The organism is Sediminibacterium sp. C3 (assembly GCF_000508085.1).
GTDB lineage: Bacteria > Bacteroidota > Bacteroidia > Chitinophagales > Chitinophagaceae > Sediminibacterium.
In genome coordinates, this window is the sequence record NZ_KI669560.1 from 1958255 (window position 1) to 2008656 (window position 50402).

Consider the following 50402-nt stretch of genomic DNA (forward strand, 5'->3'; position numbering starts at 1 on the left):
GATGATTTGTTAATCGAATCATCATCCGGACAGCCATCTTCAACAGAATAAAAAATGAGTAAATTATTAATTGATTATCAATATTTTGGAACAGTTAATTACTATAAAATTTTGTTTCAGTTTTCAAATATTGAATTTGAAGAATATGAAAGCTATCAAAAAGGGAGTTTTCGCAACAGAACACCCATTCCAGGTGCCAATGGGGTAATCAATTTATCGGTACCTCTCCAGAAAGGGCGAGACCAGAAAGCCCTGTTCAGGGATATCAAAATTGATTACCGTGAGAAATGGATGGTTCAGCAGATGCGAGCCCTGGACGCCTGTTATAACCGGGCACCTTTCTATGAATTTTACCGGGACGGCATCCGCGACTTACTGGGTCAGGAGGAAACCTATCTGATGGCACTGGATAAGAAATTGGTTGCATGGGTATTGAAAATGTTAAAGCATAAACCGGTCGTTTCTGCTACGGAACTTTATAGCCGTCCCGTAGACGGAGGAATAATAGATGCCCGGAATACCGTTTTACCCGGTAAGGAACCGGATCAGGAGTTGGATTTGTCCGTTCCCGAATACGATCAGGTTTTTAAAGACAGAATTGGATTCAAGCCCAATATGAGCATACTGGATTTACTTTTTTGTAATGGACCTTCCTCTGCTGGTCTATTGAAAAGCAGCAATAGCCGATTTTAATAGCTCTTGGTTTTAAAAATTGCCTTTATTGGAGTATTATTGTTACTCAATTGCTGAAAGGAGAAAGCCCCCCCGAACTGATGAAGAAATTTTGTTTTCTATTCTTATTGTTATCATTTGTTTTTAATGGCATTATTGCACAGGATTTTTCGAACAGAGGAAAGGATTTTTGGTTGGCTTATCCGGCCCATATTGACAATACCAATTCCAGGATGGCGCTATACATTTCATCTACTGAAAATACCAATGGAGTGGTTGAATTGGATGGAAGGACGATTCCATTTTCTGTTACAGCTAATCAGGCCACTACGGTTCAGATTTCTCCCGCTTTTTACCAGGTGTACAATGCGCAGGCAGATGGAACCAATGTGGGAAAAGGAATACACGTGACTTCAGAAAAGCCAATTGTGCTTTATTCCCATATTCTGAATGCTGCCCGATCGGGGTCAACTTTGGTTTTTCCCACCAATGTGTTGGGAAAGGAATATGTTTCTTTAAACTATACACAAGTACCCAATCAAGGAAGGAGCCAGATTACAGTAGTTGCAACTGAGGACAATACAACGGTTGAGTTGAATTTAAAAGCCAACAGTTCCGGAGCTCCCATTCGAGCTGCAGGACAGGCTTACACAGTGCCGCTGAATAAAGGGGATGTGTACCAGGTACAATCTATATCTGATTTAACCGGCTCAACCATAAGAAGTATTTCCACTACTGGTTCTACCTGTAAAGCCATTGCCGTATTTACCGGATCTTCCTGGACGGGATTTTGTTCTCCGTCTATAACCAGCGGTAACGGGGGAGACAATTTATTTCAACAGGTTTTTCCCTCTAATGCCTGGGGCAGAAATTATATTACGGCTCCCTTTGCCAGAAAGCAGGGTGATTTATACAGGATAATTGTAAAAGACCCAACTACTGTTGTTACAGTAAATGGTGCTCAGTTGAATCCTAATACAATAAAGCAAAACAGTTATTACGATTTAACCAGTTCTCAGGCTAATATTATAACATCAGACAAACCAATACTGGTAGTTCAATACATGACTTCCATGAGCTGTGATGGAGGCAATATTGGGGATCCTGAAATTATTACCATTAATCCGCTGGAGCAAACCATCAATAACGTGAGTGTTATTTCTGCAAGAAGAGATTTAACACCACCTGCAACCAATATTACCGTTCATTATTTGAATGTAATCATGAAGACTGCCAATACGGGAAGTCTTAAAATTGACGGAGCAGCACCATCGGCCAATTGGATTCCAATCCCTAATTCTGATTACTCTTATTTAAGGGAAGATGTGACCAACAGTACGCAAACCAATCCTAGTCATAATATTAAAGCGGACAGTGGATTCATAGCTATTGCTTATGGAATGGGTAATGTAGAGAGTTATGGATACAATGCGGGAACCAATATAGTGGACCTTAATCCACCCGTTACTATTCAGAATCAGTTTCCTCGTCTGGCTACAGTCAATTATTCTGCAACCTGTGTGGGAACCAGCTTTTCTATCAAACTTGCCCTGAGTTATCAACCCACAAAAATTGTTCTGGATTTTACCAATTCCAATCAACTAACCGGGCCGCCAACACTAACCTACAATCCAACTAATTACGATTCCTCCTATACATCCAACGGTAAAACCTATTACGTTTATAAAATACCACAATCCTATACATTTACTGCTGCTGGCACTTATCCGGTTAAATTCACCACTACTTCCTTGTCTCCGCAATCGGATGGTTGCAGCAATACCAACGAACAGGAAATCACAGATAATATTGTTGTAGGTGAAGCACCTGTGGCAAAGTTTACCATTGCTTCTGTTGATTCAGGTTGCGTTGCTGCTCCTGTACAATTAACCGATCAATCAACTGGTTCAGGAAGGTCGATTGTTGCCTGGAACTGGGACTTTGGCGACGGAACCACATCAACAGATAAGAGTCCGCTCAAGACATTTGCTACTGCCGGAAATTATTCAGTGAAGCTTTCTGCTATTTCCGATTTTGGTTGTGTTGCTTTTGAAACGCTTGCTGTTAATTTATCTAATAAACCGCAGGCTAAGTTTACGGTTCCAACTGTGACCTGTGAGAACAGCAATATTGTTTTTACAGACGCTTCCACTCTTACGGCTGGTGCTGCCAATAATACCATAGCCCAATGGAAATGGAACCTGGACAATGGGGCAGGAGTGGTTACGCAAAATACCAATACCGCCCAATCACATACCTATACTACCTGGGGTACAAAAAATGTATACTTAAATGTTGTCAGCAATACCGGATGTGTAAGTGATACCTTTAGATTGCCAGGCGGGTTCAGTGCGAATCCATTGCCCGTTGTGGGTTTTGTTTTGCCGGAAGTTTGTCTGAATGATGCAACGGCAACCTTTACGGATACCTCCAAAATTGCAGATGGTTCTGAAGCTGGCTTTAGTTATGTATGGAAATTTGATGATGGGGTTTCTACAGTTCCGGCAGATAAACGTCCTGTTCCTTTGAGTACAACTACCACTTTAAAAACGGTATCGCCCAGTTATAAATGGTTCGGAAATTATACGGTTAGCCTGCAAGTCACATCCAGTAAGGGTTGTGTGTCAACAGACAGCAAGGCTTTTACGGTAAACGGTAGTACGCCAGTTCCTAAGTTTGAAGTGGCCAATCTGCTAAATAGTATTCCTCTGTGTACCAATGATACCATCAGAATCATCAATCAGAGTACTGTTGATTTTGGCGACGTAACAAAGCTGGAAGTCTATTGGGATTTCGCAGGTGCGCCAGCATCCGTTGTTACAGATCAGACGCCTGCGATGAACAAACTATACGCAATCCGCTATGGCATCCCTACCACATCTGCAACTCCTGCTACCAAGAATTATTCGGTAATGATTAAAGCTTATTCAGGGCAATCAGAATCCTGTTCCAGAACCCTCACTAAAATTGTTCCCGTAACCTATGCCCCTGCAGTCAGCTTCGCAGACATAAGAGATATCTGTTACGATGCAACACCAAGGCTCATTACACAGGGATCTTATATATCTGCCATCAGTGCAACAGAAACCTATTCGGGAAAAGGAATCAGCGCTGCAGGACTATTGAATCCTATAACAACTGGGGTAGGCAATGACACTTTAAAATACCTGGTACAAAACAATGCTGGTTGTAAAGATTCCGCATATCAGCCTATTACTGTTTGGCCTTCGCCTGTTGCCAAATGGGGCATTGCTGATCCCGCCTGCGAAGAAAACAATTTGCTATTCACTGATAGCTCTGTTGCCAATTTCAGCAATATTGCTACCTGGAACTGGAATTTCGGGGATGGACAAAACAGTGCAAGAAATAGTAATGCTCCGTTCCCACATGTTTTTGCAACAGCTCAATCCTATACTGCATCACTGCAGGTAGTAACCGATAGTGGTTGTGTAAGTACGGTTAACCAACAAATCATTCGCGTGAATCACTTGCCCAAACCTGCTTTCAGCCTGCCTGAAATTTGTTTGCCGGACGGGAGGGGTAAATTCCTGAATCAAAGTACCATTGCAGATGGTTCTGAAGCATTATTTAGTTATGCCTGGAATTTTGGTGATCCCAATGACCCCAGTTCATCCACGCTTAAAGAACCTACCCACCGATACACAACAACAGGCAATAAAGATGTAAAATTGACCATTACCTCAAAAGATGGTTGCGTGGATTCTTTAACGCAAACCCTTACTACCATTTACCCCTGGCCCAAAGCCAATCTGATTGCTTCCCGAACTGAAGTCTGTCTTGGCGATAATATTCAATTTACCGATCAGGGAAATGGTATCACCAGTGCACCAGTAAGATGGGAATGGAATCTCGGTGGTTCTGATCGATCCACGTTACAAAACCCATCAAAACTATTTACCGATTCTGGTAGTTTTAACGTGAGTTATTATTTCTATAATTCGCAGGGATGTGTTAGCGATACCGTGAGTCAGGTTATTACGGTGCATCCTTATCCGGTGCTGGAACTAGGTCCGAATCTGGTAGTGCTGGAAGGAGGAACCAAGGCATTGAAACCAGAGTGGGTGTATGGAACCAACCTGAATTATCAATGGACCCCGGCTACGTACTTAAATAGTACAACGGATTCAATACCCAAAACAACTCCTTTAGGCGATATTACCTATCGATTGAATCTTACAGGCATTGGTGGTTGTACGGTAACAGATACGGTATTTGTAAAATTGCTACTTGCACCTGTGATTCCCAATGCATTTTCACCCAATGGAGACGGGATAAATGATCGATGGAGAATTCAGTACCTGGAAAGTTATCCAGGGGCAACGGTAGATGTATACGACAGATATGGAGGGCTTGTATTCAGCAGTATTGAGTATGCGGTGGATTGGGATGGAACCCGGAACGGTAAGCCATTGCCAGTTGGAACCTATTATTATGTGATTAACCCAAAGAACGGTAGAAAAATCATTACCGGATCTGTAACAATTATAAGATAACATGAGGCATAAGGGATTTCTTTTTTTGGTGGGATTAGGACTAATGCTTTTGGCAAATGCTCAGCAACGCCCTTATTATACCCAGTATATCATGAACAATTTCATGATCAATCCTGCGGTAGCCGGTATTGAAAATTATTGGGATGTTAAAGCAAGTCATAGAATGCAGTGGGTAGGGTTGCAGGATGCACCCGTAACCACTTATCTTTCCATGCATGGGCCATTAAAAAAAGATCCTTATCAGAGTGCTTCTGCAACAGGCTTCAGAGCTAAAGGGATGAATCCAAGGGGAGAAGCCTATTGGAGAGATTATCAGGCAGCGCCTTCCCATCATGGAGTGGGATTTACTATACTGAATGATAAAACCGGCCCATTGAATCGATTTGCTGCCTATGGTACCTACAGTTATCATATTGGATTATCGCCGACCATGAATTTATCGGCAGGTATTTCAGCAGGTATAACCAATATGAGTCTGGATGCTTCCAAATTGAATTTCGGTAATACAACCGTTGATCCGGCAGTTGCTTCCAGTGGTTTAATCAATCGCATCAAACCTGATATTAGTGCCGGGCTTTGGTTGTACTCTAAGGATTATTTTATTGGTTTGGCCGCACAACAAATCATCCCGCAGAATATTGCCTTCTCCGACAATACGGTTTCCTTAACAAAAGGAAAGTTGGTGCCCCATCTTTTTTTAAGTGCGGGTTACAGGATTCCTTTATCTGAAGATTTGACCTTACTTCCCTCTGCATTAATCAGATATATCAGTCCCTTGCCACTGGGTTTTGACATCAATGCCAAATTGCAATATCAGGACTTATTATGGGCAGGTACTTCTTACCGTTACAAAGATGGTTTTGCAGCCATGGTGGGAATCAATATTAGCAATACCCTGAATATTGGGTATTCCTATGATATACAAACTTCGCGTTTGAATACCATTAGCAAAGGAACCCATGAAATACTGTTCGGATTTTTATTGGGCAATCGTTACGGAGACTGGTGTCCTACCAAACTTTGGTAAGGTGCATATAGTTCGGAGGCGGCTTCTATTAAATCTTTCTGAGCATCCAGATATCACAACCATTGTGACCTGAATTTCCCATGGGGCCTTCTAAATAATGGAAGCCGAATTGTTCGTACACTTTAACTGCTTTATTCAGCTCCGGCATGGTTTCTAAATATACTTCGGTATAGCCTGCTTTTTTAGCTTCGGCTAAAACATAGTCAATCATTTTTCTTCCAAGCCCCATTCCTCGTACAGAAGCATTCAAATACATTTTAACCAGCTCACAAGTGGTTTCAGGCAAACCTTCCGTAGGAAAATATCCTGCACCACCTACAATCACGCCATCTCTTTCTGCAATGAAATAGCCGCTTTTGGGAGTAGAGGCAAATAGTTCAAACAGATGATCGGTGGTGTCATCATAAAATACGGTCCCTGGTTTATTGGCGCCGAATTCAGTTAAAGCAGTGCGTATAATATGCGCAATAGCTGTATTGTCCGTTAGTTGTATAGGTCTGATGATAACCGCATCCATATTATGCCTCCGACTGTTTTCTGAAATTCTTGAAACTATTGATTAAGCCGTTTGTAGACGAATCATGGCTGCTAACAGGCGTTTCATCAGTTAGCTCCGGTAAAATTTTATTGGCCAGTTCCTTACCCAGTTCAACACCCCATTGATCGTAACTGAAAATATTCCAGATAACTCCCTGAACAAATATTTTATGCTCGTATAAAGCAATCAGTAAACCAAGGGTCGCAGGATCTATTTGCTTTACCAAAATAGAGTTGGTGGGTTTATTTCCCGAAAACACTTTGAAAGGACTTAGCTTTTTTATTTCATCGTCTTTCTTTTCGGCTTTCATTAATTCTACTTTTACTTCATTCTCAGACTTGCCATTCATTAAGGCTTCGGTCTGTGCAAAGAAGTTCGATAACAGTTTTACATGGTGATCGCCAATTGGATTGTGTGATATTGCCGGTGCTATGAAATCGCAGGGTATCAGTGGCGTTCCCTGATGAATTAATTGATAAAACGCATGTTGACCATTGGTGCCTGGTTCGCCCCAGATAATCGGACCTGTAGCATAGTTTACCGGGTTCCCATTTCGGTCGGTGCTCTTTCCATTGCTCTCCATATTGCCCTGCTGAAAATAGGCTGCAAATCGGTGCATGTACTGGTCGTAAGGCAAAATGGCTTCGCTCTGTGCACCAAAGAAATTGGTGTACCAGATGCCCAGCAATGCCATGATTACGGGAATATTCTGCTGAAATTTTTCATTTCTGAAATGTTCATCGGCTTTATGCGCCCCTTTTAGTAAGGCTTCAAAATGGTTGTAACCAATGGTTAATGCAATGGATAAGCCAATGGCACTCCACAGGGAGTACCTGCCACCAACCCAATCCCAGAATTCAAACATATTGTTCTTATCAATTCCAAAGGCGGTAACCGCTTTTTCATTGGTACTTAAAGCCGCAAAATGCTTGGCAATATGGGCTTCGTCCTTTGCGTGTTCAAGGAACCAGTTTCTTGCCGTAAAGGCATTGGTCATGGTTTCCTGAGTTGTGAAAGTTTTAGAGGCAATCAGGAATAGGGTTTCCTCAGGGTTTACTTTTTTTAACGTCTCAGCAATATGGGTGCCATCCACGTTGCTCACAAAATAGGAGTGGATGCCTTTAACCCAATAAGGTTTTAGCGCTTCAGTAACCATCACGGGTCCCAGGTCGCTGCCGCCAATCCCAATGTTTACAATGTATTTGATGGCTTTGCCGGTATATCCTCTCCAGGATTGGCTGTGTACCTGCTCGCAAAAGGCAGCCATTTGTTGCTGTACCTTTTTTATTTTAGGCATGATGTCTTTTCCATCCACCAGAATTGGGGTGTCTGAAAAATTGCGCAATGCAGTATGTAATACCGATCTGTTCTCGGTTTCATTGATTTTTATGCCTGCAAACTGATCTCGGATGGCTTCACTCAGCTGACATTCATCAGCCAGCTGAAACAGCAGCTGCATGGTTTTGGGATTGATAATATTCTTGGAAAAATCAAACACCAACTGGTCTAAACAAAGAGAAAAATGTTGAAATCTTTCCGGATCTGCAGCAAAAAGATCCTTCATATGCTTTCTGCTCATCTCATCATCGTAATGCTTCTTTAATAAAAACCAGGCTTGTGTACTCGTAGGATTAATTCTTGGTAGCATATTCTAAATATCTGCAGTTCAATTTTGAGGCATTAAAGTTATTTAAAGGGATTCAATCTCCCTAATCGTTTGCTTTACCATACTTTCAGAAATGTCTAAATGGGTAACAATTCTCACCTGGGTAGGGCTCATGGCGATGGCCAGAATGCCTTTTAAAGCCAATGCTTCCACCAATGATTTGGGGGTAAATCTACCCTTGACTTCAAATAAAACAATATTGGTTTCCACGGGTGGGATTGTGCCCACAAAATCCTTCTTTTGTAAAGCTTCCACTATCAGTGCTGCATGGTGATGGTCTTGTTCCAGCCGATCCACCTGATTTTTCAGCGCATACAAAGCACCTGCAGCCAGATAGCCTGCCTGTCGCATTCCCCCTCCCAGGGCTTTTCTGATCCGGCGTGCTCTTTTTATAAAATCCTTATTACCCAATAATACACTTCCTACTGGTGCACCCAAACCTTTGCTAAGGCAAACAGAAACAGAATCGAAAACCCGACCATACTGTTCGGGCTTTTCTTTTTTGGCAACAATGGCATTAAAAACGCGGGCGCCGTCTAAATGAAGACTTAAATTATTATTTAAACAAACTTCTTTAATTAATTGAATATCATCGAAATTATAGCAGGTTCCGCCACCTCGGTTGGCCGTATTTTCTAGACTTACCAAACGGCTCAAAGGTCGATGTACGTCTTCCTTATTGTTAACGGCTGCTGCTACCTGATCGGCTGTAATCCTTCCAAAATTGCCAGAAATCAATTGTACGGACGCACCCGAATTGGAGGCAATTCCACCCCCTTCATACAGATAAACATGGGAGAGGGCTTCACAAATAACTTCGTCTCCCGGTTGGGTATGGCATTTAATGGCAATCTGATTGGTCATGGTGCCACTTGGACAGAACAAGCCTGCTTCCATATTAAACATTTCAGCGCTTAAACGCTCCAATTCATTGATAGTTGGGTCTTCTCCAAACACATCGTCTCCCACAACGGCTTCCTGCATGGCTTTCAACATACCCGCTGTAGGCCTGGTTACCGTGTCCGATCTGAAATCAATCATAAGTCCAGCTTTTTTACAAATAAGCTTGATTTTGATGGAATTACCAAGTTTTTTTGCGGGTTTAAGCATGAAATTCATTGTAAAATTGTACCTTTGTATTTATCGTAATTTTTGGAGAATTATACCGTTTTTAATTTTTATTATAACAAATCCGGTATTCTACTCGTTATACAATAAAGCAACAGTACAACATGAGGCAACTCAAGATCGCAACCCAGATTACCAACAGAGATTCGCAGGCAGTAGAAAAGTATTTACAAGAGATTTCCAAAATCCCAATGATCAACCCCGAAGAGGAAACTACTTTGGCGCAGAAGATTAAAATGGGTGATCAGAGAGCGTTGGATAAATTGGTGCAAGCCAACTTACGTTTCGTTGTATCCGTTGCCAAGCAATATCAGCATCAGGGTTTGTCTTTGAGTGATTTGATCAATGAAGGAAATCTTGGTCTAATTAAAGCTGCGCAAAGATTTGATGAAACCAAGGGTTTCAAATTCATTTCTTATGCGGTATGGTGGATTCGTCAGTCTATTCTTCAGGCTTTGGCTGAACAAGGACGTCTGGTTCGTTTGCCTCAGAACAAAATTGGTACGTATAACAAAGCCAATAAAGCTTATATGGCTTTTGAACAGGAGCACGAGCGTGAACCTTCAACTGAAGAACTTGCCGAGATTCTTGAAATGAGCGAAACTGAAATTAATAATATTTTCCAAAGCAATACCCGTCACACTTCACTGGATGCACCCGTTCACGAAGCAGAAGATGTAGCAATGGGAGACTTGTTGGAAGGTTCTGATGATACAGACGAAGACGTAATGAAAGATTCATTAAGAGAAGAAATTCGTCGTGTATTGAAATCATTAAGCCCAAGAGAAGCAGAAATTGTAAACGCTTATTTTGGATTGGATGGAGAAAATGGGGTCACTATTGAGCAAATCGGAATGAAGTACGATTTAACAAAAGAAAGAATCAGACAAATTAAGGAACGTGCTATCAAGCGCTTGCAAAAAGCCAGATATAGCAACGCCTTAAAAGCATATTTGGGTTAATAATACCGCTTCAGGCAGTATGGATAGCCTGAAGCTATTTTTTGAGAAAGCGCTCCAAATCCGGGGCGCTTTTTTTATCTATTTTCGTATCCATTAATCTATTTTAGTACTTGATTGTTATAAGTGCATGAAAAGAGTTCATCTGTTTTTCTGGTGTGTGCTGGCACTAATTTCCTGTGAAAAAGACATTCAGATTACGCCTTCCGACAATCAGCCAAAGCTGGTGGTAGATGCTGAAATAGAAAATGGTCGCCCACCACTCGTGGTCTTATCTACATCGCTTAATTATTTTTCGACCATAGATACAGCAACCCTATTTGCCTCTTATATACAGGATGCTTTAGTTCAATTGAGCAATGGTTCCCGCACCGTTATTCTGGAAAGAAATGAAGTTAAAACACAGGGTGGGGCTAGGCTTGTTTTTTATACCAGCTCACTCAACAATATGATGCTGGGAGAAACGGGTAAAACCTATCAGTTAACCATAAGGCACAATGGTCAGGAATACCAGTCTACCACCACCATACCCAATATTACCAAAACCATCGACAGTTTATGGTCCGACAAAGTTCCCAACCGTCCTGCCAACGATAGTTTCAGAGTATTAAAAGGCAGCATTTTTGATCCCCCTGGTCTGGGAAACTATATCCGATACTTTACACGGGTAAACAGTCAGCCTTTTTTTCCTGGGTTTAACAGCGTTTTTGATGATGATATTATCGATGGCAAAAAGTACAATATTACCATTGACAGAGGGGTTAACAGGAATCTGCCTTTTGAGAGAGAAAATTACGGGTTCTTTAAACTGGGCGATACCATTACCGTTAAACTTACCAATATAGATAAAGCCAGCTTTGAATTCTGGAGAACCTGGGAATTTGCTTTCCAATCTATTGGCAATCCTTTTTCTTCACCTGGTGTAGTAAAGGGGAATATCAGCAACGGAGCATTGGGTGCTTTTTGTGGATATGGTTCACAATACAAAACTTACATTTGCAAAGATTAAAAAACGAATATGGAACAATCAACTATAGAAAAAGTATCGGTTTTAATTATAGGATCAGGACCTGCGGGCTATACAGCAGCCATTTACGCGGCAAGGGCCAATATGAAACCTGTTTTATATCAGGGAATTCAACCAGGTGGACAGTTGACAATCACAACAGAAGTAGAAAATTATCCAGGTTATCCGGAAGGTATACAGGGGCCTGAAATGATGGTTCATTTTGAAAAACAAGCCAGCAGAATGGGCGCAGATATTCGCTATGGTCTTGCTACCAAGGTAGACTTCAGTGGAACCCCTCATAAAGTTTGGATTGATGATGAAAAAGAAATTCATGCAGATGCGGTTATCATTTGTACCGGTGCTTCTGCCAAGTGGCTGGGTTTGCCGAGTGAAGAGCGTTTAAACGGATACGGTGTAAGCGCTTGTGCAGTATGCGACGGTTTCTTTTTTAAAGGGAAAGAAGTGGCGATTGTAGGAGCAGGAGATACAGCAGCCGAAGAAGCACTTTACTTAAGCAAACTTTGTACAAAAGTGCATATGATTGTGAGAAGGGATCAGATGCGCGCCAGCAAGATTATGCAAGACCGCGTATTGGCTACACCCAATATTCAGGTGTATTGGAATTCAGAAACAGATGAAATATTGGGTGAAAAGAAAGTAGAAGCGGTAAGAATAAAAAACAATAAGGAGAATACCACACAGGAAATTCCAGTAAGCGCATTCTTTGTTGCCATTGGTCACCAACCCAATAGTGATATTTTCAAAACTTATATTGATATGGATGAAACCGGATACATAACCACTGTGCCTGGTACATCCAAAACCAATGTTCCGGGTGTATTTGCGGCCGGAGATGTACAGGACAAAAATTATCGTCAGGCTGTAACGGCTGCCGGTAGCGGATGTATGGCAGCTCTTGATGCAGAAAGATATTTAACTTCAATAGGACATTAATACATGCCGAAAGCAAGTGTTCTCTTAAAAGACCTGCAGTTTTTTGCCTTTCATGGACTTTATGAAGAGGAAAAAGTATTGGGGAACGATTTTCTGGTTAACCTGGAAATTGGATATAGGCCCAAACAATTTCCTGTTCAACATATTGAAGACACCATTGATTATGCAGCAGTTTATCAATTGGTAAAAAGAAGAATGAATATACCCACACCATTGTTGGAAACACTGGTGTCGGAAATAGCAAGGGAAATTCTGGCACAGTTTTCTCTATCTGATTCTGTAACAATTACCATTGAAAAAATGCGTCCACCTGTTCCTCAGTTTATAGGAAGTTTGGGCGTGTCTTTAACCTTGAACAGAGAAGAGATATGAAAGCAAAGTTTATATTGTTGATGGGGCTTTTTTGGGGGATTACAGCCGAAGCAATTGCACAGGACCTTACCCTGTTAGCGAAAGAGGCTGAAAACTTTGAACGTCAGTTGAAAGAACCCGAAGCACTGGCTAAGTACAAGCAGATGCTTATTCAGGAACCTTCCAATATTAAATACCTGGTAAAGGCAACGGAACTGGAAATTGCCATTGGCAGCAGAGAAAAAGATGCCAATAACAAAAGGCTGTATTATGAATCGGCGCTGTCTTATGCAGAAAGAGCATTGAATACGGATGCTAATAGTGCAGATGCTCATTATGCCATGGCATCAGCTTCCGGTAAAATGACTGACCTGGATATTGAAAACAAAAAAATTGTGGCTTACGTAAAAGCAGTGAAAGACCATGCAGACAAAGCCATTAGTATTCAGCCCAATCACGCCCGAGCCAATTATACTTTAGGGAAATGGCATTATGAAATGGTTACTTTATCGGGTATCAAGAAAGCTGCTGTTAAATTGTTTTATGGAGGCTTACCCAATGGTGATCTGGATAAAGCCATTTTGCATATGGAGAAATGCCGTACACTGGAGCCTTATTTTGTAACCAATCAGTTAGATTTAGCCAAAGCATACAAGGAAAACCGTCAGCCAGCCAAAGCAATTGAAATATTGGAGCGGCTGGTTAAAATGCCCAATCGTAGTTTCAATGATATGGCATTAAAAGCAGAAGGCGCCAAGTTATTAGCATCATTACAATAAAACCATATGGACTTACAATCAATTTTTACAGAAGCTGTAGCCAACAGCAAAACCCTGGCCGAAAAACCCGATAATGAAACCTTATTGAAGCTATACTCTTTATATAAGCAGGCTACAGAAGGTGATAACAATGAAGAAGGGCCAGCTAATATGTTTGATTTCGTGGCTAAGTTTAAACACGAAGCCTGGGCTAAGTTGAAAGGCTTATCCAAGGAAGCAGCCATGCAACAGTACATTGATCTGGTAAATCATTTGAAAGGATAGTATTCAAAAATTACAGATGATCTATGTTGTTAGATCTTAATTTTTTTCCATCGTTTACTTGAAATATACCAGAACGAGGGAATAAACATAACAGACCAATACAACCATTCGCTTGCCCATCCCCATGTGATGGGCAGGTTCATTTTTTCAAGAACAATATATACGTACACGAGATAGAAGATAATGGTAGCCATCTCGGTAAATAAATTCATTTTTGAATTTCCGGTACCCGTAACCGCATTTACATAAATAGTTGCGGCAGACATGATGATCATGGCAACAGATACAATCCTAAGTACAGGAATACCAGCTTCAATAAAATCATCTCCCTGTCCGTAAATACTGAGAAAAGCAGTAGGGAAGAGATTCAGGAAAATAAAAATAATGGTTGCAAATCCCATGCTCCATTTCAATATCCGGTATATCAAAGGAATTACTTCCTCTTTTCGTCCCTGACCAATTACATTGCTTACCATGGTATTGGTCGTAGCTGCAAATGCCCAGGTAAAGCATCCGAAGAATCCAAACAGATTACGCATGGTATTGGAAACAGCCAGGTCTCTGGCACCATGGTGTTCAATCAGAATATAAAAATATTCCCAGCTCATAATACTGATCACATGCTGCAATATCAGTGGATAAGACTGGTTCAGGATTAATTTTATATAGGTAAACTGAAAGGGAACTTTTTTAAATAGATTGATTTTTTTGCTCATTCCGTTAAAGCGGATCACTAGAAATACGGCCAATAATCCGGCTGCTTCAGCAATGATGGAAGCATAGGCTGCACCATTGAATCCCAAAGCAGGCATTCCCAATTTTCCATAGATAAGGCCATAATCAAAAACAATATTCACAATGGCTTCAGCTGCAGTACCCAATACCAGTAACTTACTTTGATTAATACCCACCAGTAAAGCATTCCGCATCTGATAAATATAAAGAAGTGGTAAACCCCAGATTCGGATAGATAAAAACTGAATGGCCATATTTACACCTTCTTCATCATGTAATGACCATTTCAAAACCATGGGTGCTACAAACCAGGTGGTTAGAATTCCAAATAGTGCAAAGAACATCGCAATTCTAACCCCATGCCAAAATAAAGCCCCGATTTCATCAATTCTGTTTTCGCCAGCTCTTCTTGAAATTAATGCCTGTAGTCCGCTATTCAGACCATTGCCAATAACCGCAAACATCAGATAATAAACACCGGTAATGCCTGCAATACCCAGTTCTTTCTGACCCAATCCACCCAGAAAAATATTATTGGTAATAAAATTGATCTGAGGAACAACAATGGATGCAGAGATTGGAAGCGCAATCTTTAAAATGGCTTTGTTTCCTGTATTTACCTGAAGATTTAAACTAGAATGATTGCTCATGGAAGTTGGCAAAGTTAGTAAATTGAAAGCGCATAATTTCTTAGTTCCGTCTTATTGCTTTTTTATATATTATTGCAGCGTAATTAAGTTGAATGGCCAGGAAAAAAGCAGGATTTTATCAGAATGACCCCATAAGTGGCTCAGCTTTTCAGCTCATCATTGAATTAGATGAACAGGAAATGAGATGCATGTCTAAAGCTTTGGATAATGGCACCATCGTTGCTTTTGAATACTTTAGTCTGGATAAGGATCAAACAGAAGACTGGAACGACATTTTCTATGAGATTAAAACCATTTCAAAACTATTCAACAAAACGTACAAACAAGTTACTTGTTTTTTCTGCACTCCAGAATCCATTCTGGTTCCAGAAAAATTTTTAACGGCAACTTCTGCTGAAGATTACCTGAATCTGGTATATGGCGAAAGCAGTAGAATGGAAGTAAAATATGAAAAATTAATAGCCACCCGCAGTTTTATTAATACTTACCGGATTAAAAAATCGCTTGCAGAGCTATTGACCAGACAGTTCATCATATTTCAGACTTCCCATGTGTATACTTCTTTGCTAAACGATGTGATGGAACGCAGAAAAGGGGAGGAGCAATTTGTAAAGCTGCAGTTTTACAATGGTCACTTCATCATTGCCATTTTTAAAGAAGGTAAAATTCAACTGATTCAGACTTTCAATTATAAAATTGCAGAAGACGCTTTATACTATATTCTGAGAACTGCCCAGCAGTTCAATATTGATACTTCTTTTGCGATTCTTGAATTAAGTGGTATGATTGATTTACATACCGAATTGTATCAGCAATTGAAAAAAGTGTATTCGAATATTGAAATTGATACCATTCCGGCAAGTGGTGTGATGCAAGAAGTTCAGAAAGAATACCCTGCTCATTATTTTGCTCCGTTTTTTAAACTCGCTATATGAGAATCATTTCTGGAAAATGGGGTGGGAGAAGAATCAATCCTCCGGCCAACATGCCACATACCAGACCCACCACTGATATTGCCAAAGAAGGACTCTTTAATATTTTACAGAACAGGATGAGTTTTGAGGGAATTGAAACCCTTGATTTATTTGGAGGTACTGGCTGCATAAGTTACGAACTGGCTTCCCGTGGTGCAGAAAAACTAACCATTGTAGAGAAGGATCCGGTAATGCATGCATTCATTGGAAAGAATGCCGCAATGCTGGGGATGGAAAACCTTCAATTGTTGAAAATGGATGTTTTTGCCTTTCTGCAATCCTGTAATAAACAGTTTGATTTTATTTTTGCAGGTCCTCCCTATGCCTTGGGAACCATTGATGAATTGCCTAAATTGATTGTAAAACAAAAGCTAATCAAGCCCGGAGGTTTCTTTGTATTGGAGCATACTCCAAGAAATGCTTACGAAAAATTTGATGGATTTTCTTTCGTGCGCAATTATGGAACAACGCTTTTTTCTTTTTTTGTTGCGGTTGATTAACCCAACTTTATTGAATTCCAAACAGCCTTTGATGCTAATTAATCCACTGATCCAACCACACGTGGGGCATTTCCTTTTTTTGGATTAAGTATAAATTGAAGACTGGTTTGTATGAAGTTTTTGTATTGGGCCCGATGGTTGTTAAAATAATCTGCCCGATAAATCCATCCCATTTGCATGCTCCAGTTCTTATTGAATTGATATCCTGCACCTAAGTAAAACCGATTCTGCTCATAAAAAACATTTTCATTATTAAAGTGAAATTCATTGGAGGCTGACATGAATAATGTATTGTCTCCAAATTGCTTTTTATTAATGGGTATAATAGCGTTAATCCTGTACCTGAATCGATTCCTGTAACCTGCAGTTGTATAGCGTTGTTCTGCTCTTAGTCGGTGCTCAAGTCGGATTCCATTCAATTTTTGGTTATAAATCAATTGCTGCCAAACTCTTTGTTCCGATACTAAAATTGGTCTCCCAAATTCTACATTAACCGGATAGGTAACATACCTGCCTGTACCAATTAAGCCCGAAAGATTGGGAAGAAAATTATATCCGATCCCCCCTTTTACTTCATGATAATTAAAGTGGTAATAGGTTTGTTGGGAACGCAACTGTAATTCAGTAAATACATGCCAGCGCTCATTGATATTAAATCTGCCTGTGAGTACATTCCAGGTTCCTGTACCAGGAGTTTGGGATTGTACCTTGATTCCGTAGTATAAAAAAGCCCCGATCAGAATCAGGGCTTTTTTCAATTTTATAGGTAATGAAACCATCTCTTATTGATATCCCATTTTTCAAATTCTTTGGCAACTTCAGTAAGGAAGCTTGCTCCGATGCTACCATCTACAATTCGGTGATCGTAGCTAAGAGAGAGGTACATCATATGCCTGATGGCAATAGTATCTCCTTCAGGTCCTTCCATAACCATGGGGCGTTTTTTGATGGCACCCACTGCTAAAATAGCAACTTGAGGTTGGTTGATGATTGGTGTACCCATCAGGCTACCAAAAGTTCCTACATTGGTTAAAGTGAAAGTTCCTCCCGTTGTGTCTTCTGGCTTAAGCTTCGCATTTCTGGCAGCATCTGCCAAACCGTTAACGGCCTTGCTCAACCCTACAATATTCATTTGATCTGCCCCTTTAATAACAGGAACAATTAAGTTTCCTGTAGGTAAGGCAGTAGCCATACCAATATTGATGTCTTTCTTTACAATGATTTTATCTCCGTCCAAAGAACAGTTGATATAAGGGAAGCGCTTGATAACATTGGCTATACACTCAACAAACATTGGTGTGAATGTAAGTTTGGTGCCCTCTCTTTGTTCAAACTCATTCTTCACTTTGTTTCTCCACATTACCATATTGGTAACATCGGCTTCAGCAAAGCTGGTAACATGCGGGCTGGTATGTTTACTATCAACCATATGCTTGGCAATCAACTTGCGCATACGGTCCATTTCAATAATTTCAGTAGCTCCTGATACCTGAACCCCTGATGGGTCACTTACTTTATTAGAAGCAGTTGCATATACAGCCTGAGGCGCAGGAGGAACGGGTGCACTGTAAACTGCCGCTTGTTGTTCAGGGAATCTGGAAGCTGGTTTAATAGGTTCTTGTGCAACGGTTTGAGCAACCACTGGCTGTGGAGCTGGTGGTGCTGCTACAACGGGTTGAGGTGCATGTGTAGGCTGAGGTGCCGGAACAACAGGAACAATTGGCTCCTGGTATGCCGGTGTTTCTGGTACACTAGGGGCAACAGGTGCCGGTGCCGGGATTGGAGCTGCTGCAGGTGCAGGCGTTGCCACTGGTGCAACCGGAACGGGTGCAGTTGCAGGAGCAGCCATTTGTTGAACAGGAGCTGGTGCGGTTGCAGACTGGTAAACTGGTGCAGCTGCCTGGAATGCAGGTACACGTCCGGCTTTTTTATCTGCGATATATTGTAAAATATCTTTTTTAGAAACACGTCCATCGCTTCCGGTCCCAGGAATTCGCTCTAATTCACTCAAGCTGATTCCTTCGCTATTGGCAATATTCAATACCAGGGGTGAATAGAAACGGTTGGATGCAGGTTTGCTTAATAATTCTACCATTGGGGCAGAAGGAGTATAAGGTACTTCTGCAACCGGAGGAGGTGCCTGAACAGGAGAAGGTGGTGCAACAGGTTGTGGAACAGGGGCCGCAACTGGCTGTGGTGCAGGGGCTGGAGCCACTACAACAGGCGCTGGTTCAGGAACTACTGGGGCAACCACTGGTGCTGCAGGTGCAGCTGCTTGTGCAGCGCCAGTTTCAACGCGCACAATCACGGTTCCTATTGGAACTACGTCATTTACGTTGTATAAAATTTCCGTGATAACACCTTCAACTGTAGAGGGAACTTCGCTATCAACCTTATCAGTAGCAATGTCCAATACGGTTTCATCTAATTTAACATGGTCGCCAACTTTCTTATGCCATTTAAGAATTGTCGCTTCCATAATGCTTTCGCCCAATTTGGGCATCACCAATTCAGCTATTGCCATATTGTACTACTGTTTTTAAGCGGGTTAATAAGGTATAGTTAATATACACAATCCACTACTAATCAACAAAGATAATAGTTGATTCCCATTCTTTTATCACCTGTTATCCACAATCATTTGTCGTAATAGATTCAGGGCATTGATGGCAGTAAGGCCAATATTTCTTTCCCTGTCAAATCTAAAGTGAAATTCTTTTACAACGGTGCTTGCTTTAGAGGCAACGGCAATCCAAACCATACCCACCGGCTTTTCTGCTGTAGCACCGCCAGGGCCCATAATACCGCTTACGGCTATTGCATAATCGGAGTTCATTTTTACCCTTACTTCCTGAACCATTTGTGTAACGGTTTCCTTGCTTACAGCGCCCACGGTTATTAGGGTTTCATGCGGCACATCCAGCAATTCTTCCTTGATAATATTAGCGTAAGCAACTATGGAACCTTTAAAGAATACGGATGACCCTGCGTGTTTACTTAGTAGATGCGCAATATATCCCCCTGTACAGCTTTCTGCAGTTGCCAGGGTTTGATTTCGGGAAGTTAACAATCGACCTATTACCTGCTCCATGGTTTCGTCCTGATCAGTAACCAGATAAAGACTTGCCTTGGTTTTCAATTGATTAAAATAATTATCTAAATCTTTTTCTAAAGCAATTTTATCGCTTCCCCAGGCACTTAACCTAAGTCTGACCATCCCATAATTGGGCAAGTAGGCCAGCTTTATATATTCGGGCAGGCTTTCTTCTATGTCTTTTATTTTCTCTGCAAGGAAGGATTCTCCAATGCCAGCAGTAAGTAGTGTTTTATGTACAATATATCCTGTGTTATACCATTCCGGTATATTGGGCAGTACATGATTCAGCATGATCCATTTCATTTCATGGGGCACGCCTGGCATGGCAATAATTCTTGTGTTATTTTTTTCAAATAACATTCCGGGAGCTGTTCCTTTTTCATTTTTTAATACAGTGCAAACATCCGGAACCATGGCCTGTAAAGTGTTTCGCTCTATCATTGGACGCTTCAGGATATGCTCGAATATATTTGTTACATGATCCAGGGTTTCCTGATGCATCGTCATTTTGCCTCCAAAATAATCACAAAGCAGGGGCTTTGTAATATCGTCGGCCGTTGGACCCAAGCCTCCTGTAATTAATACCAGATCGTTTTCTTCAATCATGCTGTCCAGTGCTTTCCAGATGGCTTCGCGGTTATCTCCAACAGCCATTCTGCTATTGACCAAAATTCCAGCCTGATTTAATTGCTGGGCCATCCAGCTACTATTGGTATCAATTACCTGTCCAATCAGCAATTCATCGCCGATGGTTATTATGCCTGCAAATTTTTTTTCCATGCTAATCGGTCTTATTGGGGGAAATAGGGGGCAAGTGTCTCTTTTAAATCAGCAGGCATACCTGTACGCTTGTTGGTAGCATTGTCTATGAAATAGAGGGTGACTTTTCCTGTGGTTAATAATTTCTTGTTCTCGTTGTAAACTTCGTGTTCAAAACAGATTTCGTGTGCTTCCGGAAGGGTTCTTAATAGGGTCTTAATGGTGATTAAGTCGTCGTAACGGGCGGGCCTTAGAAATCTGGATTCCATGGCAACAACCGGCATTCTAACACCCATTTCTTCCATTTTTTTGTAGGTAAAACCCAGTGCTCTTATACATTCTGCTCTGCCGACTTCAAAATACTGTGCATAATTACCGTAATAAACAATATTCATCTGATCTGTTTCTGCATACCTAACCCTTACGGTAGTAATATGTTCGTACATCCTTCTGTTTTGTTGACAAACTTACAACCTTATCCTGTTTTTCCACAAATACAAGGTTTAATCAGGCATAATAATTGCTAAACTTATCTTTAACAATGTTTTACAGGTAAATACGAATAAATAAAAAAACCTTTGCACCATATACCCCCTTTCATGAAAACATTTTCCATTTCACTGATTATAGGTTTCACTGCCCTTTTTTCAATTGCCAATGCACAGGAAACATTGTTGCTCAATGATCCTGATGCAGCAGTAAAGCAGGCCCGACTATTGTATCAACAGGAAAAATATAGTTTAGCTTTTCCTTATATAAATCATGTATTCCACACAGGCTTGACTGAAACGAATATGCCGCAGCAACAGAAGGAAGAAGTACAGTTTTTGTATATCTCCTGTGGACTGCAAATGGGTTTGTCCGAAATGGTGAAGCAGGCAGAAGACTATTTGAAGACCAGTAATCATCCAACTTACAAGCAATTGACGGCTTATTATTTGGGAGAATATTATTATCAGAAAAAAGACTATGTTAACGCTTCTGCCAGTTTTGCTAAGGTAGGAATTGCCAACCTTAGCAACAGGCAAATTGCCAATATGAAATTTCATCAGGCCTATGCATTTTTTGTGCAGCAGGATTTTGAAAAAGCCAGACCCTTGTTCAATGCCATCAGACAACTTCCCAAGGACCCCAACTATATTGATGCTAATTATTATTATGGTTTCCTGGCTTTCAGTAATAAAGAATACAGTCAGGCCATCGAGTGTTTGTTAATTGCTGAATCGCATCCCGATTACCAGCATGTTATTCCTTTTTATTTAACCGAGTTGTATTATTTCAGTGGCGACAGAGATAAAGCACTTTCCTATGGGGAAAGTGCCATCAAAAAGAATGGTCAGTATTACGATTTACAGTTAAAGCAATTGGTTGGACATCTGCTTTTTCAGAAACGTGAATTTTCAAGGGCATTACCTTACCTGGAAGCCTATGCGGCCGGAGCTGAAAAAATCAGAAGAGAGGATTTATATGAATTGTCTTATTGTTATTATGAAGCTAAAAACTGGAATAAAGCCATTCAGGGGTTTAAGCAGATTGGAGGAGCCAAGGATTCCCTGGAGCAAAACAGCATGTATTTACTGGCTGATGCATATTTAAAAATGAATGACCTGCAGAATGCCAGAAATGCTTTTCAGTTCTGTGCTGCCAATAACAGTAACTTATCTCAAAAGGAAGTATCTCTGTTTCATTATGCAAAAATTTCCTACGAACTGGGCTATTTTGATATAGCTGTTAGCAGTTTTCAGCAATTCATCAGTCAGTTTCCCAATTCAGGATATGTGAGTGAATCCAGGGAATTATTGGTGAGTACGCTGGCCAATACAAGCAATTATAAAGACGCATTGCAACTTTACGAGTCGTTACCTAATAAAACAGCTTCGGCTACTGCATTATTACCCCGTTTGTTATATGGAAGGGCGGTAGAACTAATGAATGATCAACGTGCCAATGAAGCCGAAGGATTACTAGACCGATTAATGTCGGCTTCTGGTAACAGCAATTTTCTTCCTTATGCATTATTCTGGAAAGGGGAGTTGAGTTATCGTTCCGGTAAGATGGATGACGCCATCAATTATTTACAGCAGTATCTTAAAGCCCCACAGAAAAATGGTGAAGTAAATTCAACCAATGCCAGATACAATTTGGGGTATGCTTTCTTAAAAAAAGAACAATACAAACTGGCAAAAGAACAATTTGAATGGGTAAATAAGAATCCTTTTACTGCTCAGAATCATATAGACAGAGATGCGGTAGTAAGGGCTGCAGATTGTTTCTTTATGTTAAAAGAAAATAAGCCAGCGCTTCAATTATACGATCAGATTATTCAATTGAATTGGTCTGCTGCGGATTATGCCACTTATCAAAAAGCCATTATTGCAGGTGCTGCTAATAATCAGACTTTAAAGCTGGAACTATTACAGAATCTCTTGCAATTGTACCCAAATTCCAGTTTAACAGGTCAGGCAAGACTGGAAATTGCCAATACCTATATTGCGGATGAAGCTTTTGAAAAAGCAATTGATCCACTGATTACATTAGTTAGTCAGCAAGGAGCGGCAGCTTTGTATCCGCAGGCATATCAAAAATTGGGTATTGCCTATTTTAACCTGAATAAGAATGAAGCTTCTTTAGATCAGTTTAAACTACTGATTTCAAAATATCCGAATAGTCCAGAAGCGGAAGCTTCTGTAGAATACATTCGTAATATTTTTGTGGAACAACAAAAGCCGCAGGAATACATCAGCTTTATGGAAGCTAATGGAAAGGAATTAAGCGCCATAGAAGCAGATTCAGTTACTTATAAATCTGCGATGATTCGTTTTGAAATGAAGGACAATGCAGGAGCAGAATCTGGTTTTAAAAATTATATTCAAAGTTTTCCCAAAGGCAGGTATGCTGTGGAAGCCAATTATTTTTTAGCTGAAATTAATTTATTACAGAAAAAGAACAGGGAAGCATTGGGGTATTATATAGCGGTTGCACAGGAAGCCCCTAATAAATATGCAGAAAGAAGTGCATTACAGGCAGGAAGAATTTACTATTTCGATTTGCAGGATTTTAATAATGCTGCCATTTATTATTCCATAGTAAAAAACATTGCATTACAGCAGGAGAACAAACTGGAAGCGATGCGCGGCCTGTTGCGTTGTCAGTTTAAAACACAACAGTTTGCTCAGGCTGCACCTAACGCTGCTGAACTTTTATTGCAAAAAGGAATTGCCAATGATGACCGTTTGATGGCGGGTTTTGTAATTGCGAAAAACGACTTTAACGATAAGAAATATCCTTCTGCATTAGCCAGGTTCCAGAATCTACTTTCTTTGGGTAAATCTGAAATTACTGCAGAGTCTCAATTCAGGATTGCCGAGATTCAGTTCTTAACGGGCAAGCTGGATGAATCGGAGAAGACTTGTTTTGAAGTAATAAAAAAATATGGCTCCTATACCTATTGGGTTACCAGAAGTTATTTGCTGGCTGGTGATATCTATTTTACCCAAAAAGATTTTTTTAACGCGGAAGCAACATTTAAGAGCATTGCTGAGAATTCTATCATACCTGAACTGAAAACGGAAGCAGCAAACAAGTTAAACGCTGTTCTTACTGAAAAATCAAAAAACAATTAAGTAGCACAGAATAAATTATTTGTCATGAAACCAAGTTCCATTTTTCTAATTGTCTTGCTGCTAATTGGGTTTACAACCGATGCAACTGCGCAGCGAAAGAAAAAAACTGTGAAAGCTAAAAAAACGGCAACCACTAAAAAATCAGCTGCAACTCGCAAGAAAAAGAAATCAGTAGCTTCCGGAAAAAATACTGCTAAACAAAAAACTACACAAACGCAGAATACAAAAGGTGAAAGTCTTTCTGTTTCTTATACAGTTCCGAGTAGCCAAGATAGCAGTTCAACCAAAACCGTAATTATTACCTCTGCATTTAAGCCTTCCTTGCAAAATGCAGCAAAAATAAATTTTACGGCTGCCACAGGCATTAATGATTCTACAAGGTTGCCTTTAACCTATAAAGTGCCCTCATCCAATTTGTTTTTCCTGTACCAACCCATTCCTTTAAAGCCATTGGCTTTGCCCAGCGATTCACCAATGGTTTGGAAAAATTCTCATCAGGTAAAACTGGGTGCGGGTAATTTAAACACATTCATGGGAGAAGGTAAATTCAATTTTGGAGATATTCGCAATTCTGTTACTCAAATTGAAGCAGGCTATATTCGTTCTCAGGGCAAATTATACGCACAGCAATACAGCAAGTTCAATTTAGATGTATTGAACCATTTTACCTCGAAACAGAATCTGGAATGGACTTCCAGAGCAAGTTTCAATAGCAATACAAGATACAGATATGGTTTTTTACCTAGTTCGCTAACTTATCCAAAAGATCAGTTACAGCTGGTTTATAATACACTACTACTTGAAGTAGGGTTAAAAAACAGTGCTCCAACTGCCTCAAAAATTAATTTTAATCCGGTAGTACAGTTCAATCGCTTTACCAATGCGGACAATGCAGGAGAAAACAATCTGATACTGAATGCACCCGTTCAAAAAGAGTTGACCAGTCAATTTGCCCTGCAATTAGCTTTTCAGGCCGACCTTGCGAATTACAAAACCAATGTGAATGCATGGAAAAACAATCTAATGGTTTTGGCCCCATCCCTTAAGTATCGTTCCAATGCATTTAATCTGGAAGCAGGAATCAGACCCAGCTGGGATAATTCGGCTTTTAATTTGTTACCCAATCTAATCCTACAAACTAAACTCTCCGGTACTTCTCTGCAACTGGAAGCTGGTTTCCAGGGGAGTTTTAGCAAGAATAGTTTCCGGTCATTGGCAAAATTCAATCCCTGGATTGCGCTACCCAATGCCATTAAAAATACCCGGATGATTGAGCAATTCATCGGATTTAAAGGAAATTCAGGGAATCATTTTTCTTACAATGCCCGATTGGCCTACCGCCAGTTAAGGGATCAGCCTTTATTTGTTAATCAGCTGGGAGATGGTAAATCCTTTGATATAATTTATTCCAATATGAATGTATTTCAACTGGCAGGTGAATTGAATTATGCAGTTCAGGAAAAACTAACTTTCACTACGGGAGCACAATACAATCATTTCAGTAAAATCAGTGCAACTACAGATGCTTTTGGGTTGATTCCGCTGGAGCTAACAGGTGCAGTTATCTGGAAGCCCCTGAGCGATTTGCAGATTAAATCGGAAATATTTTATAGAAATGGATCCCTTTACAGAGACAATTTTTCATTGGCATCCAAACGCCTCTCGCCGGCAGCAGATTTGAATTTGGGTATTGAATTCGGGGTATTGCCAAAGTTGAATGCGTGGATTCAAATGAACAATATTTTCAATAATGTTTATCAGCGCTGGAATCAATATTCCGTTTTTGGTTTCAATGTTTTGGGAGGAGTTGTATATTCGTTTCAATAAACAGCTGTTGAATGTATCAATATTTGCATAAATACCTTGTTCTGAATCATCGTTTAAGCATACCAGATATAGGTAATTTTGTAATTGAGCAGAATTCTGCAAAACTAGACAATGCCAATGGTTTCTTATTTGCACCCGCACCGGCAATCCGTTTTAAACAGGAGCCAACGCCCCCATCAGATAAATTCTTATTCGACTTTATTTCAGAGGAAATGGGGGTAGATCAGATGACTGCCATCAAGCAATTTCACGACTATGTTTATAAAATTAAAACCTCTTTAACTACCCCGCAAGGTGCCGTTATTCCAGGTATAGGAATGATGCGAAAAGAAGAAAACGGATACATTCTTTTTACCCCTGAAAAGAATCTGCTGGACATTTTACCTCAGGTAAAAGTGAATGAGTCTATAGAGATAGCCAAAAAAGAAGTGGTTAAAATTAACCATGATGCAGATAGAAATTTAACTGAACAGGAAGAAGAAGATATCAGAGAATTGCTGGGTCAGGATACACAGATACAATCCAGCGATAACTGGTGGGTTTATGCAGTCATACTATTAATGATAGGTTTGGGTGCTTTGTTGTTTTATTATGTTTAATGCTACTAAGAGCTATGTTTAAACCTGTTCATTCCTTTCATTGCCCTGCCTGTAGTTCCGGCAATATCCATTTTGCCTTATCTGCGAAAGACCATACGGTTAGTCAAATGGACTTTGATATCTGGCATTGCAATGATTGTTCCTTTCGATTTACCCAGGATATTCCTGCCATACATGAGATTGGTGCTTTTTATCAGTCTGCCAATTATATCTCTCATTCAAATACTAAGAAAGGTCTCATCAATCAATTGTACCATCTGGTAAGAAATTATACACTGGGTTTAAAAGCCAGACAAATAAAACGATTCACCGGTTTACAAAAGGGCAAACTATTGGATATTGGGGCAGGGGTTGGTGCTTTTGCAGCCACTATGAAAAAAGCAGGCTGGGATGTAACGGCACTGGAGCCGGATGAGAGTGCCAGAAAAACGGCTGCTGAAACATTTGGTTTGACATTGTCTCTTCCAGACGAACTCTATCAGTTTACTGAGAATAGTTTTGATGTAATAACCTTGTGGCATGTGTTGGAGCATGTGCATGATTTGCAGGGTTATTGGAAAGCTTTTTATTCCTGTTTGCCTAAAGGAGGGAAGTTGGTGATTGCAGTTCCCAACTATACATCTGCTGATGCCCGCCATTATCAGCAAGACTGGGCTGCCTATGATGTACCGCGACACTTGTATCATTTTTCACCTGCTTCTATGCAGCATCTGGCAAATCAAAATGGTTTCAGCATGGTGAAAATGCAGCCGATGTGGTTTGATGCTTTTTATGTAGCCATGTTAAGTGAACAGTACAAAACCGGTAAGATCAATTATTTATCTGCCTTTATACAGGGACTTAAATCGGATTGGGCTGCCCTTGGTAATGCTGCTAAATGCAGTTCCGTTATTTATGTAATGGAAAAAAATTAATTCAGCTTTATCTCATACATCGCAGGCCATCTCTTCCCAGTAACAAAAAAAGTTTTCGTGGAAGGCCTATAAGCAATTCCATTCAATACATCCGTATTGGTTGATACCGGTTGATTGGTTTGTTGTAATATTCCAGCCAGATTCATTCTGCCAACTACCTGACCTGTTGCAGGATCAATTTTAAGAATATAGTCGGTAAGGTATTTATTGGCATATAAAAACCCATCCACCCATTCCAGTTCATTGATGCTGTCTACATAGCCGTTGTTATCAGTAATACCAAGTGTTTTGACAATTTTAAAATTCGTAGGGTCAACCCAGTAAATATTACTACCACCGGTAGAAACAATCAAAGCTGTGTCATTGTGCGTAAGCCCCCAGCCTTCATAAGGCCAGTCAAAAGTTTTTTCTACTTGTAAGGTTTTAGCATTGTATTGATACACTTTGTGTTCCTGCCAGGTTAACTGATAAATTTTGTCTTTAAAAAATGTAATGCCTTCCCCAAATTCATTGTCGGGCAACTTTACTTTCTTAACGGCTTTGCCCGTTGTATAATCGGTTAGCAATAATTTACTTTCCATTTCCATTCCCGTGCCTTCCCAAAGCTGATCCTTATACCATTCCAGGCCTTGTGTAAATGAGGAAGTATCGTGTGGATATAACTTAATGATCTGGTAAGATATATTCGCAGGTTCCTGAACAATATTTATATTTTCTCCGCCCTGTGTTTCAGATTCTGCTCCGCTTTGGCAGGAGATAGCCCCTAATACTAACCATATCAGTAAAAATCCAACTCTCATCTATAATTTTTATTAAAGTTAAACATTCGCCGTAACCATTATTGCTAATTTTTCAGCAATAACAGGTGTAAGCGCAACCCCCATTCCATTGCAGGCAACAACTGCAAATGTGTTGGGTGCTACCTGTTCAATCAGTGGCTCTTTGGTTGGCGTGAATCCCATAATGCCACTCCAATATTGATCAATCTCTATAGGTTCATTCGTCACAGTATGTTCCCGAAGGAATTGCAGCAAATGGGCTCTGATAGTTTCTGTCCCCGACAAGTCAGTGGTTTCTTCCCCCTCAAAATACAGATTACGGGCACCTCCAATTAAAATTCGGTTACCCAGATTACGCCAGTAATAGAAACCTTCATCATAATGAAAAGTACCCTTCATGGGTAAGTGTTCAAATGCCTTGGTAACAATAATTTGACCTCTGGCGGGAACAATATTCAGCGAAGGCATCAATTGCTGTGTGAAACCATTTACACAGCTGATTAACTGATGAGCTTTCAGGGTTAATCCATTTTGCGTCCGAACTTCTACGTCATTATTATTGCTTTGCCATTCTTTTACTTCCAGTCCATACAGAATTGTCACACCATTTTCTATCACCAGCTTTGATAAAGCATTCACCAATTTGCCACTGTGAATGCCTGCTTCCAAAACATTCCCCACCAAATGATCAAAGTTTTTCAGTCCAATTTGCTGCATCTGCGCGGTCTGGTTGGTAAAAGTTTGATCCAATTGGGTGATGGGTGAGAGCAGTTGATTTAAGTAGTGAATATGATCATCCAGATTCGCAGCCGTTGCATGTGAACCGGGAATGGCTTCATATCCTCCACATGGATCGTATTGAATAGTTGCTTCAGAAAAGTAGGACTTGATTTTCTGTATGCCTTTGTACCTGGCTTCCAGAATTTCCAACATGGCTTGCGTGCCCATCCGGGCTTCATCGCTTAACAACTCGGTAAGACTGCCAAAGCAGGCGAATCCGGCATTACGGGTGGATGCCCCTAATGGAGTCGGGTTTCTTTCCAGAATAGTAACAGAGAGGGAGGGACTATGTCTTTTTAATTCCAATGCTGACCAAAGACCCATTAGTCCTGCACCAATGATGATGACATCGGTGTGGGCATAATAACTGTCTTTTTCCCAGAATGAAAGCATATTAAACGTTGAAACGGAAGTGCATGATATCGCCGTCCTTCACAATATACTCTTTCCCTTCAATTCTTAAACGGCCATTGTCTCTGCAGGCAGATTCGCTTCCGTATTTAACAAAATCTTCATAGGCAATTACTTCCGCCTTGATGAATCCTTTTTCAAAATCGGTATGGATTACACTTGCAGCCTGTGGTGCTTTCCAGCCTTTGTGTATAGTCCAGGCACGAACTTCCTGCACACCCGCTGTAAAGTATGTGTCGAGGTTCAATAGTTTATAGGCAGACTGAATCAAACGGTTCAAAGCAGGCTCTTTCATCTGGTATTCTTCCATGAACATTTGCTTGTCGTCTGGATTTTCCAGTTCAGCAATCTGAGCTTCAATATTGTTGCACATGATAATTACCTGAGCGCCTTCCGGCTCCACAGCTTTTTTTAATTGCTCAGAATATTGGTTACCTGTATGCATGGAAGCTTCGTCTACATTGGCTACATATAACACTGGCTTATCGGTTAAAAGGAATAAATCGGCAACCGCTGATTTCTCTTCCTTGCTCAATCCCAATGTATGGATGCTTTTCCCGGCCATCAAATGATTCTGACAACGCTGTAATATTTCAAATTCAGCCTTGGCTTTGGCATCAGAACCCACACGTGCCATTTTTTCAACGCGCTGCATTTTCTTTTCTACACTTTCCAAATCCTTCAACTGTAATTCGGTCTCAATGATTTCTTTGTCGCCAACAGGGTTAATGGCACCTTCTTCACGAAGTACGTTTTCATCTTCAAAACAACGGATCACATGAATAATGGCATCCACTTCACGGATATTGCCCAGGAACTTATTGCCCAGACCTTCACCCTTGCTGGCACCTTTTACCAAACCTGCAATGTCCACAATTTCCATCTGGGTGGGTACTACTCTGTTAGGGATTACCAGTTCAGCCAGTTTGGACAGGCGTTCATCGGGTACGTCCACCAAACCTACATTGGGTTCAATGGTACAAAAGCGATAGTTGCTTGCCTGTGCTTTTGCACTAATACTTACTGCATTAAAAAGGGTTGATTTACCCACGTTTGGAAGACCTACGATACCTGCTTGTAAAGCCATTATACAAATTTTGAGGCGCAAAGGTAAGGAAAGGATTTCATAGGGGTGGTCTTACAATAGCAAGTTTTACTATCTTAGACCCATGGCACTGAATTATGTTTGGATACTTTTTTTTGTAATCGGTCTTGTGATTGCACTGATTAAGCTGATAGTATTTCAGGATTACGATATTTTCAAAAAATTGGTAGAAGGCATATTCGATGCCAGTAAATCCAGTGTTATGGATATTGCCCTGCCATTAACTGGTGTGATGGTATTTTTTATGGGGTTGATGAATATTGGTGAAAAAGCAGGTGCTATTAATTTTCTTGCCAGAATACTGAATCCATTTATGAAGCGTTTGTTCCCTGGTGTGCCCGATAAGCATCCGGCCATGGGACAGATGGTGATGAATTTCAGTGCCAATATGCTGGGTCTGGACAATGCGGCAACCCCCTTTGGTTTAAAAGCCATGGAGAGTCTGCAAACTTTGAATCCGGAAAAAGAAACAGCCAGTAACGCTCAAATTATGTTTCTGGTTTTGCACACAAGTGGATTAACACTGATACCTCTTTCCATCATTGCATACAGGGCAGGAGCGGGGAGTACCAACCCCACCAGTGTATTTGTTCCGCTTATGCTGGCTACAGCTGTGGCAACGGTGGCCAGCATACTTATAACCGGGATTTATCAGCGATTGAAATTTGACCGGGTATTGATTGCCTGGCTGGGAACCATTATCACGGCCATCTTTTTATTTGCCTGGTTTATTCAGCAATTGCCTTCTCAGAAAGATATACCTGTTCCAACTTTACTGACAAAAGAAACGTTTAGCAATGTATTAGGCAATACCATTTTATTCCTGATCATCTGCACATTCATCATAGGTGGACTCCTGAAAAAAGTAAATGTGTTTGATGCCTTTATTGAAGGAGCCAAACAAGGTTGGGATGTAATTTTAAAAGTTATCCCATATCTGGTTGGGATGTTGGTGGGTATTCGGGTTTTCAGAGAGAGCGGTGCCCTGGAAGCCATTATCAGCGGCATCACCTGGTGCTTTACAGCGGTGGGTACCAGCGGTGATTTTGTTCCCGCCTTACCCGTAGCCATTATGCGTCCATTCAGTGGAGGGGGAGCCAGGGGATTGATGCTCGATATTTTTAAAACCCATGGCCCCGATAGTTTTATTGGACAACTGGCCAGTACTTTTCAGGGAAGTGCAGACACAACTTTCTACATTATAGCCTTATACTTCGGTAGTGTTGGTATCAAGAAAGTGCGCTACGCCATCTGGGCCGGTATGCTGGCCGATTTAATTGGTGTGATTGCAGCCATCGGTATCGCCTATATATTTTTCAAATAGGCTACTTTGTTTCCGAAAGCTCCATGATGATGTCCCATTCCGCATCTGTAACGGGCTGAACAGACAATCGCTGTGCTTTAACCAATGCCATATTGGCCAAACGCTTGTCGGCTTTAACCGTTGCAAGGCTAACGGGTTTCTTTAATTTTTTCACTGGTTTAAAATCCACTACCACCCATGCCGTTTCTTCTGTGGTAGGATCCTGATACGCTTCTGTTACTACTTTGGCAATACCTACAATTTCTAAACCTTCATTGCTATGATACCACAAGGCAAGGTCTCCTTTTTTCATGGCCCTTAAATTGTTCCTTGCCTGGTAATTTCTTACCCCATCCCAAAAAGTCTGCTTGTCTTTTACAAATTGATCCCAGCTATATTTGAAGGGTTCAGACTTAATCAACCAAAAACTCATGCCAATTCTTTTTTTGTTTCCTTGAATGCAATTCCTTCCTTGGCCAGTTCGGCCAGAACAGGTTCGTAAATTTCTTTCACGATTGGTATATGTAACCCTTTCAATTGAATTTTGTTCTCTAAAATTAAAACAGCTGCAATGCCCAAAGGCAAACCAACAGTCTTAGCCATGGCGGTTCTCAGTTCATCGTCTCCTTTAACCACCAAAGAACTATTCAATGCATATTTTTTTTGATTAAGTGTATACTCAAATTCATGCAGCATCACAATCAGGTCTTTATCACCAGGTGCCAGTTTCCATTTTTCCTCTAGGATTTCCTGTAAAAGTTGTGAGCAAGCGATCTGGCCCTTATTAATCATTGCCGGATTGTTCAATCCCAGAAAATTAAACTGCTCTTGTAATTCAGCCGTATCCAGACTTACCTGGTGTTTATTCAAATGACTGTTGAAGAATTCGGCATAACTCAATCCATCGGTTTCAATCATTTCTTCATCGCTGGTTAATTGAGCTGCCACCATTTTTTCCCAGCCCTTGCAGAATGAAGCATATCGCAAAGTGGTTCTTACAAAAGTGTCTGCTTGTTCCAGCTGATACAATGGGATATACGATAAAGAGTCTCTGTTGGGATAATAAGCCAGTGATCCCACTTCAGGAATTTGTAATTGCTCGCAATCCACAAAAATTTGTTCGTAAGGAATTTCAACAGGGTTGCCATCTGCTTTATATACAGCACCTGCTTTACCCGCTGTAACAATATTCCTGGGGTTCCAACTGATTTTATAATGCCAGGGATTGTTATCCGATTCCGGTGCAATCAACCCGCCGCAATGTGATTTAAAGGAATGTATAGTGCCCCCTTTTTCTTTGATCTCTTCAATAATCTGCATGGCACTCATATGGTCAATGCCGGGATCCAGACCCATTTCGCCAATAAATAACAAACCTGCTTCTTTAATGGCGGGTTCCAGGCTTTTAATCTGTGCATCCAGATAGGAGGCGGTTAGTAAGTTCTTTTGTAAAGCCACGCAGTCTTGTGCTACCCAGAAATGCAGGCCGGGTGGTAGCAGGGAAATCACGATATCGGCGGTTCTAATCAACCCCTGCCTTTCCGTTTCATTCTCTATGGAGAGTCCATTGGCTTTCAGGGAAGGGTATCCGCTAATCTTTAGTTCCAGACTTTTTATATCCTTGTCTGCAATGGTACAAGTCCAGTTTTTTTCCTGACAAACTCTACCGAGATAACCAATTAAAACCGTGGCAGATTTTCCTGCTCCGAATACAACAATATGCATGCAAATGAGATTAAAAAAAATAAAGATAGAACAATTGCCGCCGATGCGTGAAAATCAATGATTTATATGGGGTGTAACCTGTGGATAAAACCCTCAAAAAAACAGCCTTTTAAAGCCATTTTAAGGCCTAAAAAAGCTATCTTCGCAGACCTCCGTTCAGCCAAATATTTTTTTGTCTGAAAAGGATTAAAAAGAAGAACCCGAAAGTACCAATGGAAGAAAATTTATTACCGGAACAAACCAACGATAACGACCGCATTATTCAGGTCAATATTGAAGAACAAATGAAGACGGCTTACATCGATTATTCGATGTCGGTTATTGTTGGAAGAGCTTTGCCAGATGTAAGAGATGGATTTAAGCCCGTGCACCGCAGGGTATTGTATGCCATGAATGAGCTGGGCAATAACAGCAATAAGCCTTTTAAGAAATCTGCCCGTATTGTGGGGGAAGTAATGGGTAAATACCATCCTCACGGAGACAGCGCTATCTATGATACCCTTGTGCGTATGGCGCAGGAATGGACCATGCGTTACACACTGGTAGATCGTCAGGGTAACTTTGGTAACCAGGATGGGGATCCTCCGGCAGCTATGCGTTATACCGAAGCAAGATTGCAGCGTATTGCAGAAGCTATGCTGGATGATATTGAAAAAGAAACTGTAGACTTTCAGTTGAATTTTGACGATTCTCTGGAAGAGCCTACTGTATTGCCAACCCGTATTCCTCAGTTGCTGGTGAATGGTTCGTCCGGTATTGCGGTGGGTATGGCTACCAACATGATGCCGCATAATTTGAGCGAAGTGGTAGATGGCTGTGTGGCTTACGTAGACAACAGAGATATCACCATCGAAGAATTGATGAATTATGTAAAGGCTCCGGATTTTCCTACCGGTGGTGTTATTTATGGTATGGAGGGAGTAAGGCAGGCTCTCATGACGGGAAGAGGTCGTGTGGTGGTTCGCGGCAAATGCACCGTGGAAACCAAGCCCAATGGCCGTGAAATGATTGTGATTACAGAAGTGCCTTATCAGGTTAGCCGTGATACATTAACAGACCGCATTGGTCAGCTGGCCATCAATAAAGTGGTGGAAGGTATTGCCGATGTTGGGAACCAGAGTAATAAAGATGGTACCCGCATTGTGGTTGAATTAAAGAAAGATGCTGTTGCTCAGGTGGTGATTAACCAGTTGTTTAAATACACAGAATTACAGACCAGCTATGGTATCAATAATGTGGCGTTAAGCAATGGCAGACCGGGCATCATGAATCTGCGCGATCTAATCAAAGCTTTCATTGAATTCAGAATGGAAGTGGTGATTCGTCGTGCTAAATACGATTTAAGAAAAGCAGAAGAAAGAGCACACGTTTTAGAAGGATACCTGAAAGCATTGGATCATTTAGACGAAGTCATTCGTTTGATTCGTGCCAGCCGTACACCGGAAGAAGCCAAAGATGCTTTGATGGCCAAGAGCCGCGAAGAAAGATGGTATTTGAATTCAGCCATGTTCTCAGACCTTACTGCCGAGTTGTACAACCAGGTAGAAGGGCTTTCTGAGATTCAGGCTAAAGCTATACTGGAATTGCGTTTACAGCGTTTAACCGGAATGGAGCGTGATAAGATAATTGAAGAGTTCAATGGATTAATTGCGCTGATTAAAGAGTTGAAAGCTTTACTTGCGAATGAAGATCTGCGTTATGCGCTGATTAAAAAAGAATTGCTCGAAGTAAAAGAAAAGTTCGGAGACGAGCGTAAGAGTGAGATTCAGTATTTAGCAGATGAAATGCGCATTGAAGACCTGATTGAAAATGAAGATGTGGTGATTACCATTTCTCATTTGGGTTATATCAAACGTACTTCTGCATCCGAATATCGTCAGCAGAAAAGAGGGGGAAGAGGAGCTGTTGGGTCCAAAACCCGCGAAGAAGATTTTGTTGAACATTTGTTTGTAGCATCTACGCATGATACCATTTTATTCTTCACTGAAAAGGGAAGATGTTACTGGATGCGTGTATATGAAATTCCGGAAGGAGAGAAGCAAAGCAAGGGCAGAGCCATTCAGAATCTGATTCAATTACCAGGGGATGACAAAGTGAAAGCCATCATTAATGTGAAAGATATTTCTGATACCGATTTTGTACAAAATCATTATATCGTGTTATGTACCAAACAAGGTATTATTAAGAAAACTTCTTTGGAAGATTTCAGCAGACCAAGGGCCAATGGAGTGAATGCCATCACGATTGTGGAAGGCGATGAGTTATTGGAAGCCAGACTTACCAACGGTTCCAGCGAAATCATGATGGCGGTAAAAAGCGGACGTGCCATTCGATTCCCTGAAGAAAAAGTAAGAGCAACCGGAAGAGGCGCCATTGGTGTGGCAGGTATTGAAGTAGACGATGCCAAAGATGAAGTGGTTGGCATGATTTGTGTAAATAAGGACGATGCAGAGAGAACCATATTGGTGGTAAGTGAAAAAGGATTCGGTAAACGTACCGCAATAGAAGATTACCGTATTACCAATCGGGGTGGAAAGGGAGTGAAGACCATTAATGTTACCGAAAAAACCGGTAGCCTGGTAGGAATTCTGTATGTGAAAGAAGTGGAAGATTTAATTATCACCTGTAAGTCGGGAATAACCATCCGTACAGGTATTGCAGATATCAGGGAAGCAGGTCGGGCCACACAGGGTGTGAAGCTGATCCGCCTGGACGAAGGGGATGAAATTGCAGCCATTTCTCAGATTGAAGAGCAGGAAGAAGAAGTGATGGTAACCGATGAAAACGGTACGCCAGAACAAACCGATTCCGTTAATAACAGCGAAGCATCATCAGATAACAAGGATGCCAATGAAGATGCCGGATTGAACAGTAATAATGATGAAGAACCTTTAAATTAAGTACACGACTAAAAACAACCATATGAAGTATTTTTTCTCCTTGTTGTTAAGCGTAGCTATGATAACAGTTGCTACAGCTCAGGATTTCAAGAAAGTTGAAACCAATGTTTTATTGAAGAAGTTTGAAGAAGCCAAAACAGAATTGGACAAAGCATTGGCCAATCCTAAAAACCAGGATAAAGCGGAAGGTTTTTACTGGAAGTCCCGTATTTATGCAGCATTCTATCAGAATGAAGCTACCCGTGCCAAGTATCCAAATGCAGTGGAAGAAGCTCACGCTGCATTCCAGAAGTTTGCTGAATTGGAACCCACATTGGCTAAAGCAAAAGAAAAAGGACCTGATGGATACTTTGATATGTATTCAACATCCTTCAACTTAGGTATCAATAGCTTCAAGGATAAGAAATACAATGAAGCTTCCAAGGAATTTGAGAAAGCAGTAATCTACAGTGATTATATTTTCAAAAACAAATGGGCCAGTTCTCAACAACCCTTTGATACCACTTCTATTTTGTACTGTGCTTATTCTTTCCAGAATGCGCAGAAAGCAGATGATGCTGCTAAATACTATTCAAGATTAGCGGATAGCAAAGTAACAGGAGAGGGCTTTGCCGACATTTATAAGTACATGGTAGATTATTATACCAAGCAAAAGAATAAGGAATCTTTTGAGAAGTACATGGCTTTAGGTAAAGAAGTATATCCTAAGGAAAACTGGGAAGATTTCGAAATTGAATACATCGATCAGAACTACGATTTGGCTGGTAAAACCGCATTATACGATCAGATGGAAGCAGCAGGTCAATTAACTGAAAACAAATATTTACAGTTTGGAGATGTATTCATCACTGCCAAAAACGACGATGCATTGGATAGCGCAAGCGTTGATAAATATACTCGTAAAGCAATTGAAGCTTTCAAAAAAGCATACGAGAAGAACAACAACAATGCCATCGCGGCTTTCAACGTAGGAGTAACTTACTACAACTACTTCAATATGGAAGATGAGAAGTTTGCAGCCAATATTAAGAAGTTACAAGAATTGAATGCCAACAAGCCTGTTGTAAAAGATCCGAAGAAAAAAGCAGCAGCTGATGCAGAGTTTAAGGCTAAGACCGATGCAGTTAAAAATGAAAATACAGCCATTGAAAAGAAATCAATGGAATTGACTGATATCGCTGCAGAGTGGTTAACCAAGTCTTATACTATCTTAAAAGATAAAGCAAACCGAACCAACACCGAAAAGAGTGTAGTGAATAAGTCTGTTGACTTTATTGCCAACATTTATTACTATAAAATGGGACGTGTTAGAGGTAAAGATGCCAAGCTTTTTGATCAGTATGAAGCCAAGTACAAAGAGTTTGATGCTTTACACGGAACTTTCAAATAAGCATAACCAAGTTTTATAATGCCAATCCGTACCCTGTTTTTATCCCTTGTATTTGCAGGTATCGTTTCCTGTACTTCCAGTAAAAAAGAAGGAACAGTAGAAGATACTTCGCAAATGACAGTGGAACCCACTGTGAAAACAGTGCCATTGATCAGTGGTTATGAAGTGATCTGGGGTATGGATTTTTTGCCCAACGGTGATTTATTGTTCACGGAGAAGAAAGGAAAACTCCACAGAAAAAGTGGAGACAAAATCACAGAAATATCCGGACTTCCCGTTATTAATACCAGTGGTCAGGGAGGCTTGCTCGATGTTCGGGTTTCCCCTCAATATAGTAGCAATGGATGGATTTTCATTACTTATGCGGGTAACCATCCAGGCGGAGGAGGCAGTTTTCATTTGATGCGTTTTAAACTGGTAAACGATCAGATTACAGAATCTAAAATTTTATTGAGTTCCAATTCAGCCAATACCATGACCGGTCATTATGGTAGCCGTATTGATTTTGACGAAGCCGGAAATCTATATGTAAGTGTTGGGGAAGGAGGCGCCACCAGTTATGGAGGAGCGAATTCACCCAATAAAAATGCCCAGGATGTCAATAGCACATGGGGAAAAGTACACCGCATTACCCAGGACGGAGGCATTCCGGCAGGAAACCCGGTATTGTCCGGAAATACTACACCCACAACGGTTTACAGTTACGGACACCGCAATCCACAAGGGTTGGTTTACAATCCATTTACCAAAGAAATCTGGGAAGCAGAACACGGACCCAAGGGTGGCGACGAAGTCAATATCATCAAAGCTGGAAGCAACTACGGATGGCCATTGGTTTCTTACGGTGTTAATTACGACGACAAACCCGTTTCTGCAAGTCCAACTATGACAGGGGTAACAGACCCCATACACAACTGGGTGCCGTCCATTGGTGCCTGTGGTATGGCATTCATTACCGATAAGAAATTCAAAAGCTGGACCGGCAATTTATTGGTCGGAGGACTGGCTTTACAATATTTAGCCCGCCTTGAAATCAATGACAACAAAGTGGTAAAAGAACACAAACTACTCGATAAAGTTGGCCGCATTCGTCACGTTCGCCAGGCACCCGATGGTTCTATTTATGTTTCCATAGAAGGACCGGGAAGAATTGTAAGGTTGGTGGCGGAGTAGGCTCCATTTTGTGGAAATTGATGCTCATAGCGTCATATATATAGGTAAGTTGCTCCGCATGAAATTCAAGATACTTTCTATACTATTTATACAACTTTCTTTATTTATAGGATTTACTCAGGCCCAGGATTCAAGGTATCTTGAAGAGAAAATCAAAGTGTTGCAATTTTTTCAGGATAGTATTCTTACAGATCCTAGAAATTTTATAATCAAAAAAAGCGATACAATTCTTATTCGAAAATTTCTTTCGAATACAAACTTATTTAAGGGGGTTTCATTGTATAGTTTGAATTCAGCGTATGAAAATGCAAATGAGCATAGTGTGTTTAGTGAGCAAGAGCTAAATAGTATTTTTTCAAGGATGACAAAGGATACGCTGAGAGAGAAAATTGGGTATACTTTTAAAAACTCTATACAGCTGGTAAGTGGTGATAATTGTATTAAAATTTCCAAGCCGATTTTTGAAAAGGCCTTTACGTATTGTTTTCTTTCATATGGCTGGTTTAATTCTGATAATACCTCAATTGATGGTAGTACAATTTTACTCCATAAACGAAATGGGAAATGGACATTAATAAGAAAGGTGGGGGATATTAAAAGCTGGTAGTGTTTTGCTACACTGAATTTTCAGTCTTTTCAAATAATGGGATACTCAGTTCTTTTCTCCCTTGTGTACAATTTAACATAATATTAATTATGAGAAATAAGTTATTTTGAATTTTAGTTGATTATCAGTGGCTTAGGTGGATTATTATGGGTTGTCTTTGAAATTATACCCATTTGCCGCAGTGGATTGAAACAATGCTTATTTTTAAAAATATTCAATCATAAATCAACGATTCATGTTTTCCAGAAGAAAGTTTTTACAAGTTGGTAGCCTGGGTTTAGGTAGTTTTTCCCTGGCGGGTTTTGCGCCCAAATATGCCGGTAAAAAACCGATTGTTTTATCTACCTGGGACGCCGGAATCCGGGCCAATAAAGCTGCCTGGAATGTTTTAAAAAACAATGGACGTGCACTGGATGCCGTTGAGCAAGGCGTCATAGTTACCGAGAATGAAATGAATTGTTGTGTGGGATTAGGTGCGAATCCGGACAGAGACGGTTTTGTGACCCTGGATGCTTCCATTATGGATGAAAATGCCAATTGCGGCAGTGTAGCCTGTCTGGAAAGAATCAAGCATCCGATTTCTGTAGCCCGCAAAGTCATGGAAAATACGCCACATGTGATGCTGGTGGGTCAAGGTGCCCAGCAATTTGCCCTTTCTCAGGGCTTTACATTGGAAAAAGAAGGTTTATCTGAAGGCGCTGAACGGGAATATAAAAAATGGCTGCAAAAAAGCGAATACAAGCCTGCCATTAACCGCGAGAATAAGGAAAACAGACCTAATAATCAAGATGAATTAGCAGCTATAAATAGCTCAAATTCAATGATTGCTGCCCCTGCGCGTTTGTCAGATGGTTCCTGGAACCATGATACCATTGGTATGATTGCCTTGGATGCCAATGGTAATTTAAGTGGTAGCTGTACCACCAGTGGAATGGGTTTTAAAATGAGAGGACGCGTTGGTGATTCCCCTATTATTGGCGCCGGACTATTTGTGGACAACGAAGTGGGTGCCGTTGTAGCTACTGGTCAGGGAGAAGATATTATCCGTATTGGTGGTGCACATACAGTAATGGAGTTCATGCGCCAGGGATTGTCACCGGAAATGGCCTGCAAAAAAGCCATTGAAAGATTATTAAAAGTAAAAGGATCCAAAGCAAAAGAAATTCAGGCCTGTATGATTGCGATTAACAAAGAAGGCATTTACGGTGGATATGCATTGCAAAAAGGATTCAATTTTGCCGTTTGTTATGCGGACGATAAAAATATTTTAGTAGACAGTAAGTTTTTGATTTAACGCTTTAACCATCCCCATCCATGTTATTAGAAATCTGTGTGTTCAATACCGCCACTGCAGTTGCTGCAGAAAATGCGGGTGCCGACCGAATTGAATTATGTGAAAATTATGCGAATGGCGGAACCACGCCATCGTATGGATATTTAAAAACGGTAAGAGAAAAAATAACCATTCCTGTTTTCCCGATGATTCGCCCTCGTGGCGGAGATTATTTTCATACCCCTGATGAAATTGAAATTATCCGAAAAGACATTCTGCTTTGCAAGGAACTCGGATTTGAAGGCGTTGTATTTGGTTTACTGAACCAGGACGGTTCTATTGATCAGGAAAATACGGCCCGATTGGTGGAAGCAGCTTATCCCCTTGATGTTACTTTCCACCGTGCATTTGATCGTTGCATTAATCCGTTAGAAGCTTTGGAAACCATTATCCAGTGCGGATGTACAAGAGTTTTAACCAGTGGTCAGCATCCTAAAGTGACCGATGGACTTGCTCTTGTAAAAAGCTTAGTAGAACAAGCCAATGACCGCATCATCATCATGCCAGGCAGTGGCCTGAATAGCAGCAATGTAAAAAGCATTGTGGAAACAGCGGGTGTTGCAGAAGTACATACTTCTGCCAGAACCAGGGTGCCTAGCTCAAGTCTATATCAAAACACACTGATGCCGGAAGACTTTGATATTGATTTTGTAGACACTGAAGAGATTAAAAAAATTAAGTCTATCATCAACGGGTAATAGACTTAATCACTTTGAAAATATAATACGGTTTAGTAAAGCATTCTAACCTTAATGGTATGCTTCACTAATTTCAGTAGTTCCACTGCTTTCTTCGATAATTTTTTATCAATATCCAGCACCACATATCCAATGGATTCATTGGTTTTCAAATATTGCCCCACGATATTGATTTTATTATTAGACAAAGCGGTATTGATGGCACTCAATACCCCAGGCACATTGTGGTGGATATGGAGGATTCTATGCGTTCCTTCAATCGGAGGTAATCCAATGGCTGGTACGGTATGAGATCCATTGGTAATTCCTCTCTCCAGATACTGAAACAATTTAATGCTGACATCTTCCCCAATATTCTGTTGCGCTTCTTCCGTTGAGCCGCCAATATGCGGAGTAAGAATCACGTTGGGTAATCCCTGAACCGGGCTTTCAAAATGATCTCCGTTTTTCTCCGGTTCCCATGGAAAAACATCAATGGCTGCACCGCTGATATGCTTTTCAGAAATGGCATTGGCCAATGCTTTCAAGTCAACTACTTCTCCCCTTGCATAGTTAATTAAAATGGCACCTGGCTTCATTTGCCGGATGGCATTTTTATTAATCATCAATTTGGTTTCCGGTGTTTCCGGAACATGCAAGGAAACTATATCAGCCTGGTTCAATACTTCCTTCATGTTTTTAGCAGCACTTGCATTGCCCAATGGCAATTTGGTTTCTGTATCATAAAACAGCACTTTCATGCCCAGTGCTTCTGCCAATACGCTAACCTGTGAACCAATATTTCCATAACCAATCAAGCCCAGCGTTTTTCCCCTTAATTCATAACTTCCCTTGGCTTCTTTCATCCAGATACCTTTATGTGCCGCTATATTTTTATCAGGGATTCTTCTGATAAGCATAACCGAAGCACCAATTACCAGTTCAGCCACACTTCGGGTATTGCTATATGGAGCATTGAATACGGCCACCCCTTTTTGCATGGCAGCACTCAGGTCAACCTGGTTAACGCCAATGCAAAAACAACCAATCGCCTGCAATTTAGTGGCGGCTTCCAAAACTTTTTTGGTAATCAGGGTTTTGGAACGGATGCCTAAAATATGTACATCTTTAATTTCTTTGATTAATTCAGCCTCACTCAATGCCCCGCTTAATTTGCGCACATTGATATATCCATTTTGTTTAAACTGTTGTACCGCTTTGTCGCTGATATTCTCTAAAAAAAGAATATTGATCCGGTCTTTGGGATAACTGGTATTCGATTGCTTGCTCATATTTGCAAAATAATGTTATCTACTTGTATACCAAGTCCATAGTTTTCCACGTTGGTTGTATAAACAAAGGGTAAAGTTATCTTTGCCCAAGATCTAACCCTATACAAAATAAATGCAGCGTTTGATGATAGTTCCCGTATTCAGTTATTTGTTATTGGCTTGTAGCGGTTCCCCCGCCCCTGCAAAAGATACCATCAATGAAGGGAAGCCCATTGTATTCAGTAGTTTAAAATCCAGTGAAAAAACCTACTATGCCAATGCCATTAAGCCTTTGTATGAAAAACAATTGGTTAAGACCGGGTTTAATGGAGCTATTTTAGTGGCCAAAAATGGAGAAGTAGTTTTTGAAGACTATCGTGGCATGATCAATTTTGCCACGAAGGAACCCATTACCCCCTCTTCTACTTTTCATGTGGCTTCTATCAGTAAGACTTTTACGGCCATGACCCTTTTAAGACTGATGGAGCAGGGCCGCGTGGAATTAGATGACCCCGTAGAGCAATACCTGCCTTCCTTTCCTTACAAAGGAATTACCTTGCAATTATTGCTCTCTCATCGTTCCGGGCTTCCGAAATATGATCAGTTGATGGCCGGTACCCGTTCTTATACTACCCGTAAAAAGAACCGCAGGGGTAAATGGGTAAAGCAAACTGTTTATGTGAAAGATCCGGTTAGTGTTACTGGCTTAAGTACGAATCAGGATGTACTTCGCTTTTTAGCCGGAACACGCCCTGCACCTGAGTCTCAGCCCAACAGAAGATACAGTTACAACAATACCAATTTTGCCTTGCTGGCCCTGGTAATTGAAAAAATTACAGGTCAGACCTTTCCGCAATACATGAAAGACAGCGTTTTTACTCCCCTCGGAATGAAAGACACGTATGTCTTTAGTATGAAAGACACTGGTAACTATATCCCATCCTATACCCCAGGCAAAAAGCCTTATCCTTTGGAAAAGCTGGATTGTGTTTACGGGGATAAGAATGTTTACAGCACGGTACGCGACCTCTTGGCTTGGGACAAAGCCCTGTACCAGGGTGAATTTGTTAGTATGGCAACACAGGAGCTGGCTTATGAGCCCTTAAGCAACGAAACCAGAGGGAAAAAGAACTATGGTTTAGGCTGGCATTTGTATGTAGATCCGCCCAATCCTACCATTGTTTACCATAATGGCTGGTGGCATGGTAATAACGCTGTATTCAGAAGAATTATAGGAGATACCGCGACCATCATTATTCTGGGCAATAAATTCAACAGTAATATCTGGCATGCCGGTAAAATGAGTTCCGTTTTTACGGATTCTGAGGTTCCGGATATGGAAGAGGAATAATAATTATGCCCATACCGCGTTTAATGTAGCACTAAAAGGCTAGAACCCTTATTTTTGCCAACCTTTAACAATTTAACTCTGACACAAATTGCTTATGAACAATCTATTGTTTTATGCCGTTCCGGCGATGGGAGTCATCGGACTTCTTTACACCTTGATTAAATTTAGCTGGGTTTCCAAGCAGGATGCTGGTAACGCCAGAATGAAGGAAATCAGCACTTATATTGCAGAGGGTGCTATGGCATTCTTGAAAGCTGAGTGGAAAATCCTGGCTTATTTCGTAGTAATCGTTGCTATTTTATTAGGTTTCATGGCTCAGTCTAATGAAGACAGCCACTGGAGCATTGCTATCTCCTTCTTTATTGGTGCGGTTTTCAGTGCAACTGCAGGTTATATTGGAATGAAAGTAGCTACCAAGGCGAACGTTCGTACTGCTGAAGCTGCGAAGACCAGTTTGAGTAAGGCATTGAATGTTTCCTTTACAGGGGGAGCTGTGATGGGCTTAGGCGTATCTGGTTTAGCTGTTCTGGGACTAGGGGGTTTGTTCCTTGTATTGAAACAATATTTTTCTCCGGACGGAGATGTTGATGGTATGTTAAAGACCATTGAAGTATTAACCGGATTTTCTTTGGGTGCAGAGAGCATTGCCTTGTTTGCCCGTGTGGGTGGTGGTATTTATACCAAAGCTGCTGACGTAGGTGCTGACTTAGTGGGTAAAGTAGAAGCAGGCATTCCTGAAGATGATCCCCGTAACCCTGCAACCATTGCAGATAACGTGGGTGATAACGTTGGTGATGTTGCCGGTATGGGTGCGGACCTTTTCGGTTCTTATGTTGCTACCGTTTTGGCTACCATGGTATTGGGTAATGAAGTAACTGGTGCTAATGGTACCAGATTGGAAGACGCATTCGGAGGATTGTCTCCAATTTTATTGCCAATGCTGATTGCCGGTATCGGAATTTTATTATCAATCGTAGGTACCCTATTCGTAAGAATTGGTGAAACTGCTGGTTTAAATACGGCTGTTGTACAGAAAGCATTGAACATGGGTAACTATGGTTCTATGATTTTAACAGCGATTGTATGTTATTTTTTAGTAGGATATGTATTGCCTGAAACCATGACTTTAAGAGGTGCTGAATTCACCAGAAACGGTGTATACGGTGCTATCGTTGTGGGTTTGGTAGTAGGTACTTTAATGAGTATCATTACTGAGTACTATACAGCAATGGGCAAGCGTCCTGTATTAAGTATTATTCGTCAGTCTGCTACAGGGCACGCTACCAATATCATTGGTGGTTTGGCTATTGGTATGGAAAGTACTTTCTTACCAATCATTGTATTGGCTGGAGGAATTTACGGTTCATTCCTTTGTGCAGGTTTATACGGTGTGGCAATTGCTGCTGCAGGAATGATGGCAACTACAGGTATGCAATTGGCGATTGATGCATTTGGTCCAATTGCGGACAATGCAGGTGGTATTGCTGAAATGAGTGAGTTACCTGGTGAAGTGCGTGAGAAAACAGATATTTTAGATGCGGTGGGGAACACAACTGCTGCAAGTGGTAAAGGTTTCGCTATTGCTTCTGCCGCTTTAACTGCATTGGCTTTGTTTGCTGCTTTCGTTGGTGTGGCTATGCCAGACAATCAACATATTGATATTTATAAAGCCGATGTATTGGCTGCTTTATTTATCGGAGGTATGATTCCATTTATCTTCTCCTCTCTGGCTATCAGAGCAGTAGGTGAAGCGGCGATGGCCATGGTGGAAGAAGTACGTCGTCAGTTCAGAACCATTCCTGGTATCATGGAAGGTACTGGCAAGCCTGAATACGATAAGTGTGTGGCTATTTCTACTGAAGCTTCTTTAAAGAAAATGATGATGCCAGGTGCCATCACTATTATTTCTCCATTGTTGATTGGTTTCTTATTAGGACCTGAAGCATTGGGTGGATTCTTAGCGGGTGCTACCGTGAGCGGTGTATTGATGGGTATTTTCCAGAACAATGCAGGTGGTGCATGGGACAATGCTAAGAAGTCTTTCGAGAAAGGAGTAGAAATTAATGGTGAAATGTATTACAAGAAATCAGAGCCACACAAGGCTTCTGTTACCGGTGATACGGTTGGTGATCCATTTAAAGATACATCTGGTCCTTCAATGAATATCCTTATCAAATTAATGTCAATCGTTTCTTTGGTAATTGCTCCTACATTGGCACATATGCATCCAACTTCAAATGCTGCTGAAACCAAAGTAGAGAAGAAAATTGAAATCAGTATCGGCGGCCAGGAATCAGGAATGAATGTAACTGTTAGTGGCGAAAAAGATGGTTTGAAAGACCTGATTGAAGCCTTAAAAACAGACGGTGTGGTAAGCAATCCCGAGAATGTAGATATTCAAATTAAAGATGGTAAGTTAATTATCAATGGTACTGCACAATCAGATGATGTTTATAAAAAATACGAGAAGTTTTATATGAGCATCGGAGAAAAAGGCATTGAAATAAAAGCCTCAGAAACCAAGAAATAATTGAACAACTGAACATGAAAAAAACCCGAAAATTTCGGGGTTTTTTTTATGTAAGCAAGCAATCGAAAAACTACCATTTGTCTACTTCTTCAGTAGCTGTGTCATTTACTACAGGAGCTTCATTTGCAGGAGCTTCTGCAGTTGGAGTGTAAGCTGGTGCTGGTTCAGCAACCGGAGCATCATTAACTTCTGCATGTTCTGGTGCATAGATTTCACCTTCACCCTCTCCTTCCGGATACTCGTGGTTAAATGCATCAAAATCAAAATCAGGCATTAGATCTGTTTTAACAAAATCTACTGCTTCTCCCAGTGCTTTAATAAATTTATTAAAGTCTTCTTTGTACAGAAAAATTTTGTGACGGTCATAACCATTGTTGTCAAAGCGTTTGCGACTCTCTGTAATGGTTAAGAAATAATCGTTGCCACGTGTTGCCCTTACATCAAAAAAGTAAGTTCTTCTCTTTCCTGCACGGATGCGAGTGCTGTACACACTCTCCATTTTTTTGTCATTGTTCTCGTACGCCACAGTTATTAGTGTTTGGTTAACAGTTTGTTAATGGTTAAAAATAGGAGTTGTTTTGGAATTACCAAAAATTTCATACAAATAATCAACAAAAATGCTAAACACTACTTAGTGTTGCAACGCTAAATTTCAGGATTCTGGTGTGCAGCAGTCTCCAGCTGCATTCTGTACAATTCGGCATAATAACCGTTCAGTTGCATTAATTGGTCATGGGTACCTTTTTCTGCTATTTTTCCCTCTTCCAAAACAATAATCTGATCGAAATGGAAACCGGAAAAAATGCGATGCGTTATAATGATTGCTGTTTTTTCTTGTAAGTAGTTGTATAAATGACCAATAATATGTTTTTCTGTTTTGGCATCCACAGCACTTAAACAATCGTCGAAAACAATAATTTCCGGGTTTTTAATCAATGCACGTGCTATAGAAATTCTTTGCTTTTGTCCTCCGCTTAGGGTAACACCTCTTTCCCCAATCATGGTTTCATACCCGTTTTCAAATCCCATGATTTCATTGTGAATGCTGGCGCTTTTGGCAGCTTCTTCTATCCTTTCTATGGGTGTATCGGGTGCTACCCCAAACCGGATATTATTGGCTACCGTATCGCTGAACAGGAAAATATCCTGCTGCACATAACTGATGTTTTGGCGCAGCTTTTGTAAGCCGTACATATGCAGCGGTTTTGATCCCACTGTAATACTGCCTTTATCGGGTTCATAAAATCGCAATAACAATTGCGCCAGGGTAGATTTACCACTACCTGTTTTTCCCAATACCAGAATTTTCTCTCCGCGATTGATCTGCAAACTCAGGTTCTGAATGGCTTTAATGCCAGTGTCCGGATAAGTGAAATCTACTTGCTTAAATTCAATGGTACCTGTTACCATTTCATCGGGTAAAACGGTCGGATGATCCTTAATGGCAGGCTCCAATTGCAAAAATTCATTCAATCTTTTTTGTGAAGCTGCCGCACGTTGAATCATACTGGCGGTCCATCCAATAGCACTGACAGGGAAAGTCAGCATATTGATATAGATTACAAATTCAACAATTAGACCCACTTTAGAAGGGTCTTGCATGGCCTGCATCCCTCCCAGAAAAATGGTAATCAAAGTGCTGATGCCAATCATTAAAGCCATACTGGGGAAATACAGGGCTTCCACTTTGGCTAACCCTATGGCATTCTGTTTGTATTTTTCACTGTTCTGATTAAAAAATCCGAACATGGCTTTTTCCTGTACAAATGATTTAATTACGCGAATTCCGGAATAAGATTCCTGGGCATTGGTAGTTAAATTGGAAAGATCCTCTTGTATGGACTCGCTCTTTTTATTAATGATGCTGTTGACTTTGTATATCGTAATGGCCAATAACGGCAACGGAGCCAATACCATTAATGTAAGATTCACGTCCTTGCTTAACATGTTTACCAGACAAAATCCAATCAGTGTAATCAGGTTAATTAAATACATTACGGCAGGACCCGTGTACATCCTTACCCTGCTTACATCTTCGGCAATTCTGTTCATTAAATCGCCTGTGCTGTTTTGTTTGTAAAATGCCGTGTGTAGTCGCTGGTATTGCTGATAAACTTCATTTTTCTGATCAAATTCTATATGTCTGCTCATGACTATAATGGTCTGACGCATAAAGAACATCAGTACCCCCCTTATAACAGCAATGGCTAAAATACTTAGGCTGCAAAAGGCAATTAACCAGCCAAAACTCCAGTCTTTATTGCTAACCAGTGCAATGAATTTGTTCAAGATATCTCCTTCTGCGTGGTATACAGGAGCTGGCTTGGCGCCAGGAAGCCTTTGCTGAACTAGACTGATAACGTATCCGGTAATCTGTGGTGCCAAAACTGCAAAGTAGTTGGAGGCAATAACAAAGAATATCCCAATAAAGAAACGCTTTCTATACTTCCAGAAATAATGATTTAATGAGGCTAATTCTTTCAAAAACTTTCAATTAGGATGCAAATATAGCTTTGAATGAAAATAAGTTTTGGATAAAAAAAATTCCCCCCTTACTTTTGCCGCGGAGAGCTGGCAGAGTGGTCGATTGCGGCAGTCTTGAAAACTGTTGACTGTAACAGGTCCGGGGGTTCGAATCCCTCGCTCTCCGCCAAAACAAACAGATGTCCAGCCAATGGCTGGCATTTTTGTTTTAGGAAGCTGGCAAAGCTTGCTTTGCTGAGCGAACTAATATCAAAAATGAAAGTTCGCTGAAGGCGAACGGACATCTGTTTGTTTTGAGCCTCCCCCACCATTGGGATCAGCGAAGCTAATCCACTGTAAGTGGGGCGAAGCTAATCCACTGTAAGTGGGGCGAAGCTAATCCACTGTAAGTGGGGCGAAGCTAATCCACTGTAAGTGGGGCGAAGCTAATCCACTGCAAGTGGGCGAATCTACTCGGGATTAGTTACACGCAGGATGGTATAGGCTCTTTCTCCTGAAGGCATTTCCCACCTAAATTCATCCCCCTGTTTGTATCCAATTACTGCTGTCCCCATGGGAGCATAAATAGATACTTTCTTTAACTGAACATTGGCTTCGCCAGGCAATACCAATGTGAAGCTGACTTCTTTTTTAGTCTTTAAGTCTTGCAATGTAACTTCCGAATGAATTCTGATTACATCTTTCGGAAATAGATCTCTTTCCAATACCAATGGATTGTTTTCCAATTCTGCTGCGAGTTTACGAGCACTTTTAGATTCTATGGATTCGTTTTCGGCTACTAATCTCGTATGGCTCTTCAGGAGTTGATAATCTTCCTGTAACAGAATTAATTGTTTGGTAGATTCCTTCATATAATTAATTTAATTGTGACATGGTTTTTGTTGAGATTGCCAGGGTATCTTTAAAGTATATTTCTTCCAGCGATTTTGTTTCCAACTGGCTAATCCTTCTGAAAATATTAGCTGACTTAATATCCGATAACTCTTTATATCCACTGGATTCCATTAGTTCAACTACAGCCTGAAGGGTATTTTTATGAAAATT

At 40.8% G+C, this 50402-nt stretch carries 42 protein-coding genes and 1 tRNA gene; 25 read left to right on the top strand and 18 right to left on the bottom strand.

Annotation, left to right across the window (positions count from 1 at the left end; translation table 11 throughout):
* Positions 1-54 precede the first annotated feature (54 nt).
* The 3 genes from F777_RS16295 to F777_RS0109135 all read left to right on the top strand — a co-directional run bounded on the left by F777_RS16295 (position 55) and on the right by F777_RS0109135 (position 6213).
* Positions 55-693, top strand: coding sequence for a WbqC family protein (locus tag F777_RS16295; RefSeq protein WP_051408532.1), 639 nt, complete (start codon positions 55-57; stop codon positions 691-693).
* A gap of 80 nt (positions 694-773) precedes the next feature.
* The gene (locus F777_RS0109130; protein ID WP_152530897.1) at positions 774-5186 is read left to right on the top strand and encodes a PKD domain-containing protein; all 4413 of its coding nucleotides are present in this window, start codon (positions 774-776) and stop codon (positions 5184-5186) included.
* A gap of 1 nt (position 5187) precedes the next feature.
* Complete coding sequence (locus tag F777_RS0109135) at positions 5188-6213, top strand: PorP/SprF family type IX secretion system membrane protein (protein ID WP_026751774.1); 1026 nt, start codon at positions 5188-5190, stop codon at positions 6211-6213.
* A gap of 28 nt (positions 6214-6241) precedes the next feature.
* Here the strand turns inward: F777_RS0109135 and F777_RS0109140 are convergent, their stop codons facing one another.
* From F777_RS0109140 to F777_RS0109150, 3 genes are read right to left on the bottom strand one after another with little or no spacing between them, the layout of a single operon-like run.
* Positions 6242-6730: a GNAT family N-acetyltransferase gene (locus tag F777_RS0109140; RefSeq protein ID WP_026751775.1), complete on the bottom strand. Its 489-nt coding sequence runs from the start codon at positions 6728-6730 to the stop codon at positions 6242-6244.
* A 1-nt stretch (position 6731) separates the two neighbouring features.
* Positions 6732-8399: a glucose-6-phosphate isomerase gene (gene pgi / locus F777_RS0109145; RefSeq protein WP_026751776.1), complete on the bottom strand. Its 1668-nt coding sequence runs from the start codon at positions 8397-8399 to the stop codon at positions 6732-6734.
* 42 nt (positions 8400-8441) lie between these two features.
* Positions 8442-9458 carry a threonine aldolase family protein gene (locus F777_RS0109150; RefSeq protein ID WP_026751777.1) on the bottom strand — a complete coding sequence of 339 codons (1017 nt, stop codon included), beginning with the start codon at positions 9456-9458 and terminating at the stop codon, positions 8442-8444.
* 191 nt (positions 9459-9649) lie between these two features.
* Here F777_RS0109150 and F777_RS0109155 point away from each other — a divergent pair, with 191 nt between their 5' ends.
* The 6 genes from F777_RS0109155 (at position 9650) to F777_RS0109180 (ending at position 13861) form a co-directional block, all read left to right on the top strand.
* Positions 9650-10507, top strand: coding sequence for a sigma-70 family RNA polymerase sigma factor (locus F777_RS0109155; RefSeq protein WP_026751778.1), 858 nt, complete (start codon positions 9650-9652; stop codon positions 10505-10507).
* A 127-nt stretch (positions 10508-10634) separates the two neighbouring features.
* Positions 10635-11513 carry a DUF4249 domain-containing protein gene (locus F777_RS0109160; protein WP_051408533.1) on the top strand — a complete coding sequence of 293 codons (879 nt, stop codon included), beginning with the start codon at positions 10635-10637 and terminating at the stop codon, positions 11511-11513.
* A 9-nt stretch (positions 11514-11522) separates the two neighbouring features.
* Entirely contained in the window at positions 11523-12467 is a 945-nt protein-coding gene (trxB, locus tag F777_RS0109165) for a thioredoxin-disulfide reductase (RefSeq protein ID WP_026751780.1), read from the top strand.
* A 3-nt stretch (positions 12468-12470) separates the two neighbouring features.
* Entirely contained in the window at positions 12471-12839 is a 369-nt protein-coding gene (folB, locus tag F777_RS0109170) for a dihydroneopterin aldolase (RefSeq protein ID WP_026751781.1), read from the top strand.
* Entirely contained in the window at positions 12836-13597 is a 762-nt protein-coding gene (locus F777_RS0109175) for a tetratricopeptide repeat protein (RefSeq protein ID WP_026751782.1), read from the top strand. The genes folB and F777_RS0109175 overlap by 4 nt, the downstream gene beginning before the upstream one ends.
* Before the next feature lie 6 nt (positions 13598-13603).
* The gene (locus F777_RS0109180) at positions 13604-13861 is read left to right on the top strand and encodes an acyl-CoA-binding protein (RefSeq protein ID WP_026751783.1); all 258 of its coding nucleotides are present in this window, start codon (positions 13604-13606) and stop codon (positions 13859-13861) included.
* A 29-nt stretch (positions 13862-13890) separates the two neighbouring features.
* On the opposite strand, the gene F777_RS0109185 is transcribed toward F777_RS0109180, so the two are convergent.
* Positions 13891-15246, bottom strand: coding sequence for an MATE family efflux transporter (locus F777_RS0109185; protein ID WP_026751784.1), 1356 nt, complete (start codon positions 15244-15246; stop codon positions 13891-13893).
* A gap of 92 nt (positions 15247-15338) precedes the next feature.
* On the opposite strand from F777_RS0109185, the gene F777_RS0109190 reads away from it, so the two are divergent.
* Complete coding sequence (locus F777_RS0109190) at positions 15339-16181, top strand: DUF3822 family protein (RefSeq protein ID WP_026751785.1); 843 nt, start codon at positions 15339-15341, stop codon at positions 16179-16181.
* Entirely contained in the window at positions 16178-16720 is a 543-nt protein-coding gene (locus tag F777_RS0109195) for an RsmD family RNA methyltransferase (protein ID WP_026751786.1), read from the top strand. Before F777_RS0109190 ends, F777_RS0109195 begins: the two co-directional genes overlap by 4 nt.
* A gap of 38 nt (positions 16721-16758) precedes the next feature.
* Here the strand turns inward: F777_RS0109195 and F777_RS16300 are convergent, their stop codons facing one another.
* From F777_RS16300 to F777_RS0109215, 4 genes are all read right to left on the bottom strand, one after another.
* The gene (locus F777_RS16300) at positions 16759-17499 is read right to left on the bottom strand and encodes a DUF2490 domain-containing protein (protein WP_051408534.1); all 741 of its coding nucleotides are present in this window, start codon (positions 17497-17499) and stop codon (positions 16759-16761) included.
* On the bottom strand, positions 17481-19244 hold the full coding sequence (locus F777_RS0109205; protein WP_026751787.1) for a 2-oxo acid dehydrogenase subunit E2: 1764 nt from the start codon (positions 19242-19244) through the stop codon (positions 17481-17483). Before F777_RS0109205 ends, F777_RS16300 begins: the two co-directional genes overlap by 19 nt.
* A gap of 96 nt (positions 19245-19340) precedes the next feature.
* Positions 19341-20597, bottom strand: coding sequence for a competence/damage-inducible protein A (locus tag F777_RS0109210; protein WP_026751788.1), 1257 nt, complete (start codon positions 20595-20597; stop codon positions 19341-19343).
* Positions 20598-20608: 11 nt separating this feature from the next.
* Entirely contained in the window at positions 20609-21022 is a 414-nt protein-coding gene (locus tag F777_RS0109215; RefSeq protein ID WP_026751789.1) for an acyl-CoA thioesterase, read from the bottom strand.
* Between the two features lie 153 nt (positions 21023-21175).
* Here F777_RS0109215 and F777_RS0109220 point away from each other — a divergent pair, with 153 nt between their 5' ends.
* From F777_RS0109220 to F777_RS0109235, 4 genes are read left to right on the top strand one after another with little or no spacing between them, the layout of a single operon-like run.
* Entirely contained in the window at positions 21176-24199 is a 3024-nt protein-coding gene (locus F777_RS0109220) for a tetratricopeptide repeat protein (protein ID WP_026751790.1), read from the top strand.
* A 24-nt stretch (positions 24200-24223) separates the two neighbouring features.
* Complete coding sequence (locus tag F777_RS0109225) at positions 24224-26026, top strand: hypothetical protein (RefSeq protein WP_026751791.1); 1803 nt, start codon at positions 24224-24226, stop codon at positions 26024-26026.
* 11 nt (positions 26027-26037) lie between these two features.
* Positions 26038-26625, top strand: coding sequence for a hypothetical protein (locus F777_RS0109230; RefSeq protein ID WP_026751792.1), 588 nt, complete (start codon positions 26038-26040; stop codon positions 26623-26625).
* Positions 26625-27539 (top strand): class I SAM-dependent methyltransferase, encoded by a 915-nt coding sequence (locus F777_RS0109235; RefSeq protein ID WP_235785919.1) that lies wholly within the window; start codon positions 26625-26627, stop codon positions 27537-27539. Before F777_RS0109230 ends, F777_RS0109235 begins: the two co-directional genes overlap by 1 nt.
* Here F777_RS0109235 and F777_RS16305 read toward each other — a convergent pair.
* From F777_RS16305 to ychF, 3 genes are read right to left on the bottom strand one after another with little or no spacing between them, the layout of a single operon-like run.
* A complete protein-coding gene (locus F777_RS16305) occupies positions 27536-28339 on the bottom strand; it encodes a glutaminyl-peptide cyclotransferase (RefSeq protein WP_037369310.1) in 804 nt (267 codons plus the stop codon). The genes F777_RS0109235 and F777_RS16305 overlap by 4 nt on opposite strands.
* Positions 28340-28357: 18 nt before the next feature.
* Positions 28358-29491: an NAD(P)/FAD-dependent oxidoreductase gene (locus tag F777_RS0109245; RefSeq protein ID WP_037369312.1), complete on the bottom strand. Its 1134-nt coding sequence runs from the start codon at positions 29489-29491 to the stop codon at positions 28358-28360.
* Position 29492: 1 nt separating this feature from the next.
* The gene (ychF, locus tag F777_RS0109250) at positions 29493-30596 is read right to left on the bottom strand and encodes a redox-regulated ATPase YchF (protein WP_026751795.1); all 1104 of its coding nucleotides are present in this window, start codon (positions 30594-30596) and stop codon (positions 29493-29495) included.
* A gap of 82 nt (positions 30597-30678) precedes the next feature.
* Here ychF and F777_RS0109255 point away from each other — a divergent pair, with 82 nt between their 5' ends.
* Positions 30679-31938 carry a nucleoside recognition domain-containing protein gene (locus F777_RS0109255; RefSeq protein WP_026751796.1) on the top strand — a complete coding sequence of 420 codons (1260 nt, stop codon included), beginning with the start codon at positions 30679-30681 and terminating at the stop codon, positions 31936-31938.
* Position 31939: 1 nt separating this feature from the next.
* Here F777_RS0109255 and F777_RS0109260 read toward each other — a convergent pair whose 3' ends face one another.
* Together F777_RS0109260 and F777_RS0109265 are read right to left on the bottom strand one after the other, a co-directional pair.
* Positions 31940-32350, bottom strand: a complete 411-nt coding sequence (locus F777_RS0109260) for an EVE domain-containing protein (RefSeq protein ID WP_026751797.1) — start codon at positions 32348-32350, stop codon at positions 31940-31942.
* Positions 32347-33642, bottom strand: a complete 1296-nt coding sequence (locus F777_RS0109265; protein WP_037369313.1) for a saccharopine dehydrogenase C-terminal domain-containing protein — start codon at positions 33640-33642, stop codon at positions 32347-32349. The genes F777_RS0109260 and F777_RS0109265 overlap by 4 nt, the downstream gene beginning before the upstream one ends.
* A 212-nt stretch (positions 33643-33854) precedes the next feature.
* Here F777_RS0109265 and gyrA point away from each other — a divergent pair, with 212 nt between their 5' ends.
* From gyrA to F777_RS0109300, 6 genes are all read left to right on the top strand, one after another.
* Positions 33855-36542, top strand: coding sequence for a DNA gyrase subunit A (gene gyrA, locus F777_RS0109275; RefSeq protein WP_026751799.1), 2688 nt, complete (start codon positions 33855-33857; stop codon positions 36540-36542).
* Positions 36543-36564: 22 nt separating this feature from the next.
* On the top strand, positions 36565-37932 hold the full coding sequence (locus tag F777_RS0109280) for a hypothetical protein (RefSeq protein WP_152530898.1): 1368 nt from the start codon (positions 36565-36567) through the stop codon (positions 37930-37932).
* A gap of 18 nt (positions 37933-37950) precedes the next feature.
* Positions 37951-39105, top strand: coding sequence for a PQQ-dependent sugar dehydrogenase (locus F777_RS0109285; RefSeq protein ID WP_037369314.1), 1155 nt, complete (start codon positions 37951-37953; stop codon positions 39103-39105).
* A 58-nt stretch (positions 39106-39163) separates the two neighbouring features.
* On the top strand, positions 39164-39712 hold the full coding sequence (locus F777_RS0109290; RefSeq protein ID WP_152530899.1) for a hypothetical protein: 549 nt from the start codon (positions 39164-39166) through the stop codon (positions 39710-39712).
* Between the two features lie 235 nt (positions 39713-39947).
* On the top strand, positions 39948-41006 hold the full coding sequence (locus F777_RS0109295) for an isoaspartyl peptidase/L-asparaginase family protein (protein ID WP_026751803.1): 1059 nt from the start codon (positions 39948-39950) through the stop codon (positions 41004-41006).
* Between the two features lie 20 nt (positions 41007-41026).
* Positions 41027-41743 (top strand): copper homeostasis protein CutC, encoded by a 717-nt coding sequence (locus F777_RS0109300; protein ID WP_026751804.1) that lies wholly within the window; start codon positions 41027-41029, stop codon positions 41741-41743.
* Positions 41744-41775: 32 nt separating this feature from the next.
* Here F777_RS0109300 and serA read toward each other — a convergent pair whose 3' ends face one another.
* Positions 41776-43014, bottom strand: coding sequence for a phosphoglycerate dehydrogenase (gene serA / locus F777_RS0109305; RefSeq protein ID WP_026751805.1), 1239 nt, complete (start codon positions 43012-43014; stop codon positions 41776-41778).
* Between the two features lie 124 nt (positions 43015-43138).
* On the opposite strand from serA, the gene F777_RS16310 reads away from it, so the two are divergent.
* On the top strand, positions 43139-44344 hold the full coding sequence (locus F777_RS16310; RefSeq protein ID WP_161631504.1) for a serine hydrolase domain-containing protein: 1206 nt from the start codon (positions 43139-43141) through the stop codon (positions 44342-44344).
* Positions 44345-44438: 94 nt separating this feature from the next.
* On the top strand, positions 44439-46874 hold the full coding sequence (locus tag F777_RS16315; protein WP_051408536.1) for a sodium-translocating pyrophosphatase: 2436 nt from the start codon (positions 44439-44441) through the stop codon (positions 46872-46874).
* A 70-nt stretch (positions 46875-46944) separates the two neighbouring features.
* On the opposite strand, the gene F777_RS0109320 is transcribed toward F777_RS16315, so the two are convergent.
* The gene (locus F777_RS0109320; protein ID WP_026751806.1) at positions 46945-47400 is read right to left on the bottom strand and encodes a DUF3276 family protein; all 456 of its coding nucleotides are present in this window, start codon (positions 47398-47400) and stop codon (positions 46945-46947) included.
* Between the two features lie 119 nt (positions 47401-47519).
* On the bottom strand, positions 47520-49358 hold the full coding sequence (locus tag F777_RS0109325) for an ABC transporter ATP-binding protein (protein ID WP_026751807.1): 1839 nt from the start codon (positions 49356-49358) through the stop codon (positions 47520-47522).
* Positions 49359-49439: 81 nt separating this feature from the next.
* On the opposite strand from F777_RS0109325, the gene F777_RS0109330 reads away from it, so the two are divergent.
* Positions 49440-49527, top strand: a tRNA-Ser gene (locus tag F777_RS0109330).
* Positions 49528-49807: 280 nt separating this feature from the next.
* Here F777_RS0109330 and F777_RS0109335 read toward each other — a convergent pair.
* Both F777_RS0109335 and F777_RS18180 read right to left on the bottom strand, forming a co-directional pair.
* Positions 49808-50209 carry a GreA/GreB family elongation factor gene (locus tag F777_RS0109335; protein WP_037369316.1) on the bottom strand — a complete coding sequence of 134 codons (402 nt, stop codon included), beginning with the start codon at positions 50207-50209 and terminating at the stop codon, positions 49808-49810.
* 4 nt (positions 50210-50213) lie between these two features.
* A partial coding sequence (locus tag F777_RS18180) for a hypothetical protein (protein ID WP_037369318.1) occupies positions 50214-50402 on the bottom strand: 189 nt, incomplete at its 5' end.

What these genes read in the sequence shown, in the direction of transcription:
- F777_RS16295 (WP_051408532.1), top strand. Translation starts at nt 55, where the DNA reads ATGAGTAAATTATTAATTGATTATCAATATTTTGGAACAGTTAATTAC.
- F777_RS0109130 (WP_152530897.1), top strand. Translation starts at nt 774, where the DNA reads ATGAAGAAATTTTGTTTTCTATTCTTATTGTTATCATTTGTTTTTAAT.
- F777_RS0109135 (WP_026751774.1), top strand. Translation starts at nt 5,188, where the DNA reads ATGAGGCATAAGGGATTTCTTTTTTTGGTGGGATTAGGACTAATGCTT.
- F777_RS0109140 (WP_026751775.1), bottom strand. Translation starts at nt 6,730, where the DNA reads ATGGATGCGGTTATCATCAGACCTATACAACTAACGGACAATACAGCT.
- pgi (WP_026751776.1), bottom strand. Translation starts at nt 8,399, where the DNA reads ATGCTACCAAGAATTAATCCTACGAGTACACAAGCCTGGTTTTTATTA.
- F777_RS0109150 (WP_026751777.1), bottom strand. Translation starts at nt 9,458, where the DNA reads ATGATTGATTTCAGATCGGACACGGTAACCAGGCCTACAGCGGGTATG.
- F777_RS0109155 (WP_026751778.1), top strand. Translation starts at nt 9,650, where the DNA reads ATGAGGCAACTCAAGATCGCAACCCAGATTACCAACAGAGATTCGCAG.
- F777_RS0109160 (WP_051408533.1), top strand. Translation starts at nt 10,635, where the DNA reads ATGAAAAGAGTTCATCTGTTTTTCTGGTGTGTGCTGGCACTAATTTCC.
- trxB (WP_026751780.1), top strand. Translation starts at nt 11,523, where the DNA reads ATGGAACAATCAACTATAGAAAAAGTATCGGTTTTAATTATAGGATCA.
- folB (WP_026751781.1), top strand. Translation starts at nt 12,471, where the DNA reads ATGCCGAAAGCAAGTGTTCTCTTAAAAGACCTGCAGTTTTTTGCCTTT.
- F777_RS0109175 (WP_026751782.1), top strand. Translation starts at nt 12,836, where the DNA reads ATGAAAGCAAAGTTTATATTGTTGATGGGGCTTTTTTGGGGGATTACA.
- F777_RS0109180 (WP_026751783.1), top strand. Translation starts at nt 13,604, where the DNA reads ATGGACTTACAATCAATTTTTACAGAAGCTGTAGCCAACAGCAAAACC.
- F777_RS0109185 (WP_026751784.1), bottom strand. Translation starts at nt 15,246, where the DNA reads ATGAGCAATCATTCTAGTTTAAATCTTCAGGTAAATACAGGAAACAAA.
- F777_RS0109190 (WP_026751785.1), top strand. Translation starts at nt 15,339, where the DNA reads ATGGCCAGGAAAAAAGCAGGATTTTATCAGAATGACCCCATAAGTGGC.
- F777_RS0109195 (WP_026751786.1), top strand. Translation starts at nt 16,178, where the DNA reads ATGAGAATCATTTCTGGAAAATGGGGTGGGAGAAGAATCAATCCTCCG.
- F777_RS16300 (WP_051408534.1), bottom strand. Translation starts at nt 17,499, where the DNA reads ATGGTTTCATTACCTATAAAATTGAAAAAAGCCCTGATTCTGATCGGG.
- F777_RS0109205 (WP_026751787.1), bottom strand. Translation starts at nt 19,244, where the DNA reads ATGGCAATAGCTGAATTGGTGATGCCCAAATTGGGCGAAAGCATTATG.
- F777_RS0109210 (WP_026751788.1), bottom strand. Translation starts at nt 20,597, where the DNA reads ATGGAAAAAAAATTTGCAGGCATAATAACCATCGGCGATGAATTGCTG.
- F777_RS0109215 (WP_026751789.1), bottom strand. Translation starts at nt 21,022, where the DNA reads ATGTACGAACATATTACTACCGTAAGGGTTAGGTATGCAGAAACAGAT.
- F777_RS0109220 (WP_026751790.1), top strand. Translation starts at nt 21,176, where the DNA reads ATGAAAACATTTTCCATTTCACTGATTATAGGTTTCACTGCCCTTTTT.
- F777_RS0109225 (WP_026751791.1), top strand. Translation starts at nt 24,224, where the DNA reads ATGAAACCAAGTTCCATTTTTCTAATTGTCTTGCTGCTAATTGGGTTT.
- F777_RS0109230 (WP_026751792.1), top strand. Translation starts at nt 26,038, where the DNA reads ATGTATCAATATTTGCATAAATACCTTGTTCTGAATCATCGTTTAAGC.
- F777_RS0109235 (WP_235785919.1), top strand. Translation starts at nt 26,625, where the DNA reads ATGCTACTAAGAGCTATGTTTAAACCTGTTCATTCCTTTCATTGCCCT.
- F777_RS16305 (WP_037369310.1), bottom strand. Translation starts at nt 28,339, where the DNA reads ATGAGAGTTGGATTTTTACTGATATGGTTAGTATTAGGGGCTATCTCC.
- F777_RS0109245 (WP_037369312.1), bottom strand. Translation starts at nt 29,491, where the DNA reads ATGCTTTCATTCTGGGAAAAAGACAGTTATTATGCCCACACCGATGTC.
- ychF (WP_026751795.1), bottom strand. Translation starts at nt 30,596, where the DNA reads ATGGCTTTACAAGCAGGTATCGTAGGTCTTCCAAACGTGGGTAAATCA.
- F777_RS0109255 (WP_026751796.1), top strand. Translation starts at nt 30,679, where the DNA reads ATGGCACTGAATTATGTTTGGATACTTTTTTTTGTAATCGGTCTTGTG.
- F777_RS0109260 (WP_026751797.1), bottom strand. Translation starts at nt 32,350, where the DNA reads ATGAGTTTTTGGTTGATTAAGTCTGAACCCTTCAAATATAGCTGGGAT.
- F777_RS0109265 (WP_037369313.1), bottom strand. Translation starts at nt 33,642, where the DNA reads ATGCATATTGTTGTATTCGGAGCAGGAAAATCTGCCACGGTTTTAATT.
- gyrA (WP_026751799.1), top strand. Translation starts at nt 33,855, where the DNA reads ATGGAAGAAAATTTATTACCGGAACAAACCAACGATAACGACCGCATT.
- F777_RS0109280 (WP_152530898.1), top strand. Translation starts at nt 36,565, where the DNA reads ATGAAGTATTTTTTCTCCTTGTTGTTAAGCGTAGCTATGATAACAGTT.
- F777_RS0109285 (WP_037369314.1), top strand. Translation starts at nt 37,951, where the DNA reads ATGCCAATCCGTACCCTGTTTTTATCCCTTGTATTTGCAGGTATCGTT.
- F777_RS0109290 (WP_152530899.1), top strand. Translation starts at nt 39,164, where the DNA reads ATGAAATTCAAGATACTTTCTATACTATTTATACAACTTTCTTTATTT.
- F777_RS0109295 (WP_026751803.1), top strand. Translation starts at nt 39,948, where the DNA reads ATGTTTTCCAGAAGAAAGTTTTTACAAGTTGGTAGCCTGGGTTTAGGT.
- F777_RS0109300 (WP_026751804.1), top strand. Translation starts at nt 41,027, where the DNA reads ATGTTATTAGAAATCTGTGTGTTCAATACCGCCACTGCAGTTGCTGCA.
- serA (WP_026751805.1), bottom strand. Translation starts at nt 43,014, where the DNA reads ATGAGCAAGCAATCGAATACCAGTTATCCCAAAGACCGGATCAATATT.
- F777_RS16310 (WP_161631504.1), top strand. Translation starts at nt 43,139, where the DNA reads ATGATAGTTCCCGTATTCAGTTATTTGTTATTGGCTTGTAGCGGTTCC.
- F777_RS16315 (WP_051408536.1), top strand. Translation starts at nt 44,439, where the DNA reads ATGAACAATCTATTGTTTTATGCCGTTCCGGCGATGGGAGTCATCGGA.
- F777_RS0109335 (WP_037369316.1), bottom strand. Translation starts at nt 50,209, where the DNA reads ATGAAGGAATCTACCAAACAATTAATTCTGTTACAGGAAGATTATCAA.